This is a genomic window from Gemmatimonadota bacterium (assembly GCA_009838845.1).
Classification (GTDB): Bacteria; Latescibacterota; UBA2968; order UBA2968; family UBA2968; genus VXRD01.
Map to the genome: position 1 here is coordinate 1 of VXRD01000143.1, position 54,398 is coordinate 54,398.

The 54,398-nt window shown below is 51.2% G+C and carries 59 protein-coding genes and 1 pseudogene; 33 read left to right on the plus strand and 27 right to left on the minus strand.

The genetic code is table 11. The annotated features are described in order from the left end of the window. Nucleotides 1-76 precede the first annotated feature (76 nt). The 6 genes from F4Y39_20060 (at nucleotide 77) to F4Y39_20085 (ending at nucleotide 4,219) form a co-directional block, all read left to right on the plus strand. Nucleotides 77-877: a hypothetical protein gene (locus tag F4Y39_20060; GenBank protein ID MYC16026.1), complete on the plus strand. Its 801-nt coding sequence runs from the start codon at nucleotides 77-79 to the stop codon at nucleotides 875-877. Between the two features lie 420 nt (nucleotides 878-1,297). Next, nucleotides 1,298-1,729 (plus strand): 50S ribosomal protein L13, encoded by a 432-nt coding sequence (gene rplM, locus F4Y39_20065; GenBank protein MYC16027.1) that lies wholly within the window; start codon nucleotides 1,298-1,300, stop codon nucleotides 1,727-1,729. Nucleotides 1,730-1,757: 28 nt separating this feature from the next. Then, nucleotides 1,758-2,138 (plus strand): 30S ribosomal protein S9, encoded by a 381-nt coding sequence (rpsI, locus tag F4Y39_20070; GenBank protein MYC16028.1) that lies wholly within the window; start codon nucleotides 1,758-1,760, stop codon nucleotides 2,136-2,138. A 112-nt stretch (nucleotides 2,139-2,250) separates the two neighbouring features. Next, on the plus strand, nucleotides 2,251-3,009 hold the full coding sequence (gene rpsB / locus F4Y39_20075) for a 30S ribosomal protein S2 (GenBank protein ID MYC16029.1): 759 nt from the start codon (nucleotides 2,251-2,253) through the stop codon (nucleotides 3,007-3,009). Between the two features lie 23 nt (nucleotides 3,010-3,032). Then, complete coding sequence (tsf, locus tag F4Y39_20080) at nucleotides 3,033-3,632, plus strand: translation elongation factor Ts (protein ID MYC16030.1); 600 nt, start codon at nucleotides 3,033-3,035, stop codon at nucleotides 3,630-3,632. 29 nt (nucleotides 3,633-3,661) lie between these two features. Then, nucleotides 3,662-4,219: a ribosome recycling factor gene (locus tag F4Y39_20085; protein MYC16031.1), complete on the plus strand. Its 558-nt coding sequence runs from the start codon at nucleotides 3,662-3,664 to the stop codon at nucleotides 4,217-4,219. Between the two features lie 89 nt (nucleotides 4,220-4,308). Here the strand turns inward: F4Y39_20085 and F4Y39_20090 are convergent, their stop codons facing one another. Beyond that, the gene (locus F4Y39_20090; protein MYC16032.1) at nucleotides 4,309-4,836 is read right to left on the minus strand and encodes a hypothetical protein; all 528 of its coding nucleotides are present in this window, start codon (nucleotides 4,834-4,836) and stop codon (nucleotides 4,309-4,311) included. Nucleotides 4,837-4,916: 80 nt separating this feature from the next. Here F4Y39_20090 and F4Y39_20095 point away from each other — a divergent pair, with 80 nt between their 5' ends. The 7 genes from F4Y39_20095 (at nucleotide 4,917) to F4Y39_20125 (ending at nucleotide 11,792) form a co-directional block, all read left to right on the plus strand. After that, the gene (locus F4Y39_20095) at nucleotides 4,917-5,870 is read left to right on the plus strand and encodes a beta-lactamase family protein (GenBank protein MYC16033.1); all 954 of its coding nucleotides are present in this window, start codon (nucleotides 4,917-4,919) and stop codon (nucleotides 5,868-5,870) included. Between the two features lie 93 nt (nucleotides 5,871-5,963). Beyond that, entirely contained in the window at nucleotides 5,964-7,043 is a 1,080-nt protein-coding gene (gene aroC, locus F4Y39_20100) for a chorismate synthase (GenBank protein MYC16034.1), read from the plus strand. Nucleotides 7,044-7,046: 3 nt separating this feature from the next. Next, nucleotides 7,047-8,693 carry an acyl--CoA ligase gene (locus F4Y39_20105; GenBank protein MYC16035.1) on the plus strand — a complete coding sequence of 549 codons (1,647 nt, stop codon included), beginning with the start codon at nucleotides 7,047-7,049 and terminating at the stop codon, nucleotides 8,691-8,693. A gap of 86 nt (nucleotides 8,694-8,779) precedes the next feature. Next, nucleotides 8,780-9,100, plus strand: a complete 321-nt coding sequence (locus F4Y39_20110) for a DUF1232 domain-containing protein (GenBank protein ID MYC16036.1) — start codon at nucleotides 8,780-8,782, stop codon at nucleotides 9,098-9,100. A gap of 3 nt (nucleotides 9,101-9,103) precedes the next feature. Further along, the gene (gene mutY, locus F4Y39_20115) at nucleotides 9,104-10,198 is read left to right on the plus strand and encodes an A/G-specific adenine glycosylase (protein ID MYC16037.1); all 1,095 of its coding nucleotides are present in this window, start codon (nucleotides 9,104-9,106) and stop codon (nucleotides 10,196-10,198) included. 27 nt (nucleotides 10,199-10,225) lie between these two features. Further along, a complete protein-coding gene (locus tag F4Y39_20120; GenBank protein MYC16038.1) occupies nucleotides 10,226-11,044 on the plus strand; it encodes an SDR family oxidoreductase in 819 nt (272 codons plus the stop codon). Between the two features lies 1 nt (nucleotide 11,045). Next, nucleotides 11,046-11,792, plus strand: coding sequence for an SDR family oxidoreductase (locus tag F4Y39_20125; GenBank protein MYC16039.1), 747 nt, complete (start codon nucleotides 11,046-11,048; stop codon nucleotides 11,790-11,792). 198 nt (nucleotides 11,793-11,990) lie between these two features. Here F4Y39_20125 and F4Y39_20130 read toward each other — a convergent pair whose 3' ends face one another. From F4Y39_20130 to F4Y39_20170, 9 genes are all read right to left on the minus strand, one after another. Further along, nucleotides 11,991-12,431, minus strand: coding sequence for a VOC family protein (locus F4Y39_20130; protein MYC16040.1), 441 nt, complete (start codon nucleotides 12,429-12,431; stop codon nucleotides 11,991-11,993). A 185-nt stretch (nucleotides 12,432-12,616) separates the two neighbouring features. After that, entirely contained in the window at nucleotides 12,617-13,222 is a 606-nt protein-coding gene (locus tag F4Y39_20135) for an XTP/dITP diphosphatase (GenBank protein ID MYC16041.1), read from the minus strand. An 11-nt stretch (nucleotides 13,223-13,233) separates the two neighbouring features. Next, the gene (locus F4Y39_20140; GenBank protein ID MYC16042.1) at nucleotides 13,234-13,950 is read right to left on the minus strand and encodes a ribonuclease PH; all 717 of its coding nucleotides are present in this window, start codon (nucleotides 13,948-13,950) and stop codon (nucleotides 13,234-13,236) included. 13 nt (nucleotides 13,951-13,963) lie between these two features. Further along, nucleotides 13,964-14,707, minus strand: coding sequence for an AAA family ATPase (locus F4Y39_20145; GenBank protein ID MYC16043.1), 744 nt, complete (start codon nucleotides 14,705-14,707; stop codon nucleotides 13,964-13,966). Between the two features lie 114 nt (nucleotides 14,708-14,821). Continuing rightward, the gene (smpB, locus tag F4Y39_20150; protein ID MYC16044.1) at nucleotides 14,822-15,292 is read right to left on the minus strand and encodes an SsrA-binding protein SmpB; all 471 of its coding nucleotides are present in this window, start codon (nucleotides 15,290-15,292) and stop codon (nucleotides 14,822-14,824) included. Nucleotides 15,293-15,304: 12 nt separating this feature from the next. Beyond that, nucleotides 15,305-16,135, minus strand: coding sequence for a hypothetical protein (locus F4Y39_20155; protein MYC16045.1), 831 nt, complete (start codon nucleotides 16,133-16,135; stop codon nucleotides 15,305-15,307). Then, nucleotides 16,132-18,009, minus strand: a complete 1,878-nt coding sequence (gene mnmG, locus F4Y39_20160) for a tRNA uridine-5-carboxymethylaminomethyl(34) synthesis enzyme MnmG (GenBank protein ID MYC16046.1) — start codon at nucleotides 18,007-18,009, stop codon at nucleotides 16,132-16,134. Before mnmG ends, F4Y39_20155 begins: the two co-directional genes overlap by 4 nt. Nucleotides 18,010-18,017: 8 nt before the next feature. Continuing rightward, the gene (bioB, locus tag F4Y39_20165; GenBank protein MYC16047.1) at nucleotides 18,018-19,046 is read right to left on the minus strand and encodes a biotin synthase BioB; all 1,029 of its coding nucleotides are present in this window, start codon (nucleotides 19,044-19,046) and stop codon (nucleotides 18,018-18,020) included. 30 nt (nucleotides 19,047-19,076) lie between these two features. Then, on the minus strand, nucleotides 19,077-19,598 hold the full coding sequence (locus tag F4Y39_20170; protein MYC16048.1) for a chromate transporter: 522 nt from the start codon (nucleotides 19,596-19,598) through the stop codon (nucleotides 19,077-19,079). A gap of 308 nt (nucleotides 19,599-19,906) precedes the next feature. Here F4Y39_20170 and F4Y39_20175 point away from each other — a divergent pair, with 308 nt between their 5' ends. The 18 genes and pseudogenes from F4Y39_20175 (at nucleotide 19,907) to F4Y39_20260 (ending at nucleotide 36,855) form a co-directional block, all read left to right on the plus strand. After that, complete coding sequence (locus F4Y39_20175) at nucleotides 19,907-20,692, plus strand: tetratricopeptide repeat protein (GenBank protein MYC16049.1); 786 nt, start codon at nucleotides 19,907-19,909, stop codon at nucleotides 20,690-20,692. After that, a complete protein-coding gene (locus F4Y39_20180; protein MYC16050.1) occupies nucleotides 20,619-21,413 on the plus strand; it encodes a class I SAM-dependent methyltransferase in 795 nt (264 codons plus the stop codon). The genes F4Y39_20175 and F4Y39_20180 overlap by 74 nt, the downstream gene beginning before the upstream one ends. Nucleotides 21,414-21,417: 4 nt before the next feature. Further along, nucleotides 21,418-21,975 (plus strand): elongation factor P, encoded by a 558-nt coding sequence (efp, locus tag F4Y39_20185; GenBank protein ID MYC16051.1) that lies wholly within the window; start codon nucleotides 21,418-21,420, stop codon nucleotides 21,973-21,975. Nucleotides 21,976-22,005: 30 nt separating this feature from the next. Continuing rightward, a complete protein-coding gene (gene accB, locus F4Y39_20190; GenBank protein MYC16052.1) occupies nucleotides 22,006-22,470 on the plus strand; it encodes an acetyl-CoA carboxylase biotin carboxyl carrier protein in 465 nt (154 codons plus the stop codon). 93 nt (nucleotides 22,471-22,563) lie between these two features. After that, on the plus strand, nucleotides 22,564-23,907 hold the full coding sequence (gene accC / locus F4Y39_20195; GenBank protein MYC16053.1) for an acetyl-CoA carboxylase biotin carboxylase subunit: 1,344 nt from the start codon (nucleotides 22,564-22,566) through the stop codon (nucleotides 23,905-23,907). A gap of 43 nt (nucleotides 23,908-23,950) precedes the next feature. Next, nucleotides 23,951-24,334 (plus strand): glycine cleavage system protein GcvH, encoded by a 384-nt coding sequence (gcvH, locus tag F4Y39_20200; protein MYC16054.1) that lies wholly within the window; start codon nucleotides 23,951-23,953, stop codon nucleotides 24,332-24,334. Nucleotides 24,335-24,454: 120 nt separating this feature from the next. Beyond that, nucleotides 24,455-24,970 (plus strand): HNH endonuclease, encoded by a 516-nt coding sequence (locus tag F4Y39_20205; protein ID MYC16055.1) that lies wholly within the window; start codon nucleotides 24,455-24,457, stop codon nucleotides 24,968-24,970. 12 nt (nucleotides 24,971-24,982) lie between these two features. After that, nucleotides 24,983-26,050 (plus strand): tryptophan--tRNA ligase, encoded by a 1,068-nt coding sequence (gene trpS / locus F4Y39_20210; protein MYC16056.1) that lies wholly within the window; start codon nucleotides 24,983-24,985, stop codon nucleotides 26,048-26,050. Further along, nucleotides 26,047-26,841, plus strand: a complete 795-nt coding sequence (locus tag F4Y39_20215) for a segregation/condensation protein A (protein ID MYC16057.1) — start codon at nucleotides 26,047-26,049, stop codon at nucleotides 26,839-26,841. Before trpS ends, F4Y39_20215 begins: the two co-directional genes overlap by 4 nt. Beyond that, nucleotides 26,834-27,574, plus strand: a complete 741-nt coding sequence (gene scpB, locus F4Y39_20220; GenBank protein MYC16058.1) for an SMC-Scp complex subunit ScpB — start codon at nucleotides 26,834-26,836, stop codon at nucleotides 27,572-27,574. Before F4Y39_20215 ends, scpB begins: the two co-directional genes overlap by 8 nt. Then, a complete protein-coding gene (locus tag F4Y39_20225; GenBank protein ID MYC16059.1) occupies nucleotides 27,468-28,226 on the plus strand; it encodes an rRNA pseudouridine synthase in 759 nt (252 codons plus the stop codon). The genes scpB and F4Y39_20225 overlap by 107 nt, the downstream gene beginning before the upstream one ends. Nucleotides 28,227-28,248: 22 nt before the next feature. Beyond that, entirely contained in the window at nucleotides 28,249-28,917 is a 669-nt protein-coding gene (locus F4Y39_20230) for a (d)CMP kinase (protein ID MYC16060.1), read from the plus strand. An 11-nt stretch (nucleotides 28,918-28,928) separates the two neighbouring features. Further along, nucleotides 28,929-29,582 (plus strand): 1-acyl-sn-glycerol-3-phosphate acyltransferase, encoded by a 654-nt coding sequence (locus tag F4Y39_20235; protein MYC16061.1) that lies wholly within the window; start codon nucleotides 28,929-28,931, stop codon nucleotides 29,580-29,582. Nucleotides 29,583-29,674: 92 nt separating this feature from the next. Further along, nucleotides 29,675-31,291, plus strand: a pseudogene (locus F4Y39_20240) (30S ribosomal protein S1). 435 nt (nucleotides 31,292-31,726) lie between these two features. After that, a complete protein-coding gene (mtaB, locus tag F4Y39_20245) occupies nucleotides 31,727-33,082 on the plus strand; it encodes a tRNA (N(6)-L-threonylcarbamoyladenosine(37)-C(2))-methylthiotransferase MtaB (GenBank protein ID MYC16062.1) in 1,356 nt (451 codons plus the stop codon). A gap of 145 nt (nucleotides 33,083-33,227) precedes the next feature. Next, a complete protein-coding gene (locus tag F4Y39_20250) occupies nucleotides 33,228-33,794 on the plus strand; it encodes a hypothetical protein (protein MYC16063.1) in 567 nt (188 codons plus the stop codon). 45 nt (nucleotides 33,795-33,839) lie between these two features. Continuing rightward, entirely contained in the window at nucleotides 33,840-36,440 is a 2,601-nt protein-coding gene (gene mutS, locus F4Y39_20255) for a DNA mismatch repair protein MutS (protein MYC16064.1), read from the plus strand. A gap of 16 nt (nucleotides 36,441-36,456) precedes the next feature. Continuing rightward, nucleotides 36,457-36,855, plus strand: coding sequence for a hypothetical protein (locus F4Y39_20260; protein MYC16065.1), 399 nt, complete (start codon nucleotides 36,457-36,459; stop codon nucleotides 36,853-36,855). A gap of 276 nt (nucleotides 36,856-37,131) precedes the next feature. On the opposite strand, the gene F4Y39_20265 is transcribed toward F4Y39_20260, so the two are convergent. The 4 genes from F4Y39_20265 to F4Y39_20280 form a co-directional block, all read right to left on the minus strand. Further along, a complete protein-coding gene (locus F4Y39_20265) occupies nucleotides 37,132-37,470 on the minus strand; it encodes a hypothetical protein (GenBank protein MYC16066.1) in 339 nt (112 codons plus the stop codon). Further along, entirely contained in the window at nucleotides 37,471-37,740 is a 270-nt protein-coding gene (locus F4Y39_20270) for a DUF433 domain-containing protein (GenBank protein MYC16067.1), read from the minus strand. A gap of 94 nt (nucleotides 37,741-37,834) precedes the next feature. After that, the gene (locus F4Y39_20275; protein MYC16068.1) at nucleotides 37,835-38,680 is read right to left on the minus strand and encodes a hypothetical protein; all 846 of its coding nucleotides are present in this window, start codon (nucleotides 38,678-38,680) and stop codon (nucleotides 37,835-37,837) included. Between the two features lie 41 nt (nucleotides 38,681-38,721). After that, the gene (locus F4Y39_20280; GenBank protein ID MYC16069.1) at nucleotides 38,722-39,183 is read right to left on the minus strand and encodes a GNAT family N-acetyltransferase; all 462 of its coding nucleotides are present in this window, start codon (nucleotides 39,181-39,183) and stop codon (nucleotides 38,722-38,724) included. Nucleotides 39,184-39,501: 318 nt separating this feature from the next. Between F4Y39_20280 and F4Y39_20285 the strand changes: the two genes are divergently transcribed. Then, the gene (locus tag F4Y39_20285; GenBank protein ID MYC16070.1) at nucleotides 39,502-40,263 is read left to right on the plus strand and encodes a sugar phosphate isomerase/epimerase; all 762 of its coding nucleotides are present in this window, start codon (nucleotides 39,502-39,504) and stop codon (nucleotides 40,261-40,263) included. Nucleotides 40,264-40,282: 19 nt separating this feature from the next. Next, the gene (locus tag F4Y39_20290; protein MYC16071.1) at nucleotides 40,283-40,966 is read left to right on the plus strand and encodes a methyltransferase; all 684 of its coding nucleotides are present in this window, start codon (nucleotides 40,283-40,285) and stop codon (nucleotides 40,964-40,966) included. Here the strand turns inward: F4Y39_20290 and F4Y39_20295 are convergent. The 13 genes from F4Y39_20295 to F4Y39_20355 all read right to left on the minus strand — a co-directional run bounded on the left by F4Y39_20295 (nucleotide 40,963) and on the right by F4Y39_20355 (nucleotide 54,050). Then, nucleotides 40,963-41,853, minus strand: a complete 891-nt coding sequence (locus F4Y39_20295) for a hypothetical protein (protein ID MYC16072.1) — start codon at nucleotides 41,851-41,853, stop codon at nucleotides 40,963-40,965. The genes F4Y39_20290 and F4Y39_20295 overlap by 4 nt on opposite strands. Beyond that, nucleotides 41,850-42,857: a hypothetical protein gene (locus tag F4Y39_20300; GenBank protein MYC16073.1), complete on the minus strand. Its 1,008-nt coding sequence runs from the start codon at nucleotides 42,855-42,857 to the stop codon at nucleotides 41,850-41,852. Before F4Y39_20300 ends, F4Y39_20295 begins: the two co-directional genes overlap by 4 nt. Nucleotides 42,858-42,900: 43 nt before the next feature. After that, nucleotides 42,901-43,899, minus strand: a complete 999-nt coding sequence (locus F4Y39_20305) for a homocysteine S-methyltransferase family protein (GenBank protein ID MYC16074.1) — start codon at nucleotides 43,897-43,899, stop codon at nucleotides 42,901-42,903. Further along, complete coding sequence (locus tag F4Y39_20310; protein ID MYC16075.1) at nucleotides 43,896-45,491, minus strand: DUF4445 domain-containing protein; 1,596 nt, start codon at nucleotides 45,489-45,491, stop codon at nucleotides 43,896-43,898. Before F4Y39_20310 ends, F4Y39_20305 begins: the two co-directional genes overlap by 4 nt. Nucleotides 45,492-45,816: 325 nt before the next feature. Beyond that, nucleotides 45,817-46,461, minus strand: a complete 645-nt coding sequence (locus F4Y39_20315; protein ID MYC16076.1) for a cobalamin-binding protein — start codon at nucleotides 46,459-46,461, stop codon at nucleotides 45,817-45,819. A 109-nt stretch (nucleotides 46,462-46,570) separates the two neighbouring features. Next, complete coding sequence (locus tag F4Y39_20320) at nucleotides 46,571-47,599, minus strand: MtaA/CmuA family methyltransferase (GenBank protein MYC16077.1); 1,029 nt, start codon at nucleotides 47,597-47,599, stop codon at nucleotides 46,571-46,573. A 39-nt stretch (nucleotides 47,600-47,638) separates the two neighbouring features. After that, entirely contained in the window at nucleotides 47,639-48,268 is a 630-nt protein-coding gene (locus tag F4Y39_20325; GenBank protein ID MYC16078.1) for a hypothetical protein, read from the minus strand. A gap of 14 nt (nucleotides 48,269-48,282) precedes the next feature. Continuing rightward, nucleotides 48,283-49,230: an HAD family phosphatase gene (locus tag F4Y39_20330; protein ID MYC16079.1), complete on the minus strand. Its 948-nt coding sequence runs from the start codon at nucleotides 49,228-49,230 to the stop codon at nucleotides 48,283-48,285. Continuing rightward, on the minus strand, nucleotides 49,157-50,194 hold the full coding sequence (locus F4Y39_20335) for a Gfo/Idh/MocA family oxidoreductase (protein ID MYC16080.1): 1,038 nt from the start codon (nucleotides 50,192-50,194) through the stop codon (nucleotides 49,157-49,159). The genes F4Y39_20330 and F4Y39_20335 overlap by 74 nt, the downstream gene beginning before the upstream one ends. Before the next feature lie 118 nt (nucleotides 50,195-50,312). Further along, nucleotides 50,313-51,599, minus strand: coding sequence for a PQQ-binding-like beta-propeller repeat protein (locus F4Y39_20340; GenBank protein ID MYC16081.1), 1,287 nt, complete (start codon nucleotides 51,597-51,599; stop codon nucleotides 50,313-50,315). A 26-nt stretch (nucleotides 51,600-51,625) separates the two neighbouring features. Then, nucleotides 51,626-52,978 (minus strand): beta-lactamase family protein, encoded by a 1,353-nt coding sequence (locus F4Y39_20345; protein ID MYC16082.1) that lies wholly within the window; start codon nucleotides 52,976-52,978, stop codon nucleotides 51,626-51,628. 26 nt (nucleotides 52,979-53,004) lie between these two features. Further along, a complete protein-coding gene (locus F4Y39_20350; GenBank protein MYC16083.1) occupies nucleotides 53,005-53,796 on the minus strand; it encodes a serine hydrolase in 792 nt (263 codons plus the stop codon). 23 nt (nucleotides 53,797-53,819) lie between these two features. Continuing rightward, on the minus strand, nucleotides 53,820-54,050 hold the full coding sequence (locus tag F4Y39_20355) for a hypothetical protein (protein MYC16084.1): 231 nt from the start codon (nucleotides 54,048-54,050) through the stop codon (nucleotides 53,820-53,822). Nucleotides 54,051-54,398: the final 348 nt, after the last annotated feature.

Consider the following 54,398-nt stretch of genomic DNA (forward strand, 5'->3'; position numbering starts at 1 on the left):
GTTCATAGGCATATATTGTGATTAAAAATATGTATTTATACATATTACACGTTTGCATTTTTGGATTGGAGCCGCTATGAGAAAAATGTATTGGACAGACCTGAGGACTTCTAAAATTCAGTGTGCAAACGCAGACGGTTCAGATGTCAAAGATCTCGTTACGACTGGATTGCGTATTCCAAATAGCATCGCCCTGGATGGAGACGAGGGTAAGATGTACTGGACGGACGCTGGAACGTCCAAAATTCAGCGTGCAAACCTGGATGGTTCAGATGTCGAAGATCTCGTTGTTACCGATGTATATCTTCCAGGTGGAATGACGGTGCATGGAAAGAGAAGAAAAATATATTGGACAGACGCGGCCTGGGGAGAGACTGTGGAGTGCAAAGTACAACGAGCGGACCTGGATGGCTCTCATGTCGAAACGCTCGTTTTCACCGAAATGAGTATTCCCAACGGTATCGTTCTGGATCTGGACATGGGTAAGATATACTGGACGGACTTAACCAAAATTCAACGAGCGAATCTGGATGGCTCTTATGTTGAAACGCTCGTTTTCACCGAATTACTGCCATTGGGGATTGCCTTAGACGTGGGGGAAGGGAAGATGTACTGGACGAACTATAAGGGTGCTGGCGTGTCTAAAATTCAACGTGCGGACCTGGATGGTTCAGATGTTGAAGATCTCGTTACCGCGGGATTGGATCGCCCGTCGGGAATTGCGCTGGATGTCGTCAAAGGGAAGATGTACTGGGGGGACTATGACAACTATGGCACGGCTAAAATTCAATGTGCGAACCTGGATGGTTCAGATGTTGAAGATCTCGTTACTACGGGATTGGATCGCCCATCGGGGATTGCACTGTGCTGCTTCTAATACCTCCACCTTTTCAAGGGTTGACTTTCGCTTTTGCATGGGCTATATTGGAACCACACAAGAAAGGAGGTGGTCGAATGAGTGAAATGACCAGTGGAGGTGGCTGTCGTTAGGTGCGCCTCTGCCAGGAGCGGGAATAGCATCTCGAATGGTAGCGCACCTGGCAATCCAAGACAGCCATCGAGCGGTTTGTTATCTGCCACATTGGCGATTTTTTGACAATCGCGAGGCAGAAACTTCCGTCAGACGATGCGCCGCACGGAGATGGGTCGGTTTTCCGACACCCGACGTGTGGCGCTTTTTTGTGGGTTTCTAACTTGACAAAATTGGATTATACTGTACCTTCAGAGGCTCAAAGATTCCAAAATTAGGAGAGGAGGTGAGAGAGTTGCGCCGTAACCATGCGGCGCGATTGAGACGATGATGACACCGAGTGCCAAAAAAGGTGATGTTGAACACACCTGGTATGTCGCCGATGCAGAAGGCAAGATACTGGGGCGATTTGCCAGTGGCGTTGCCCGAATTTTGCGCGGCAAACACAAGCCTTTTTATACCCCCCATGTTGATACGGGGGATCACGTAGTTATTATAAATGCCGAAAAAATACAGGTGAAGGGCAATAACAAAGCCCAGCAGAAGGTTTATACGAGCTATAGTGGGTATCCCAGCGGGCTTAAGAAGCAAACGCTGGAAGACGCGCTGGAAAAGCGCCCCACATTTGTACTTGAGCACGCGATTCGGGGTATGTTGCCCCACAACAAATTGGGGCGACAGATGATCAAAAAGGTCCGTATTTACGCCGGGTCAGAGCACCCACACCAGGCTCAGTCTCCTGAGCCTATTGATTTATAGAGGAGGTGATTATTTGGCAGTTGAACCACTGAGTTCTGCTACGGGGCGTCGAAAAACATCAACGGCGCATGTAAAACTTTTCCCTGGAACGGGATTGATCGTTATCAATGGGCTTTCCGCGCTCGATTATCTCAAACGGGAGACATTGGTGATGATTATCGAACAGCCCTTAGATGTGACCGAGACCCGGGGGACTTATGATATTGTTGCCAAAGCAAAGGGGGGCGGTTTGACCGGTCAGGCCGGCGCCGTGCGATTGGGTATTGCACGCAGTTTGCAAGGCGTGAATACGGGCAATCACAAACCCCTGCGCCAGGCGGGCTTGCTCACGCGCGATCCGCGCAAAGTGGAACGAAAAAAACCCGGGCAACCCGGAGCGCGCAAAAAATTCCAATTCTCCAAGCGTTAAACCAGAGTATTTTATCTGGATATCACATGTATCCTGATTGCTTCACGGGTGCCAGATGGCAATGCGGCAATATGAGGGATGCAGAGGACAAACCCAAAGTGCAGGAGGTGACATGGCTGTTGTTTCAATGAGGCAACTGCTCGAATCTGGCGTTCACTTCGGGCATCAAACCCGGCGGTGGAATCCAAAGATGCAGAAATACATTTTTACAGAACGCAATGGTATTTACATTGTCGATTTGCAAAAGACGCAGATGCAAATCGAAACGGCATATCAGGCTGTGCGCAAGGCTGCCGAAACAGGCCAGCCGATTCTTTTTGTCGGTACGAAGAAACAGGCCAAAGACATCATTTCAGATGCCGCTGAACGCTGCGACATGTTTTTTGTCAACAACCGCTGGTTGGGGGGCATGCTGACGAATTTTCAAACTATTCGGCAGAGCATTCGCCGCCTGGACACGCTGGATAAAATGGCCAGCGATGGCACATATCAGCAGTTGACCAAAAAGGAAGTGTTGCGTTTGGAACGCGAGCGCGATAAGTTGCAAAAATCCCTGGGTGGGATCCGCAGCATGGGGCGTTTGCCAGCACTCGTATTTGTAGTGGATACCAAAAAGGAAAAAATCGCAGTCGCCGAAGCGCGCCGCCTGGAAATTCCGCTTGTAGCGATTGTCGATACCAATTGCGATCCGGATGAGGTTGACCATCCCATTCCGGGTAATGATGATGCAATGCGGTCCATTGCGCTGGTTACAAATTTGATGGCCGAGGCTGTAATTGAGGGGACAACTGTTCGACAGGATGAAGAAGAAGATGCCCCTGTGCCTGATGCAGGCCCTGAGATTACAGAAATTGATCCCAGCAATAATTAAATCAAAAGAGGACGGAGATTGAAATGGCTATTTCTGCAAAAATGGTTCAGGAGTTGCGTGCCAGAACCAATGTGGGCATGATGGATTGTAAACGAGCGCTTGAAGAGGCCGATGGCGTCATGGATAAGGCTGTTGAGTTGTTGCGTAAACGGGGCATTGCCAAAGCCGAGAGCAGGGCGGGACGTCAGGCCAAAGAGGGAGCGATTGCGTCTTATATCCATGCGGGAAGCCAATTGGGGGTTTTGCTCGAGATCAATAGCGAGACCGACTTTGTAGCGCGTACCGATGAGTTTCAGACGTTTTCAAAAGACGTGGCTATGCACATCGCCGCTGCCGCACCTCTTGTTGTGAATCGCGAGGACGTAGATGCCGAAATGCTGAAAAGAGAAAAGAATATTTATCGCGACCAGGCACTCAGCGAAGGCAAACCCGAGCACATCGTGGATCGAATTGTGGAAGGCCGCATGGAAAAATACTATCAAGAAGTGGTCTTAATGGAGCAGGCTTTTGTCAAGGATCCGGACAAAACCATTCAGGACCTGCACTCAGACCTGGCGGCCAAGTGCGGCGAAAATATCACCATTCGCCGATTCGCCCGTTTTGTCCTGGGGGAAGAGAGCTAAGCGTTTATAATGCCCAGAGGAGGTACGCCGTGATTGATGAGATTATGGCTGAAGCTCGAACGGCCATGCAAAAGTCTGTGATAGCCCTGCAAAATGAGATGGGTACAGTGCGAACGGGGCGTGCCAATGCGCATTTGCTGGATCAAATTCGGGTCGAGTATTACGGTACACAGATGCCGATTAATCAGGTCGCTACAGTGGGCGTGCCAGAACCGCGTTTGATCGCGCTTCAGCCCTGGGATAAGTCGGCGATTCCACTGATTGAAAAGGCAATTCTGGAATCGAATTTGGGATTGACACCGACCAATGACGGTACGATTATTCGGTTGCCCATTCCGCAGTTGACAGAAGACCGCAGACGAGAACTCGTGCGGGTGGTGAGGCAATATGCCGAAGAAAGCCGCATTTCGGTTCGCAATACCCGTCGCGATGCCAATGAACTCATCCGCGATGCGCAAAAAGAAGGCGAGATTCCCGAAGACGATGCCAGGCGCACAACAGATCGCGTGCAGGATTTGACCGACGAATTTGTCGCGAAAATCGATGAGGTGTTAAAAGAAAAAGAAGAAGAAATTATGGAAGTTTGATGCGGAACGAGATCTGCTGAATTGAAGAGGCCATCTCCATTGCGAGGTGGCCTTTTGGTTTTTAAGTCTGAGGAGTTCCCCGGCTCCCTTTAATATCTGATCGCATAGATCTCGACAAATTCGCCGTAGTGCCAGACGTAATACGCCGTGCGATAGTGCGATTTGGATCTGCCTGTTGTTCGGGTGGCGCGTTCGACGGCTTCGGGAGGGTTGACGATCAGGAGTTTGCTGTCGAGGCGAAAACGAAAGCCCAGATGTGTGACGAAGGGCGCGAAGATTACACTGCCTGTTCGCACGTCGATAACGGCGAATTGCTGGCATTCTTCGCCGCAAAACCACCGCACAATAGTTTGATCGCCCGCAAAATTGGGACCGATTTTGGCACCGTGAATCAAGCGGTCTTTGAATCGAAGCGCGCGCGGATGGCTCACGAGATTGACAGGACGCGGTTTGTCTTTGTAAATTTGGTATTCGGGAATCGCAAACTGTTCAAATTCGGGCATTTCAGTCACGGGGCCAGGCGCTTCGGGTAACTCGAGTTCGGGCATACAGGCGATAAAAAACAAAAACAGGATGAGGGGGATCGTCTGATATTTTTTGTATTTTGCGATTTTCATGATGTCAAATATAAGGCTTTTTCGTCAAGTCGGGCTATCATTTACCCAATTGAAAACAGGTTTAGTTTATGAGGTGATCCATGAAAGACAAATTAAATGCGGTTGTTCAAGCGCACAATTTTTCGGGTGTGGTTCTCGTCGTGCGGTCGAGAGAGCGATTATTGGCACAGGGATATGGGATGGCTGACCTGGAAAACAACGTGCCACATGCCCTGCATACCAAATTTCGCATTGGCTCCATAACCAAGACATTTACCGCAATGGCGGTGATGATATTGGCGGAGCAGGGCAAACTCCAAATAGACAATTTGCTCTCTGAGTATTTACCGGACATTCCCGATCACTGGACCGGGATCACATTACACCATCTGCTGAGCAATACGGCGGGGATCAGGCATGTGTGGGAACTGCCTGGTTTTTCCGATACCATGTCGCTGAAAGCAACCTCTGCCGAGACAATTCAAAAAGTTGTGGATCGGCCTCTCGTGGCGCCGCCGGGTACAAAATACCACTATAGCGGAACGGGATTTTTTGTCTTGTCGCGCGTGATCGAAAAAGTGTCGGGTCAATCATATCAGACTTTTTTGAAAGCGCACATATTTGACCCTATAGAGATGACCGATACGGGATGCGATCATCCCGATCCAATTTTGCCACATCGCGCACGCGGATATGCTCCTGCGGGGAATGGCGTGATCAATTCGCCGATGATCTATATGCCGATTCTGACCGGTGGGGGAAATTTGTATTCCACAGCAGAAGATCTGGCGAAGTGGGATGCCGCGCTCGGCGATGGCAAACTGATTTCACAGGCATCTTATGAGCAGATGTTTACGCCGGTGTTGAACAATTACGCCTGCGGCTGGCGCGTGGTGGACAATGGATCTGTTATGCACGGCGGTAGCGTATCGGGATTCAACACGGTTTTGTTGCGGTTTTTAGATGACGAGGTCTGTGTTATTGTATTGAGCAACGTGAATCCCGCCCCTGTAAAATCCATTGCGCAACAACTCGCGGCGGTTGTGTTTGCCTGAGCAACACTGCTGAGTATTGCGCGTTGCTTGACTCCCCACTATCCATTGGGTACATTTGCATACCATTCACGTCATGATATAGAGGAGCTTGTTATGAGCAGCACATTTGGTCGCGCATTTCGCATCACCACATGGGGGGAGTCACACGGTGGTGGCGTTGGTGTTGTTCTGGATGGATGCCCGCCCGGCCTGGAGATCAGCGAAGAAGATATACAGATTGAACTCGACCGTCGCAAACCTGGCCAGAGCAAAATTACCACACAGCGCAAAGAAGAAGACCAGATAGAAATCCACTCGGGTCTTTTTGAGGGCAAAACCCTTGGCACGCCGATATCGATGATGGTGTGGAATCAGGATGCGCGTTCCAAAGATTACGAAGAAATACGCACCAAATACCGACCTTCGCACGCCGATTACACATATCAGCAAAAATACGGCATTCGCAACTGGAAGGGGGGGGGCAGAGCCAGTGCGCGCGAGACAATCGGCCGCGTTGCCGCAGGTGCGATTGCGCGCAAATTGCTCAAACGCGATTGCAATATCGACATTATCGCTTATGTGCGTCAGGTTCACACCCTTGTTGCCAATGTCGATCCCATCGCGGTTACCCGCGAGCAGGTCGAGTCGAATATCGCCCGCGTGCCCGATTCTGAGATTGCCGAGCAAATCATTCAGCGCATTGATGCCGCCCGCAAAGATGGCGACTCTCTCGGTGGCGTGGTCGAGGCCGTTGCCCATCGCGTTCCTCCCGGCTGGGGGGAACCCGTCTTTGACAAACTCGAAGCAGACTTCGCCAAGTCTATGCTTTCATTGCCCGCCTGCAAGGGTTTCGAATCCGGCTCTGGTTTTGGCGGTATTGCGATGACTGGTTCTGCACACAACGATCCCTTTTACAACGATGGCAGCGGCATTCACACGCGCACAAATCATTCCGGCGGTATTCAGGGCGGTATCTCCAACGGCGAACCCATCGTCATTCGCTCAGCTTTCAAGCCCACTGCCACAATTTTGGCCGAGCAAGAAACCGTCGATATCCACGGCAACGCCACCACTCTCAAAGGGCGCGGTAGGCACGACCCCTGCGTCTTACCCCGCGCAGTTCCCATTGTCGAAGCGATGATGGCACTCGTACTGGCGGACCACTATTTGCGCCAGCGCGGACAAAGAGGGTGAATAATGATCGATTCTCAAATTTTCACCTGTATTAAAAATGCCAACTCCCATATCTATCGCTTTCCGTGGCGGAACTTTACGCATCTCTTAAAAGATCGCGCAGAACATCAGCCAGATAAACCCGCGTTGATCTTTTGCGATTGCGATACGGATGCTCGCACGGTTATTACCTATTCTGAATTTGAACGCCTCACCGCTGCTCTTGCAGGTCTGATGCATCGCGAATACGGTATAAGATGTGGCGATTGCGTCAGTCTTGCCTTGCCCAATTGTGCAGAAATCCCCCTGCTCACCCTTGCCCTTTTTCGCCTCGGCGCAACTTCTGTTCCTCTCGATATTGCCAAAGATGTTCCCGAGCGCAAGCGCTACAAACTGCAGAATGCCGGAGCCAGGTTGCTCGTTGTTTTGCCCGAACATGCAGAAATTCAACGCCGCGCATTACCCGATATCCAGATTGCGACAACAGAGCAGTTGTTCACCGCCGATGGATATGACGCAGTGGATATCGAGCCTGAGTGGTCTGGGGATTCAGAAGGCGAACAACACACCAGTATTGTGCTGTACACTTCGGGTACAACAGGCCATCCCAAAGGTGCGCGTATTACCCGACAAAGCCTCACATCCAATGCCGAGGGCATCATTCGCTGGCTCGGATTTGATGCACGCGAACGCCTCAACCTCGTTTTACCACTTCATCATATCAATTCCACCACGTTCTCAATCACCAGCCTCATGGTGGGGGGGAGCCTTGTGCTCAATTCGCGCTACAGCGTTTCGGCGTTCTGGCGTATCATATCGCGGGAGCGGGCGACATCTGCGAGTATTGTACCGACGATTATGGCCGACCTGCTCGCCCGCGCCGATGACTTTGAGCGCGAGGGCTATGACATATCTTCACTAAAAAAAATTATGATCGGTTCGGCACCTGTTCAACCCAATATTGCCTGCCAATTTGTCGATCGCTTTGGCGTCCGTCTCGTTCAGGGGTATGGCTCAACCGAAGTCAGTTTGCGCGTTACTGGCGTACCACCCGATTTACCCGATGACCAGTACCGCGATGTGCTGGAACAAAATGCCATTGGTGTTGAGCTTGCCAATAATAACATAAGAATTGATGGTGGGCGAAACGAAGGCGATGTCGGTGAAATCCTCGTGCGCGGTCCCGTGGTTGCCAATGGCTATCTCAACCAGCCCAAAGATACTGCCGAGGTTTTTTGCAATGGCTGGTTCCGCAGTGGCGACATGGGATATTTCCGCGACCTGTATAACCACCGTTTCTATTTTATGCACGGTCGAAAAAAAGAAATCATCATCAAAGGCGGTGTCAATATATCACCCATCGCCGTTGAAAATGCCTTGCTCGACGCATGTCCAGAACTCGACGCTGTTTATGTGATTGGTCTTCGTCATGACCGATGGGGGGAAGACGTTTGTGTAGCCGCTATTTTTAGATCTGGGATTGATCAGTCTGAAGCAGCCCAGGATATTCTCAGACGCGGACAAAGCGGCCAAATCCCGGGTCTGAGTACCTATGAAGCTCCTTCGCGCATTATCCCAATCACACCCGAAGACCGCCCGTTGACCTCTACGGGTAAAGTGCAGCGCAGTGCCCTGCAAGAGATTATCCAAAACCAGATTGACAACATCTGAACTATCTGCTGCGATTGACACAATTTATCTGGTGTATTATATAGGGGTGGTGGGGACTGGCTACTGACCACTTTCTGGTGATTGCCATGATGCGTATTTTTCTCCTTCTATTTCGTCTCTTGCGCGTACGCGGTGTCTTGTCAATCATCTCTCGACTCCCAAAATACCTGCGCCTTACCTGGCGACTTTTATGGGATTCCCGCATACCTTTATTGCCCAAAGTGTTTGTCGTTTTAACCATTTTATACGGGCTTTCTCCTTTTGATATTATCCCAGAGGCAATTCTTCCCCATATCGGATTGGGAGATGACATTGTGTTTGTTATCCTGTCTATTCGCAATTTGATCGCGGCCAGTCCTCAGAATATCGTCCAGGAACACGCCCGCAAGATTGCAGAGAAATCGTGATTTATGTCCCGAATGGATTTCAAAACTCAGATCGCTGCCGATCTTCTGACCTGGTATCGCGAGCACAAACGCGATTTGCCATGGCGGCAGACAGACGATCCCTATCGCATCTTGCTGTCTGAGTTTATGCTCCAGCAAACGCAGGTCGATACTGTTATTCCCTATTACCATCGCTTTCTCGACCGATTTCCCACGGTTTTCGACCTCGCCAATGCCTCACAGGATGATGTCCTCAAAGCCTGGGAGGGGTTGGGCTATTACGCTCGTGCCCGCAATTTGCACAAAGCCGCGCATTCTATTGCTATGGACTTTGGTGGCACCGTACCCAATACTTACGATGAACTCAAATCCCTGCCAGGATTTGGGCCTTATACCACAGCCGCAGTTTTGAGCATTGCTTATGATCGCGACCATGCCGTGCTCGATGGCAATGTTATTCGCGTTGTCACGCGCCTCTTTGATATCGGCGACGATGTCACGCAAACCCGCGTCAAAAATCAGCTGTGGGATCTCGCCCAGGCTCTGTTGCCAAAAGGTGAAGCTGGCACCTACAATCAGGCGATTATGGAACTCGGCGCAATGGTCTGCACCGCCAAAAATCCGGCGTGCGATCAGTGTCCTGTGCAAAAATACTGTGCAGCGTACAGAGTGGGCAATCCGCAGCGTCTGCCCGTCAAAGGAAAAAGGAAGCCGCGTCCTCATCACACGCTGTGCGCGGGCATTGTGTGGCACAATGACAAAGTGCTCATTACCCAACGCCCGCAAAATGGCTTGCTCGGCGGGCTTTGGGAATTTCCCGCAGGAACGCAACGGGAAGGGGAATCTCTGCAAGATACCTGTATGCGAGGGATAAGAGAAACCGCGGGTATTGATGTCGAAATCAACGATCGGTACCGCACGGTCAAACACGCTTTTACACACTTCAGTATGACCCTGCACACTTTCCAGTGTCATTATGTCAAAGGGAGAGCGCGTCCAATCGGTTGCGACAATCTCGCATGGGTTGTACGTGCCGATTTTAATGCTTATGCTTTTTCCCGCACCAGTCGCAAACTCATCGAATATCTACAACAAGATGTCCAAACCGGTCTTTTTTGATTTGAACATAATTTCAGGGAGGGGTTCATGAAACTCGAAAACAAAATTGCGCTCATCACGGGCGCGGGATCGGGCATTGGCAAAGCCATTGCGCTCGAAATGGGTAGTGCAGGCGCGCATATTGCCGTTAACGATCTCACTGCCGAAACAGCCGAGACCACCGCACACCAGATCGAAGATCTCGGGCGCGAGGCCCTCGTCATTCCCGCTGATGTGGCTGACTCGGGTCAGGTCGAGGATATGGTTCAACAGACGCTTAATCGCTTTGGACGCATCGATATTCTGGTCAATAATGCCGGTGTGTATATTCCTCAAGATGGTGGCGTCACAGCCATTACAGATGAGGCGTGGCAGCGCATTCTCGATGTGAATCTCAATGGGCCTTTTTATTGCAGTCGCGCGGTTGTCAAAGACATGATAGCGCGCAAGCAAGGTGGCAAAATTATTAATATCTCGTCTGTACAGGCCGAAGTTGCGCATTTCGACGCTTCTGCCTATCAGCCTTCTAAAGCCGCAGTGGTTATGCTCACGCGAACCCTTGCGGTGGAACTCGCTCCTTACAAAATTAATGTCAATGCCATTGGTCCGGGTGCTATTGCATCCGAAGGTATGGGCGCATCACTTGGTCCTGAAGTTATCGATGCCTACCGCAAACGCATCCCCTGGGGTGCTCGCGGATACACCCGAGATATTGGAACTGTCGCCGCCTTTCTGGCTTCGGAAGATGCACGCTATATCACGGGCCAAAACATCTATGTCGATGGCGGTTATTTGTCTGATAGCACGCCGACGGAGCTAAAATCGCAAGATCATCCCGTTCCACCAGATGACCCGGATCCAAAATAATATGATTCCCAAAAATCTCACCAATAGAACGGCCATTATCTCCGGTGCCGCGCAGGGTATTGGAAAAGCGATTGCCATACGCCTTGCTGAGGCCGGTGCAAGTGTGGCGATTGCCGATCTCAATCTGGAGAAAGCACGCGAAGCGGCTCGAGAAATCGGGGCAGATGCATTGGCTCTGTCGCTCGATGTTGCAAATGCCGAGCGTGTGCAGAATACCGTTGATGAATGTCTCAATACCTGGGGGCGTATTGATATTCTCGTCAACAACGCGGGCATTGTGGGGCGCGATGTGCCCGTCAAAGATCTCACGGAAGGGGATTGGGACCAGGTTCTCGATATCAATCTCAAGGGGACTTTTCTGTGTTCGCGCGCTGTAATCGCGCCTATGCTCAATCAAAAAAAAGGTGCTATAGTCTCGGTCGCCTCCATAGCAGGCAAAGAAGGCAATCCCAGCATGGCACCCTATTCGGTCTCTAAAGCGGGTATTATATGTTTTACCAAGGTCCTGGCAAAAGAGCATCTCGAGGACAATATTCGCGTCAACTGCATCTCGCCAGCTCTGATCGAAACCCCACTGTTGGCAGATGTGGAGCCAGAGCAACTGGATTACATGACGTCCAAAATTCCCCTCGGTCGCCTCGGTCAACCGGAAGAAGTCGCCGCTGTTGTCCACTTTCTCGCATCCGACGATGCCTCTTTTGTGACCGGGCAGTGTTATGATGTCAGCGGTGGTAGGGCGACGTATTGATAGGATTCACCCGAGTGGTCGCGCACTGAATACTTCTCTCAAATAGAGAACGACCCACCCGAGAGCCGTCACTGCTATTGCTACGGCCACAGCGATCAGACACAGCAGCCATCCCGGAGTTCGGGTATCTGGATCGTGATAGGGATTTCGTCGGGGATCGTCCCAGCGCATGGTGGTGTCCTGAGTTGTATCAGCAATTTATCGATTTAGATCCTCTGAAAATTCAGTGCCTTCTGGCACATCTGTATCGCTCTCAAAGCAGATACTAAATCCATCCGGGTCGTTCAATGAAACAACCCACATTCCGTTTCCGACAAAGGGATTCGATACCTCGATACCGCGATTCTTGATTCTGCGATAGACCGTCAGGGCATCTTCGCACATGAATACAATTGAGACGCCTTCGCCCATTTTACCTTCGGGCACCCACGAATTGCGTCCCTCCTTTCGGAATTCCTGCAACATCAGCGCAGCGTTCCCGCATTGGAGCCAGCACCAGCGAAGCCTTCCATCTGGTTCCCATTTATGGATCATTTCAAATCCGAGACCCTCGACATAGAAGCGAACAGATGCTTTGATGTTTGATACCGAAAAAAACGGGACTGCCTGTTTGACATTTGGTTTTGCCTCAGCGGTCATTATTTGCTCCTTATGTTTTCCAGAGTGTAGTTATTGGAAGATATAAAATTCTGCAATGACGGGATCAATGCCGCGCACATAGAGCAACGAGATTATTGCGAGAATAATGAAGATAGCGACACAGAGGAGAACAAATCCATGTTTCTGATACCACCATTTGGGGCGGCGAGGGATGTTGGGATCGTTCATGGTATGGACGCGCTGAAAAGGTCGAGAATGCAGGACAAGATGGCACGCAGAGCCTGGCCCCGGTGGCTGATGCGATTTTTTTTGCCAGAAGATAGCTCGGCGGAAGTGCAATTGTGGGTGGGAATGAAAAAGAGCGGATCGTACCCAAAGCCATTCTCGCCCCGGGGTGTTGTGAGGATGCGGCCCTTCCATGTAGCTTCGGTGGTCTGCACCCGGCCATCGGGTGTGGCAAGAGCCATCGCGCAGCAAAAGTGCGCGGTGCGCTGTTTCGCGGGAATGCCGCGCAGGTTTTCGACGAGTTTGGCATTATTCGTCTCATCTGTGGCATCCTCCCCGGCGTAGCGCGCGGAATACACGCCGGGTGCGCCATTTAAGGCATCAACCACAAGGCCAGAGTCATCGGCCAAAGCAGGCAAGCCCGTGTATTTTGCAATTTCACGGGCTTTTTTTATGGCATTGGCTTCAAAGGTTTCGCCGTCTTCGATTACTTCGGGCGCGTTGGGAAACGCATCGAGCGATACGACCTGAATCTCAGAGCCGAGCATGTCCTGGATTTCCCTGCGCTTGCCCTGATTGCGGGTGGCGAGTATGAGGATAGGCATGGGTGTGGCTACTATTGCGCTAAAACATCACGCTGGAGTTGCGTGATTTCGGAGATGCCCTTTTGGCCCAGGGCGATGAGGTGTTGCATCTGGTCGAATGTGAAGGGATTTCCTTCGGCTGTGCCCTGTACTTCGACAAAGTTGCCCTGACCGGTCAGGACGATATTCATATCCACTTCGGCTGTTGCATCTTCGGCATAACACAAATCGAGCATGGGCGTGTTGCCAATGATGCCCACGCTGACGGCTGCGACGGAATCGCCAAGAGGGTTTTTTGTAATACTGGCCTCATTTTTGAGCTTGTCAATCGCATCGACGACTGCAACATAAGCTCCCGAAATTGAGGCTGTGCGGGTGCCGCCATCGGCTTGTAACACATCGCAGTCGATCCAGAGGGTGCGCGAACCGAGTTTTTTGAGATCGATCACGGCGCGCAGTGCGCGTCCAATTAAGCGTTGAATTTCCTGGGTTCGGCCCTTAGTACCGCGCGTTTCGCGCTCGCTGCGCGTATGGGTTGAACGGGGCAACATGGCGTATTCCGCCGTGATCCAGCCCGTGTTTTTACCCACGAGAAAATGGGGTACGCGGTTCTCAACACTGGCTGTGCATATAACGTGTGTGTCACCCATTTTGATCAGTGCCGATCCCTCGGCGTGTTTCATAAATCCGCGCTCAATACTCACGGGACGCAATTGGTCTGGGCGGCGTCCATCTATGCGCTGGCTCATAAATGCTCCTTTGTTACTGCGAACCGATCCATCTTTCTTCGGGATTGCCCAATTCTCGGAAGTCGTATCCGTCAACGTGAATGATATGACACATTTCGAGAAAGCGAGAATAGATGCGCCCCTGAGCGAGTTCTTTTAATTCATCGGCTTTCTGATTTGTGGTCACAAATGTCAGGCGTCGATTGGCATAGCGGGCGTCAATGAGGTTGTAGAGGATTTCCATTTCCCATTCGGTATTGCGCTGCACGCCAAAGTCGTCAATGACGAGATAGGGCACATTGCTCAATACTTCAATCATGGGCATGGCCTGCCCATGCGTGTCACTGCTTTCGTCAAATGTATGTCTGAGTTCTTGAAAGCTCTTTGATAGTGAGATGAATTTGCCGGGTTTTACAAATCGAAAAATGAGTTCGTTGAGCAAGATATATGCAAAGTAAGTTTTTCCACGGCCTGGCTCGCCCCACAAATAGAAGCCTTTGATCGATTCTTTGTTGCCGTAAAGATTATCGACCAGGGTGCTGAAATAGGACTTGAGGAGTATGGCTTCTCGGTTGGGCTGACCATTGTCGTACTGCTCTTTAAAATCCTGTAAGAACTTAAAGCGAAAGGGCGCGGGAATGCCCGATTTCCGGATGTATCTGTCAACATGGAGTCTCTCCATCCGAAAGGAATAACACGGGCACCAGGTGGGCTCGCCGCTCTTTGCATCAAGGACCATAAAAGGCGACTTGCCGCCGCATTGACAGTGTTCGAGCACTTTTTGAGAAAGTTTGATTTCGCCGTGAAGCCCCGCTTTGACATGTGGGTCGTAGTAGTAACCCAGGTCATCGGGGGGGAGGTCAATGCCTGTTGTTTGTGGAGATGTGATGATTTACCTCCCGTTGCGAATGCGTGTCTTCAACGCCTGTTCGACTTCGCGCTGGGCATCTCGGCGAGCAATATCGCGCCTCTTGTCAAATTGTTTTTTGCCGCGTGCCACGCCGAGCTCAACTTTGGCTTTGCCGCGTTTGAAATAGAGTTTGAGGGGAATTAATGTATGGCCTCTTTCGTTGATATATCCTCTCAGGCGATTGATTTCATGGCGGTGGAGCAGCAATTTGCGTTTGCGCTCGGTGTCGTGGTTAAACTGGTTGCCCTGTGCATATTCGCTGATATGCGTGTTGTGCAAATAAGCTTCCCCGTCCTCAATACGCGCGTAGCCATCTTTCAAATTGGCTCGTCCTTCGCGCAGGGCTTTGACTTCTGTGCCCCGCAATTGCAGGCCAGCTTCATAAGTGCTGAGGATGTGGTAGTCGCGCCGTGCTTTTCGGTTTTGCGCGATAATTTTGATACTTTCTGACATTGGCACCTCCGCTCATATATCGGGTTGCAGGATGTGCATGAGATGTTCGAGTTTTTCTGCGCGGTTTGGGTCGTCCAGATTTAGATATGTATATCTGAGGTTGTTCATCATGCGAAAGAGTGTGAAGCAGTTGCTGGCTTTAGAAAAGAGATCGTCCGAGATTTTTTCACCAATGAGATCGGCACATTCATTTGCCGTGAGAATCTGACCGCGGTTGTGTGGGTCAATATAAATATGTTGATCTTTGTGGATGTATTTGACGATGTAATGCTTGGGTAAAGCGACGCCTGAGATAGGTAATTCAAGGCGTTGTGCAAGAATGAGATAGATGGCTGAGAGAGTGATAGGCCAGCCGCGCTTGCGATCGATTACGCGATTGAAATACGTGTCGTCGGGATCATAGTGTGTAGATGCGTGAAACCCTTGCTCGTCAAAGAGATAATGATTGAGCGTGCGAATGATGCGAATGGGATGATCGTCGGGGGCAATCCTGGGCGCGAGTTCAAAGGCCATGTATCCCAGCCGCGTTTTGTAAGCACTTTCATCGAGGTCGGGATATCCAAATCGCGCCAGCGCAAAGACGCCTTCTTCAAGGGTAATATCGCCGTGTTGGTCGCGTGTGAGATTGCGAAACCGCATGTCCAGAGACGGTTCTCTAAATTGCCTGAGTACGCGGCTGACTTCTCTGTGCGCGCGTGAGTCTTCGGCGCAGGCACTGTGGATTTCACGTGTGGCTTTTTCACCCAGATCATACAGTTTTTGGCGCAGGCGATCCGCAATGTCGGGGGAGCAGTCCGATAGAAGCGATACAATGGCGCGGATTTGTTCGGAGTGGAGTTTCATACGGGAATACCGCGTTTTTTCAACATGATCATAAGTAGAGAAATGTCAGCAGGCGAAATGCCGGGAATACGAGAGGCCTGTCCCAGTGATCGGGGTCTGATGCGGGTGAATTTTTCAATAGCTTCATTTCGCAAAGCCGCAATGTCGGCATAATCAAAGTTTTCGGGGATATATTTTTTTTCCAAATTGTAAAAGCGCTGCACCTGCTCTTCTTGTCGGTCGAGATATCCTTCGTATTTGAGTTCAATTTCGACCGATTCGCATACATCCTCAGGCAGGTTTTTAGCAGCAGATGACAATTGTGTGACTATGTCGTAAGACAATTCTGGTCGTCGCAAAAGTTCGGCGAGCGTCACCGCGCGTTTCAACGGAGAAGAATGCGACGCTTTGAGCGCTGTTTGAACATCGTCGGTTGGGGTGAGGCGCGTTGATCGCAGCCGTTCGACTTCTTCGTCGATTTGTCGTTTGCGCTTGCAAAAGCGGTTGTACGCCTCGTCGGAAAGCAGTCCAATTTTGCGTCCGAGTTCACACAGGCGCAAATCCGCGTTGTCCTGTCGCAAGAGCAGGCGATATTCGGCCAGCGAGGTAAACATGCGATAGGGTTCTTCAGTGCCTTTGGTAACGAGGTCGTCAATTAGTACGCCGATATAAGCCTGCGAGCGATCCAGGATTATGGGATCGTCGCCCCGGGCTGTTAAGGCGGCGTTGATGCCCGCCATAATTCCCTGACCAGCGGCTTCTTCGTATCCGGTGGTGCCGTTGATTTGTCCCGCAAAAAACAAACCGGCGATGGGTTTGGTTTCCAGGGTAGGATGGATTTGCGTCGGGGGGACATAGTCGTATTCGACAGCATAGGCCGGGCGCATGATCTCGGCTCCTTCGAGACCGGGAATACTGCGTACAACCTCGACCTGCACATCTTCGGGCAGGCTCATCGACAGCCCATTGAGATAGATTTCGAGGGTGTGATACCCTTCGGGCTCGAGAAAAATTTGATGCCCTTCTTTGTCGGGAAAGCGCACAATTTTGTCCTCTACCGAGGGGCAGTACCGCGGCCCCACACCCTGGATGCGTCCGCTGTACATGGCCGAACGATCCAGATTGCTGCGAATAATATCGTGCGTTTTTGGCACGGTCATTGTGAGATGACAACAGAGTTGCTCTTGCTCGATGGCGTCGGTATGGTAGGAAAAGGGCCGGGGGTCTGCATCGCCGGGTTGCTCTTCGCACGCGCCAAAGTCGATGCTGCGCGCATTGACGCGCGGTGGGGTGCCGGTTTTGAGCCGCCCGAGTTCAAAACCGAGTTGCGAGAGGCCATCGGATGCTTTGTCGGCGGCTTGCTCACCTGCGCGCCCCGCGCTGTAGGAGAAATCACCCACATGAATGAGGCCCTTGAGGAAGGTGCCCGTGGTCAGGATCACAGTTTTAGCGACAAAAACCATTTTGGCTTTGGTGACCACGCCTTCAATGCGTCTGTTTTTGACCACGAGGTCTTCGAGCAAGCCCTGTTTGACATCGAGGTGTGGCTGGTTTTCGACTACTTCTTTTACGCGAAACTGGTATGCTTTTTTGTCCGCCTGCGCCCGGGGGGCCTGTACAGCGGGTCCTCTGCGCCGATTGAGCAAGCGAAATTGCAGACCCGTGGCGTCAATATTGCGCGCCATTTCACCGCCCAGAGCGTCAATTTCGCGCACCATGTGGCCTTTTGCTATGCCGCCAATGGCCGGGTTGCAAGACATCTGCGCGATGGTGTCGAGGTTCATGGTCAGCAGCAGTGTTTCACATCCCATGCGCGCAGAGGCCAGTGCAGCTTCTGCACCTGCATGCCCACCGCCAACAACAACGACATCGTATTTTTTTTCGTAGACCGACATATTCGTTTTTACTGTTGAGCGTGTACTGGTGTGCCTATCGCCAGAAGCTGATCGCTTTTCGATTCGCTTTGAATCGTTTCAACTTCAAATCCCAGATCGGCAATCATCTGGTGCGTATTTTCCACATCCAGACCACCGGTGGTCAAATATCCTTCCATAAAGAGCGAATTGGCGGGATAAAGTGCCAGGGGCTGGAGGGACCGAAGATTTTTTTCTCGACCACCCGCCACGCGAATTTCGGTTGAGGGGTTGACAAATCGGAACAGACACAATGCGCGCAGACAATCTTGTGGGGTCAAGGAATTTTGATTTGACAGGGGTGTGCCCGCGATGGGGTGCAGGAAATTGACGGGGATGGAGTTGACGCTGAGGTCGCGCAAAGACACGGCCATATCAATTATATCATCGTGGGTTTCTCCCATGCCGATAATGCCGCCGCTGCATGTATCCAGGCCCGCTTTTTGGATGTTGTACAGGGTTTTCAGGCGGTCTTCGTAGGTATGTGTAGATACAATATGCGGCGTGTGCGCTTTGCTGGTGTTGAGGTTGTGGTTTACGCGATCGACGCCAGCGTTTTTTAAGCGCTGTGCTTTTTCGCCGGTTAGCAAGCCCAAACAACAACAAATGTCGATATCTACTTCCCGTTTGATCTGGCGCACGACATCTGTGATGGCATCAACTTCATTGTCGGTGGGTGCGCGTCCGCTCGTGACAATGCAGTATCGATACGCACCGTTTTCTTTGGCTTCGCGGGCTGCATCTATCATTTCGCGAGCTGGTCGCAGGGGATATTTATCAATCGGTGCGTTTGAGACCGCCGATTGCGAGCAATAGGCACAATCTTCGGGACACAAGCCACTTTTGGCATTCATCAGCACATGGATGTGTACTTTGCGCCCAAAATAATGATGGCGCACCTGGTATGCTGCGTGTAAAAGCGGTAGAATATCGCGGTTGGGCGTTTGAAGAACAGCGTGCATTTCAGCAGTTGACAAGCCGGTACCGAAGAGGGCCTTTTGGGCATAAAAGGTGTACATAGTATGTCCTGAGTGTCTATACTTTCTGGGTTATCGATAAAATGCCAGGCCGAGGGCTGCGGTTACAACAATGGCCAGAGCGGGATGCAGGTTGAGAAAATTTATGGCAACAAAAGCAGCGACCGCAATCAGGGCAGTGTGCCAGGAGGTAACGGATTTGGGACACATTTCCCAGACCACGACGATTAAAAGCCCGACTACTGCCGGGCGCACGGCTTTGAGCATGGCCTGTACGAGCGGCGTATCCTTGTAGTTCATGAAAAACAGACCGAGGACCATCATCATGAGCAATGAGGGGAATACCGTGCCAAAGAGCGCGACCAAAAGGCCAGGTGTGTCGGCGACCTGGTATCCTATATATGCAGCCATTTTGGTGGCAATGGGACCGGGAAGTGCATAGCCCATCGCAAGGGCGTCTGTAAATTCTTCTATGGTCATCCAGGCATTGCGATCGACGACTTCTTCTTGAATGAGTGGAATCATCGAAGGGCCGCCGCCATAAGCAAAGATGCCGACTTTGGTGAATGAAACAAACAGGCGCAATAGCTCCATCAAGACGCTCCTTGTAAGCATAACAGATTGTTAAACAGCGATGTTATGAATAAATTTGCTTCTTTTGGCGAATTGGAAATATATCCATTTCACGCTTATGAGACAAGGTAAATCACATCGGGAATCGTCGAAATTATTGGCTGATTTTGCAGTGGATTTTTTGGTCAGATTTTTTACATTTGAGAACGATTTTGTCGCGCGTTAATCTATATCTGGTGTAATTGCGCGGGCAGACGGTGTGATAGAAATGGGATAATATCTGGTTTAATCTCTGTTTATCGTTGACAATTTCGGACCTTTTTTCTATTATGCCCGCTCTTTTTCAAGGGCAAATTACTTCCATGTTGGCAATAAAAAAACTTCAAAAAATCTGTGATCAAAATCCGACATCCATTTTATTTGCACGTCTGGCAGATGGGTTGTTGCAGCGTGGAGAAGTCGCACGCGCAATTGAGGTGTGTCGCCGCGGATTGCGCTATCGCCCGTCTTATACGGCGGGCCATGTGGTGATGGGCAAGTGCTATCAGGCTGCCGGGCATTATGAAGAAGCGCGTCTGGCGTTTCAAAAAGTATTGCAATTAGATGCCGGTCATCTTGCCGCACATTGGTATATGGGCAAAATCGCTTTGCAATTGGGCCGTGGTGACCTCGCGCTCAAATATTTTGAACAGGCTCATGCACGCGATCCATTTAGTCCCGAACTTATAGAGCAGATTCGCAAACTCAAGGGCGAGGAGCTTGAAGAGGAGCAAGACAACGGTCCTGAGCATGCAGACGAGAATACCGATTCTGGAGATCAGGAAGTCGTATCTGAGAACGAAGTATTTGCTCAGGCCCTCTTAGAGGAAGATATTGAGGATGATTTAGATACGCTGGTTACGTCGCTTAAACGCGAGCCAAAATCCGGGGGGGAGGCCCCTGTTATTGCAACGAAAACGCTGGCTGAGCTGTACGCGAGCCAGGGCCTTATTCGGGAGGCCATCGCGGTTTTGGAACGGGTGATTGCACGCGAACCCGATAATGAGCATATTATTGCCCGCCTGGATGAGTTGCGGAATTTATCAGAGGAATCGGAGCATGAATCAGGAGTATGATGGAATTGCGGAAGCCTATAGGGATTCCAAGCAACTTTCATTTCGAAAATATATTGAAGAATATACTTTTTTTGAGATATTGGGAGATATCCGAGGAGCAACGGTCTTAGACCTGGCTTGCGGTGAGGGGTTTTACACACGCAAGATTGTGCAAGCCGGAGCGGCAGAAGTCACAGGCGTCGATCTTTCCGCAGAAATGATCAACCTGGCAGAAGAAGAAGAACGCATCCGTCCTTTGGGATGCAAGTACCTGAATCGAGATGTGGCACGGCTCGATATGGCTGAATCTGTCGATGTCGTGGTGGCGATGTATCTTTTAAATTATGCCAGGACAAAAGAGGAACTTCTCAATTTTGTCCAAGTGGCGTATAATAGACTGCGACTGGGGGGGCGGTTTGTCGGATTTAATGACAATGTCCAGCATGTTCCCAGAGGAACTATTTCCTTCGCCCAATACGGATTTGACAAAGTGTGTACCCCTGCTCCTGAAGAGGGCGATGTCATTTTGTATCAAATGATCAATGAAGATGGCACGCAGTTTGAGTTTAAGAATTATTTTCTCAAACCAGAAACGTATCAATGGGCTTTTCAGAAAGCTGGTTTTTCCGATTTTCAATGGGTCGGTCCCTTTATACACCCGTCTCAGCAGCACAATCCATTTTGGGATGCTTTTATGTCGCGTCCCCCACTTATTGGCTTTAGCGCGTCAAAGCAAGGATAATTTTATGGTTTCTACTTCTGACTTTCGCAATGGTATGGTTATTCGCCTGGATGGACAGCTTTTTTTTATGACTGAGTTTGAGCATTTTAAACCCGGCAAAGGTGCTGCGGTCGTGCGCACCAAGCTCAAGAGTGTGAAGTCGGGCGCTGTGATTGACCGCACATTCCGGTCGGGCGACAAAGTAGATGATGTTCGTCTGGAAAAACGCAAGAGCCAATACTTATATAAACAAGACACATTTTACATTTTTATGGATACCCGCACCTACGACCAATACGAAGTGCCTACGGAGATTGTGGGCGATGCACAAAAGCTGTTGCAGGAAAATGAGATTGTCGATGTACTGATTGCCGAGGGAAATGCCATGGGTGTGGAACTGCCCATTTTTGTAGAATTAAAAGTCGATCAAACCGATCCCGGTTTGCGCGGCGATACAGCCACTGGCGGGACAAAGCCCGCGCGTGTGGTAACCGGGGCAACAGTACAGGTTCCGCTATTTGTCGAGATTGGCGATGTGTTGAAGATTGATACGCGCACCCAATCTTATGTCGAACGGGTTTAGGAGATCATTGTGAAAATTTCCAAGCAGGTAATAGCGAGTGCAAAAGAACTCATCGATCTGATTGGCGCCGATGATGTGCAGGAAGTTGAGGTTGAACGCAAGCTCTTTGGACGCGGGCGCATTCGCATTGTGCGCGCCAGCCAGCAAGCCCCTATTGTGCAAACACTATCTGCGCCACCGGCGTCAGCATCTGCACCTGTCGATGCACCTGAGACCCAGGTTGAAGATGCTGTAAGTGAAGACGATGGCCGCTATCACACTTTGCGCTCGCCTATGGTGGGTATGTTTTACCAATCGCCAAACCCCGAAGCACCGCCTTATGCAACAGAAGGCGATGAGGTGGCGAGAGGGCAGACCCTGTGTATTATTGAAGCCATGAAAATTATGAATGAAATCGAGTGTGATGTGAATGGTCGGGTGGTGCGCGTACTGGTTGAAAATGCCGCGCCCGTCGAATACAATACCCCCTTGTTTTTAATTGATCCACAAAAGTAGCCCCTCGGGGATGCCCATTCGCTTGTTGTCGTTTGCCCTCCCCCTTGCGAATGAGCAGGCCCTATTGACCTTTCCTTTTTTGAGATCATACCCTTGTTTGAGAAAGTTCTCATTGCCGACCGCGGCGAGATTGCGCTGCGTATTATCCGAGCCTGTAAAGAGTTGGGGCTGCAAACTGTAGCCGTTTACTCTGAAGCGGACAGCAATTCACTGCACGTTGGTATGGCCGACGAAGATGTTTGTATTGGCCCACCCTCTGGCGAGCAAAGTTATCGAAATATTCCGCGCATTTTAAGTGCTGCCGAAGTGACCAATGCCGATGCGATTCATCCGGGATATGGTCCGCTGGCCGAGAATGCCGAGTTTGCCGAAATTTGCGGCACTTGCGGCATTGTTTTTATTGGTCCATCTGCCGAAGCGATACGCAAAATGGGCGATAAGGCCATCGCACGAGAGACCATGCAAGGGGCCGGTGTGCCCGTTGCGCCGGGTACGGGGGTTTTGGAGAGCCATGAGGCGGCCCAACAAGCTGCGCGTAGCATTGGATACCCCGTGCGCCTCAAGGCGGTAGCAGGCGGAGGTGGACGGGGAATGCGCACTGTTTTTTCAGAGCGCGAATTGGAACGCGCGTGGCAAATGGCACAGGCCGAGGCACAGGCGGCGTTTACATCTGGTGCGCTTTATTTAGAAAAAGAGATTGTGCAGCCCCGGCATGTGGAGATTCAAGTGTTGGGAGATTTGACAGGGCGTATTGTGCATTTGGGGGAACGGGAGTGTTCGGTCCAGCGTCGGCATCAAAAGCTCATTGAAGAGTCGCCTTCACCCGTAGTTGATGACGCCATGCGCCAGCGCATGGGAGAGGCTGCTATTAAAGGTGCGCTCGCTGTTGGATATGCCAGTGCTGGTACAGTTGAATTTTTGCTCGACGCTTCCGGTGACTTTTATTTTTTAGAAATGAACACGCGCATTCAGGTCGAGCACCCGGTTACAGAGATGGTGGCAAGACTCGATCTGGTCAAATGGCAGATTCTCATCGCAGCCGGTACATCCCTTCCACAATCTCAAGACCTATTTGATTTCAAAGGGCATGCTATTGAGTGTCGGATCAATGCCGAAGATCCCGAGCACAATTTCAGGCCCTCGCCCGGCACAATTACGTCCCTTCACATGCCGGGTGGTCCGGGCATTCGCATTGATTCACACATATATACGGGATATACGGTTCCCACGCAGTACGATTCCCTTTTGGCCAAGCTCATCGGATATGGCGACACGCGCGACGAGGCAATTGCACGGGCAGTGCGCGCGCTTGAAGAGTTTGTGATCGAAGGTGTGCCAACGACCATTCCCTTTCACCTCCATGCCCTGCAACACGAGGATTTTAGAACGGGACGAGCAACAACAGAATTTGTGAACAAGTTGGGCTATGGCGGGTGAAGTTCATTTCTCACCCATAGGTAAAGGTACAAAGGAGCAGAAAATGTCGGATATTCCAGAGGATTTACTTTTTAATAGCGATCACGACTGGGTTCGGATTGAGGGTGATACCGGTACATGCGGGATTACGGATTACGCACAGGGAGAACTGGGCGATATTGTGTTTTTAGAATTGCCAGAGATTGGCGATTTTGTCGCTCAGGGGGAATCCTATGGCATAATTGAGGCGGTCAAGACGGTGTCCGATCTCATTGCACCGGTTTCGGGTGAGGTGGTTGATGTCAATATCCAGTTGACAGATGATGCTGCTCTGGTCAACGACGAGCCTTACGGAGAGGGATGGATGATTCAAGTGCGCCTTTCAGATCCTTCAGAGACAGAGTTTTTAATGGACGCACATGCCTATGCGGGTCTGGTTGATGAATAGATAGAGTGAATAAGGCTTGACACCTTGTAGTCAATGCGATATATCATGAGGATTTATATTAGAGAGTAGATGGGTGGAGGCTAATCGCTATTTTTGAGGTGCTTTATCATGCCCGTGACAATGCCCACGGTACTCAATCAGTCTGTGCTGGTGCTCAATCAGAGTTACGAACCTCTGCACGTGTGTTCTGTGCGCAGGGCTATTGTACTGGTTTTTCGAGGTCGCGCCGAAGTTGTCGAAGCGTGCGATTCTCGTATTCATACGGTGAGCGATTCATTCCCCGTGCCGAGTGTGGTGCGCCTGGCCGTATATGTGCGCGTGCCTCCCAAACCGCTCGCCTTGACCAAGCGCAATATCTTAAAACGCGATGGGTTCCAGTGTCAGTATTGTGGCATTCGCCGCGGTCCATTTACCATTGATCACGTGGTGCCGCGGTCTCACAATGGGCGCAATTCATGGGATAATCTGGTGTGCGCCTGCCATCGATGCAACAACCGCAAGGGCGACAATACGCCTGCGGAAGTCGGTTTATCATTATTGCGCAAGCCTCAGTCTCCCAATCGGGTGACCTTTATTCGACATCATATTGGGGTGCCAGACCGTCGCTGGCGTCCCTATCTTTTTATGGATGATTAAAAGCGGGGACTGATGGAAAAAAAGCGAATTTTGACAGGTGATCGGCCCACGGGGCGTTTGCATCTCGGGCACTATGTTGGGTCTTTGAAAAATCGCGTGGCCTTGCAAGATGATTACGAGAGCTATTTTTTAGTGGCCGACCTGCACATGTTGACCACGCAGCCCCAAAAAGAATACATCGATGCACTGCGTGAAAATATCTATGAGATGGTATTGGATTATTTGGCTGTGGGTATAGATCCCCAAAAATCGACCATTTATTTGCAATCGGCCATTCACGCTGTGTACGAGATGAATCTATTTTTTGAGATGCTCGTGACATTGCCTCGCGTGGCGCGGTTGCCCAGTGTGAAAGATATGGCACGTGCGGCGAATATGACCGATGAAGCTATTCCATTTGGTCTGATTGGGTATCCAGTACTTCAAAGTGCCGATATTTTGATGCCGCGCGCACATGTTGTGCCAGTGGGGAAAGACAATGAGGCGCACGTTGAAGTGACGCGGGAAATTGCGCGTCGGTTCAACGCGTATTACGGCGATGTATTTCCCATTCCCGAACTTCTCATGGGCGATGTGCCTACCCTGGTGGGTACCGATGGACAGGCAAAGATGAGCAAAAGTCTCGACAATGCGATTTTTTTATCTGATGATGAAAAGACAGTAGAAAAAAAAGTGCGCGGTATGTACACAGACCCCAGGCGCGTTCGCGCGGATATTCCGGGAACTGTCGAAGGCAATCCCGTATTTATGTATCACGATGCATTTAATCCCAATGTCGCTGAAGTCAATGATCTCAAAACCCGCTATCGCCAGGGTCGCGTGGGCGATGTCGAAGTGAAAGATAAATTGGCACGTGCGCTCAATGTGTTTCTCGCACCTATCCGCCAGCGCCGAGCACATTTTGCGGCGCAGTCGGGTTATGTCGAGCAAGTGATTTACGAAGGCACGCTCAAAACCCAAGCACTTGCAAACGAAACGCTTTTGGCTATGAAAAAGGCGATGGGTTTTGCCGGCGTATGGAATCGAATTTCTCGCAAAGCGCGAGATAGAATGAAAAAACAAGAGAAGGAGGCGCGATGATTGCATCCAATTTGACAGCTCAGTTCGATCCGGATGCCGCGCCTTATGGCGTGAAGCTCGATTTGTTTGAAGGCCCGCTGGATCTGTTGCTCTTTCTCATCCAAAAAAACGAGATCGATATCTACGATATTCCCATCGCTGATATTACGCGGCAATTTTTAGAATATGTCGAGATCATCCAGCGATTAAACTTAGAGGTCGCTGGCGATTTTGTCGTGATGGCCGCCACATTGATGCGCATCAAATCGCGCATGTTATTGCCCTCTGATCCAGAAGCCGAGGAGGAAGAAGGAGATCCTCGCGAAGAATTGGTGCGCCGCTTGTTGGAATACCAGCAGTTCAGAGAAGTCGCCGCGTGGATGGACGATCAGCAAACGGAATACCGCGATGTTTTCTATCGGGGTGCTTCGATGGATCTGGAAGATATTCGGAAGCAAGAAGTCGGGGAATTTCGTCCCGTGAGCCTGTTCGAATTGCTTCGCGCCTTTAAGCAAGCGATGGATGCGGCGCCAAAAGCCGATTTTCACGAGGTGACACGGGTTGATGTGACCACAGAGGAGCGCGCCGAATACGTGCTTGATGTACTCGAGCGACGGCATCAGGTTCCATTTAGCGATCTGATTGCCAGTACATATCGCACTGTTGTTGTTGTGACATTTATCGCGTTACTGGAATTGATGAAAGAAGGGAAAGTCCGCGTTCAACAGGCCGATATCGATGGAGAACTCTGGGTTTATCGCCGCGATGCTTTAGACACGGCGTCTTTCGAGGAGGACATAAACGATGTCTGAGAGAGATGACGCACGCGTCGCCAATCTGGCTACCGATGAAGATGCACGCAACAAAGGCGTTGTTGAAGCGTTGTTGATTGCAGCCGATGATCCTCTGGGAGCATCGCATCTGTCATCGGTTTTGGGACAGCATACTGGCGCAAAAGAAATTCGCGCTTATGTCAATGATCTCAATGAAGAATACGCACAGACGGGTCGCAGTTTCAGGGTTGTCGAAGTCGCGGGGGGCTTTCAGTTGGCTGTACACAGCGAATTTGCGCCATGGATTCGGCAACTGATGCGCGAGAGAGTCGCGCCCCGGCTTTCTCAAGCTTCCCTGGAAACGCTCGCTATTCTGGCTTTTAAACAGCCGGTTACCAAAGCCGAAGTCGAGCATATTCGCGGTGTGTCTGTCGATGGCGTTTTGCGGCAATTGATGGAAAAGGGCCTGATCCGCATTTCCGGGCGGTCAGACGCGCCCGGGCGGCCTCTGTTATACGGAACGACACGCGATTTTTTGAAGCATTTTGGCCTTAAGACCCTGTCTGATCTGCCCCGGATTCGCGAGTTGGAAGAGTTGCTTCGAGAAGAAGAACAACGGGTGGCCGAAGGCAAAGACAGCCCGTTATCGGGCGTGATCAATACCGATGGGGAAAGCGAACAGGATACCCATGACAGAGCGCCTGAACCGGTTTCTGGCCCGCGCGGGGGTAGCTTCGCGGCGGGCGAGCGATCGGTTGATCCAAACGGGTAGCGTTAAAATAAATGGCGCTGTTGTGACACATCCGGGCACGCGATTAAACCCGCATAGCGATCGCGTATGTGTCAATGGGCGGGCGATCCAATCGGTTGATCGACAAACTTATATTTTATTTCACAAACCCCCGGGATATCTGGTATCGGCGCGCGATCCGCATCATGCCCAAACAATTTACAAATTGTTGCGCGGCATTGATGCTCGGGTTTTTCCCGCCGGACGGCTCGATCTGGATACGCGAGGGGTTTTGTTGTTGATGGATGACGGCGATCTGGCATTTCGATTGACCCATCCGCGATATGGCGTAAAAAAAGTCTATCGCGCATGGGTGCGCGGGCATCCCAGCGAGGCGGTATTGACAGCATTGAGAGAGGGAATAAAGCTCAATGATGGGATTTCGGCTCCCGCACATATTCGCGTGATGCGCGCAAGAGGTGGGGATACAGAATTAGAATTGGTGCTTCAAGAGGGACGAAAAAGACAGGTGAAGCGGATGTGCGAGGCGGCAGGACATCGGGTGCAGTCTTTGACACGCACGCATTTTGCCGGACTCACAACGCGACATCTCGATCCAGGCCAATGGCGGCATCTGACACAAGCGGAAGTAAAAAGGCTTCGGGAAATGGTCGGGCTGTACCATGAACAATGAGTAATGTATGCGCGAAAATGGCATTGTTATTGCGATTGATGGCCCGGCAGGTGCTGGCAAGAGTACAACTGCACGGCTCGTTGCAGATCAAATGGAGTACCTGTATCTGGATACCGGGGCGATGTATCGCGCCGTGGGGCTGGCGGTCCTGCAACAGGGTGTTGATCCCGATGATGCCGATGGCGTAACCGCGGTGTGTCGTGCGCTCGATCTCGCATTTGAGATGCGAGATGGGCAGTTGCAAACCCTGCTCAATGGGAAAAATATATCCGATGCAATTCGCTCATCTGAAATTTCGCAGGCTGCGTCTCGCGTAGCTGTCCATTCAGGGGTGCGCGATGTGCTCGTTGCATTACAGCGGGCCATGGGACGGAATGGGGGTATTGTTTTAGAAGGTCGTGACACTGGTACCGCTATTTTTCCAGATGCGGAATTGAAAATTTTTCTTGTTGCCGATCCCGCCGAACGCGCGCGGCGACGACTCAGAGACTTGCAAAAAAGGGGCGAATCTGCTGTGTTTGAGTCGTTGTTGGACGAGATTCGCATTCGGGATATCCGCGACCGGCAAACGCAGTTGCAACGCGGCGCATGGCCCGCGCCCGATGCCGTGTGTATAGATACCACAGAATTGTCAATCTCAGAACAAGTGGATCGGATTGTTGCTCTTGCCCACAGGCAAAATAGGGCGTGAATGATAAATGGATGATATCGATGACTTTTTATCGCTTTTGCTGGTGGCTGGCCTACGGGCTGGCCGTTGTTCTCTTTCGGTTACGGGTCGAAGGGCGGCGTCACATACCCCAGTCGGGTGCGTTAATTTTGGCTTCTAACCATTGTTCTAACGTCGATCCCGTTATTATTGGAGTTGCGGCAGGCCGCGAACTTTGGTATCTTGCTAAGGCTGAACTCTTTCCTATTCCGTTGCTGGGAAAGTTGATTCACAAGTTACACGCGATGCCCGTTGACAGAAGTCGTGGAGACCGCAGCGCATTTTTGGCCTGGACAAAAATTTTGCAGGACGGTAATCCCGTGCTCATTTTTCCAGAAGGCACGCGCAATAAGCGTCCCGAATTTCTGCGCCCTCGACCAGGGGTTGGCATGCTGGTTTATCGCACTCAGGCACCTGTGATACCCGTATATATTTCGGGCACAGTCAATATCTGGAAAACGATGGTTGGGCTGGATCGGTTGCAGGTGCGATTTGGCAAGCCCATTTTGGGTTGTCCAGAACAATTGCCCGACAGGCGTCGCGACGCCTATAATTTTGTCACTCAGGACGTGATGCGTCATCTCGCTGTTCTGAAGCGGATGCGGCGGAAAGCCGGCACGGTCGCACCCGCTTCCCACAATGGTTAACCATAAGGTGTCGGCACGGTTTGATCGACGTTGTTCGTCGTTCTTTTTTTATTATTTTGCGCGATTTTTTAGCGCGAAAGGAAATATTTGGTATGGCCGTTAATACCCTTAAACCCACCCCTGAAGAAGCCCTGGCCGCGCTGGATGAAAGCGAATATAGCGAGGCAGAATTTAATGAAATGATGGAACTCTACGAAGAGACGTTAGAGACCATTAAGCAGGGCGAGATTGTTGTGGGTACTGTAAGGTCCATCCACGATGGAATCGTGGTGGTAGATATCGGTTTCAAGTCTGAAGGCGCGATTCCCCTCTCTGAGTTTGGCGACCCGCCAGCTATAGAGGAAGGCGATGAAATCGAGGTTTTTTTGGAGAGCATTGAAGATCAAGAAGGCCAGGTGGTACTGTCCAAGACCAAAGCTGACTTTATGCGGGTGTGGGATCGCATTAAGGACGCATATGATAGCGATCAGATTGTAGAGGGTCGTTTGATGCGGCGAATCAAGGGGGGCATTGTGGTGGATCTTTTCGGCGTCGATGCTTTCTTGCCCGGCTCCCAAATTGACATCAAACAGGTCAAAAATTTTGATCAATTTCTCGGCAATGTGTACCCGTTCCGGATTATAAAACTCAACAAAAACCGCCGAAATATTGTCATTTCTCGTCGCGTTGTTCTCGAAGAAGAACGTTCCAGGCTACGCAAACAGATTCTCGCCACATTGGAAGTGGGACAAGTGCGTCAGGGATCGGTCAAAAATATCACCGACTTTGGTGCGTTTATCGATCTGGGAGGTTTAGACGGGTTGTTGCACATTACGGATATTGCCTGGGGCAGGGTTGGGCATCCATCAGAAGTCTTGTCCATTGGCGAAGAAGTAGAAGTCAAGGTGCTCAATTACGATGAGAAGCGCGAGCGCATTTCTCTGGGTATGAAGCAATTACAAGACCATCCCTGGAAAGATGTCGAGGAAAAATATCCGGTTGATAACAAGGTGATAGGCAAGGTTGTCAGCATTACGGATTACGGAGCTTTTGTCGAGTTGGAACAGGGTGTCGAAGGGTTGGTACACATTTCTGAAATGTCGTGGACACAGCATATTCGCCATCCTTCCAAGCTGGTCTCCATCGGCGATGAAGTTGAGGTTATGGTCCTGCGCGTTGACCAGGAAGGGCAAAAAATTTCTCTGGGCCTCAAGCAAGTGCAGCCCGATCCCTGGGAAGATCTCGACCAAAAATATCCCTCAGGTACACCTCTTCGAGGCATTGTACGCAATTTGACTAATTTTGGAGCTTTTGTCGAAATCGAAGAGGGGATCGACGGGTTGGTGCATATTTCCGATATGTCCTGGACCAAGCGCATTCGCCATCCGAGCGAGGTGATCAAAAAAGGCCAGGAACTGGATGTTATTGTGCTCAATATCGACAAAGAGCGCCGGCGCATTTCGCTGGGGCACAAACAGACTATTGAAAATCCCTGGGCGAAATTGGCTGTTACCTATGCGGTGGGCAATGCCGTAGAGGGTAATATTTCTCGCATTCTCGAACGCGGGGTGGTCGTTGACCTCGAAGGCCATGTCGAGGGATTTGTGCCGATCTCCCAACTGGGTATTGACGACCTTCAACGTCCCGATGAATATTTCGAGGAAGGCGATGAGATGCCGCTGAAAGTCGTGGAGTTTGACGAAGACCAAAAGAAAATTGTGTTGAGCGTGCGAGAGCGTTTGCGCGATGCCGACCAAGATGAAATCGACACTTTTCTGGCGGCACATCCTCGACGTGAAGGCGCTGAAGTAGCAGTGGAAGATGAAGTAGCCGAAGAAGAAGTCGAGGTAGAAGCTGAGGCTGAAGCAGAAGTTGAAGATAATGTGGAAGCTGAAGCTGAAGTAGCAGTGGAAGATGAGACAGAGGATGAAGAGGAAGAGGCCGTGGAAGCCGAAGTAGAGGTGGAAGTGGAAGATGTAGTGGAAGTTGAAACCGAAGCAGAAACCGAAACAGCCGAGGCAGAAGTAGAAGCAGAAGCAGAAACGGAAGCGAAGGATGAGTCACAGAGTAGCAAAGAGGAATAAGATTGCTCAGATCTTTCTGGCGGTTGCAAAGCGTTGGGGCATATCGCCTCAACGCTTTGTTTTTGCAAATGGCTGATTTTTATGCGAGATCAAAAGACAGTTGCGTTTTATACGCTGGGTTGTAAGCTCAATACCTATGACACGCAGTGGTATGCCGAGCAGTTTGTGGCGCGGGGTTATCGCGAGGTGCCATTTGGCGAGTTGGCTGATGTTACTGTGGTCAATACATGCACTGTGACCGGACAGGGGGACGCGCAGTCGCGCAAGGCATTGCGCAGAGCACATCGGATTTCGCCCACAGGTACCGTGGTTGCGGTGGGGTGTTATGCACAAACCGATCCAGATGCCCTATCTGCAATGCCCGAAGTCGATCTGGTGGTAGGAACAGCAGAGCGGACGCAACTTCTGGATCTGGTAAATAATACCTGCTCTTTGGGGCGCACGTTTGTGACGCGCAGTCGCGCGGCTGATTTCCAGGATATGGATATTTACAATTTTGGCGGGCGCGCTCGGGCTTTTGTCAAAATTCAGGAAGGATGCAATGAATTTTGCTCATTTTGCATTATTCCGTTTGCGCGAGGGCGCAGTCGCAGTCGCACGCTTGAGAGTACCGTATTGCAGGTCGAGAAATTGGTATCAGCGGGCTATCGAGAGGTGGTGCTGACGGGGGTGCATATTGGCGATTACGGCGTGGATTTAGAGGCGCGCGATTTGTTGCAGGTGTTGGAGGCTATTGAGGGGATCAAAGGATTGGAGCGCTTTCGCGTGAGTTCTATTGAAGCCACTTTTGTGACCGATGCCATGATTGACTTCTTTGCGTCGAGCCAGAAATTTTGCAGACATTTGCACATTCCATTGCAAAGCGGTGATAATGGTGTGTTGAAGGCAATGCGCCGCCCCTATACGCGGGAGCAGTATATCGCGCTGATTGAAAAACTCGCGGATCGGATTCCCGATGTGGGCATTGGCGGCGATGTGATGGTGGGTTTTCCCGGTGAGTCAGATGAGGCATTTCAAAATACGCGCGATTTGATTGCCAATCATCCCATGACGTATTTGCATGTATTTCCGTATTCGCCGCGCGGCAAAACGCCTGCAGCGCGCATGACAAATCAGGTTGATCCTCAGGTGAAAAAGCAACGCGGCGCAATACTTCGCGAATTGGGGCAGCAAAAGGTGGCGGCATTTCAAGCGCGGTTTATTGGGCGCACATTGCCCGTGCTTTTTGAAAACCGCCGCAATGGACAGTTTTTACAGGGGTTGACCGATAATTATATCCGGGTGGTTGCGCCCGCTCCAGATGCCGCGTGTGAAGAGATTGTAGATGTGCGCTTGCAGCGGGTTGAAGACGATGTGGTCGTCGGAGAATTGGCGGGTTTCGAGCGCGAAATATTACAGCATCACGCGCGGGAATTATTACAGGTGCAAAGTGCATAAACAGCGAGATCTGGACAGAAAAGGCCGATTCCGAAAGGAATTGGTCTTTTTTTTTCCGAAATTCTGAGTATATTCCCGAAGAGAAAGAATTTTTGCGTTTTTTACAGGCGATTATCGCGCTGTATTAGAAAATAAAGGAGTGAGTATGTCTTTTGACACAGGTGATTATGGCGGTGTTTTTTCGGAATTGATTTCCGAAAAGCGATTGAACCCACTGGATGGCGGCGAAGAGAATACCGCAGCGAAAAGCGCGCTCGACGCGCTGGCTGTGCAGTCTGCATTTGCTGGCAAAACAGTGGTGGATGAAGATATGGCACAGGCCTGTATTTCTGGTATGTGGCTGTATCACAACTTTTTAGATGCGTCTCACACCATCAGCCAGAGCATTCATACGGCGACAGGAAGTTATTGGCACGGTATCATGCATCGCCGCGAACCCGATTTTTCCAATTCAAAATACTGGTTTGGGAAAGTGGGCAACCACCCCATTTTTGACGATTTGTGCAAGGCTGCGGCTCGCATTTCTGGTGGTGTTTCCGGTGCGCCAGAATTTTTGACGACGCAAGCACATTGGGATGCGTTTGCCTATGTTGATCTGTGTGCAGATGCTCTGGAGGGACGTTCTGCACACGACGTGCTTTGCCGCGAGATCCAATTGTGCGAGTGGGAATTGTTATTTGATTATTCGTATCGAAAAGCGGTTGGGGAATGAGAAGCTTTTAGAGGATTTGGGATGGCGACGCAATTGACACCGGCAATGGAACAGTACGCGCATTTTAAGGAGCAACATCCGGATGCGATTTTGCTGTTTCGGATGGGCGATTTTTACGAGACATTTTACGACGATGCCGTTGTTGCATCTCAGCTTTTGGGATTGACATTGACATCGCGCAACAATGGGCGTGCAGACCGCATTCCGCTGGCAGGTGTACCTCATCACGCGCTGGATACCTATCTCGCAAGGCTCATCAGAGCAGGAAAAAAGGTGGCGATTTGCGAGCAGATGGAGCCGCCACAAAAAGGCAAGAAAGTGGTGCGCCGCGAGGTGGTGCAGGTCGTGTCGCCGGGAACGGTAATGTCCGATGATTTGCTCGATCAAAAGCGCAATAATTATCTCGTGGGCATTTTTGTTTCCGGCGATCAATTGGGCATGGCAACAGCGGATTTGTCAACGGGCATGTTCAAGGCATCGGAACGCGCGGCAGATGATTTGTGGGAGATATTGGAGCGCGTGGCTCCCGCAGAGGTGCTGGCGCCCGAAGCGTGGGTCAATGACAATGAGGCCGAGTTTGCAGCGCGGATGCCGGGTGCATTGCTCACGCATATAGAAGATTGGCATTTTGGACAGCATTATGCGTACGATGCACTGAGGGAGCATTTCAAAGTGGCATCTCTCAAGGGCTTTGGATGCGATGATCTCACCGTTGGGATATGCGCCGCGGGCGGGGTGCTGTGTTATTTGCGCGAAAATCAAAAGGGAGCCGTATCCCATATTACGCGACTGGCGCGCGAACACACCGAGTCGGTGATGGAATTGGATCTGGTGACACAGCGCAATCTGGAACTGGTTACAACCATTCAAGAGGGGCGGCGCGAGGGTACGTTGTTTGGGGTTTTAGATCAGACGTGTACGCCGCAGGGCGCGCGGACACTGCGCACATGGCTATCACAACCGCTTGTGGATGTTGGTCGCATTGATGCGCGCTTAGATGCAGTACAAGAATTTGTCGAATCTGCGGCACATCGGGACGAAGCGCGAGAGGCGTTGCGCCACATTGGAGACATGGAGCGGTTGATGTCCCGAATTTGTTGCAATCGGGCCAATCCACGTGAGCTTGTGGCTCTCCAGCGGTCTCTGGAAGCAGTTGTTCCACTGCGAGAAACCCTGTGTGAGTTTCGTGCGGATTTGCTGGTGCGGGCGCGGGATCAGGGCATGCCGGATCTGACGGAGTTGATTGATTTGATTGCCCACACGCTTGAAGACGATCCACCTGCACAGATCAGCGATGGCGGATATATTAGAACCGGCTATCACAAGGAACTGGACGAGTTACGGGAAATCGCATCGGGCGGGCGCGATTGGGTTGCCAACTTGCAGGCAGAGGAACGCGAGAAAACGGGTATTGCGTCGTTGAAGGTGGGGTATAACAAGGCATTTGGATATTATATTGAGGTCACCAAGGCCAATCAGGATAAGGTGCCCGCGTATTTTGTGCGCAAGCAAACGCTGGTCAATGCCGAGCGGTATATCACGCCGGAGTTGAAGGATTGGGAGGCGAAAATTTTGGGCGCAGATGAGCGGGCCAGGGATCTCGAGCGCGATTTGTTTGCCGCGTTGCGAGAAGAGGTAGCCGGTTGGGTGGAGCCCGTGCAGCGCACGGCGCTATCCGTGGCCACCGTAGATGTGTTGAGCACGCTGGCCGAGGTGGCGTTCTCCAATGATTATGTGCGTCCCCAGGTGGATAATAGCGTGCGTATTGATGTGAAGGATGGGCGACATCCCGCGGTTGAGCAGTTGCTTCCGGGCGGGCAGTTTGTGCCCAATGATCTGACGATTGACGGCGAGAAAGATCAAATTTTGCTGATTACTGGCCCAAATATGTCGGGGAAATCGACGATTTTGCGCCAGACCGGGTTGATTGCGCTTTTGGCGCAGGTCGGCAGTTTTGTGCCAGCGCGCGAGGCGCGTATTGGGGTGGTGGATCGCATTTTTACACGGGTGGGCGCATCCGATAATCTGGCGCGGGGCGAGAGTACGTTTTTGGTGGAGATGAATGAGGCGGCGAATATTTTGAATAATGCGACGCCGAAGAGTCTGGTGCTTTTGGACGAGATTGGACGTGGGACGAGTACGTTTGATGGGTTGAGCATTGCCTGGGCTATGACGGAGTATTTGCACAATGCCGAACAGATTCAGCCGCGGACGTTGTTTGCGACGCATTATCACGAGTTGACAGAGTTGGAGGATTTGCTGCCGCGGGTGGTGAATTACAGCGTTGCTGTGCGCGAGGCGGGCGATACCATCGCGTTTTTACACAAGTTGGTGCCGGGCGGGTGCGACCACAGCTACGGCATTGAGGTGGCGCGTCTGGCCGGGATGCCGGCAGAGATGATTGCGCGGGCAAAGGAGATTTTGAACCGCCTGGAGCAAAACGATCTGTCGGTGGGGTCAAAGCCCCAACCTGATCGCGTGAAGGAGAATGGGCAGATGCCGCTGTTTGCGCCAGCAGCAGAAGTGAGGGTTGAGCGGGAAGATCACCCGCTGCTTTCTGAGTTGCGCGATTTAGACATCGCCCATCTCACGCCGGTTGAGGCACTGGTGAAATTGGATGCGTGGAAGCGTGCGTTGGAAGAATGAGTTGGAGATAAATAAAATGGCAACTGTTGATTTGAGGACGGAGGCAAAACAGATTCTCGATAAGCTCTCCGATGAGAGTTTGGAGGTGGTAATCAGTTTGCTGAGTTCTCTCAAAAATCGAGAGTGTCCCAAACGGACTGACCTGTTGTCGATCTATCCGTGGGTTCAGTATCTGTCCGATGTGGAATGCGACGAATTTTTCGAGGATCTCTCCGATGCCGCAAAGGACAATGGTACAGGTGTTGATGAAGTGGTCAACGCCTGGCGAGAGACCGCAGAAATCCTATCTGACCGCGAAACGATGACCGACATTGCCGAATCGGAAAAACAACTCGCAAATAGTGAGGGGATATCTTGGGGCAGGGTGAAGGAACGTCTCAATATCAGATCATTTGAAAGGTCGGCTCAAGGATAAGCGCTGCGTGTTGGTGATTTCCGAGTGATCTATCGCCTCGATACAGCAGGACATCAAGTCGTTGTTGAGAATGTCGGGCATCGTCGAGAAATTTATTAAAAAACCGTAATACAAAAAAAGCCGATTAATATCGGTTTTTTTGTGGCTCGACTATTCACTACTGATCCCGTGTTCTTCGAGCCAGATTTTGATTGGTGGGCGACTGGTCAGCTTTGGCGGAACACGGAGGGTGCGATTCGCGGGGCCGCCAGAAGGGTTGGCATGAGTGGCACTGCTTCACTGATGCCGTATCTGAATTGTCCAAATTCCGGACGGCAAACTATCCCAAGCCATAACGCTACTGGCGACAAATTCGGCTTTCACTGAATCTGGCACATCGCTGTGAATACGAAACAAGATGACGCCGTGAGGGGCGGACATACCGTCACGATGCACAAGGTCTCCAAAGTCCTTATCATACGTTATCAGCGTACGTCTTTCCCGCGTTGCCAATTCCAGCAGGTTAGGATCTGCTTCGCCCCGGTCCGTTTCCTTCGTCCATCGCACATCTTGGCCTGCAGCACGTAGCCGGACAACGACCTGCTCCGATATATTTTCGTCGGCAAGTATTCTCATCTACCGTTTGCCATCCATAATCGCATCAATATCCTCCCAGGTCACATTGGACAGCTTTGCACCAGTGGCTGCGTACTTCCGACAGGCTCGGATATCCTCCGGGGTGATGTGCGAGTACATACGAATGATATCGGCTTCGCTGCGCCCCCCGTCCAGCAATTCCATGATCAGTTCCACCGAAATCCGAGTGCCTTTTATTGTTGGTTTCCCGGCCAGTATCAACGGATCAGTGACAATGCGATCCTGCCAGATTGGATTCTTATTTATCATAGCGTGCCTCCTCGTGACAAAGACAGTATATTCAGTTCTGCATGTTTTGTCAACGCGCTGTCTTCATTCTCCTGCTCACCACCTGTGCCGTTGACTATTCACTACTGATCCCGTGTTCGTCGAGCCAGGTTTTGAGGGGCGCATCTTCGAGGGTGGGGGAGGTGTAGCCGCGACCGCCGGAGTAGCTGACGCCGAGGAGTTGTTTTTGGATGGGTGTGCAGCGATCGAGGTAGTGTTCTACCTGCATGTCGTCGCGGGGGCGAAGCCAGCGATAAGAGTAGCCGTAGAAGAGTACGCGTCGGGGTTCTTTCCAGTAGTTGGTACTGGCTGAGTGCCATAAGCGACGGTCAAAAAATACGGCTGATCCGGGGGGCACGAGCACCGGGATAGCGTCTTTGTGCGGTGCCTGGCGATCATCTCCGGGAAATGTATTTTGCGTTTGGCTTTTGGGAAGGACGTAGAAATTGCCGCGGCCAGGTTCAGTCGTGTCGGTGAGAAAAAAACCGATTTTGAGAGAGATCATGGGACGCGGGTTCATGTCAAAATCCTGATTGATGCGACCACTATCCTGATGGAAGCCGAGACCGGGTCCGTCTTTTTCGAGTGTTTTGTGCGGTTCTGTAGGGGGGGTCACGGTCATGTGGGTGTGGTAGAGCTGGATGTGCCAGCCCAGGATGCCCCACACTTTGGGAAATGTTTTGTACCAGTCGAGCAAGGGCAAAAAGCGGTCGTCCTTGCCTATGAAGTCGTAGTGGTTGATGCGCGCTGTGGTACTTTTGCCCATCCGAGCGCGTTCTTCTTTATCTACGCGATCTACTGCGACGACGAGATCGCTGACCATGTCGGGTGGCAGGGCAGCTGGAACAATGAAATAGCCATCTCGTTTGAATTTGCGCGCCTCTTCTTCTGTCAGACAATAATCGAGACATTTGGGGTGCATTGTATATGGCTCCTTTTGAGATTGAGGCGAAAGACGTAATCTCACGTCTTTGTTTTACAGCGTCGCGTCAGTACATACCGGTCTTCTGCGGCGCGATAATAACCTTTCACAAAGTTTTTCTCGCTAAATCCCCATTTTTCGTACAGGGAAATAGCACTTTCATTTTCGGGATCTACTGTTAAAAAACAATCCACACCGATTTGATCGCAGGCGGCTAAAATCGCGTCGAACAAAGCGGAACCAATGCCTTTGCCGCGAAAGGGATGATCCACAAATACTTTGTGCAAACAATACAGTCTGTCCGTTCTCGTGGGAAATGCCAGCACAGCACCGATCAGTTTTTCGCGCTCCCAGGCACAAAATACCAGTGCGTGCTCCGTCCACAATCGCCAGACGTGTTCGCCATCGGGAATATACTCAGAATTCCGGTTTTGTGCCCATGCTTCGCGATCCAATTTTGCGATTTCCAGAAAATCTCGCCTCTCGGCAGGCTGAATATGCATCTCGAATATCCCTGTGATAGAGGATTGTACCTGTGTAGATATGGCGAAATGTTTGATGTGCGTCAAGTTATTTTGTATGTCTTATGAGAGATACTTCAAAGGCATTGACATTCTCAGTGCAAGTCCTATCTTCAGATGCGGTCGGCGACTACAAGTTCATCCACTTTCAGCTTTTGGCCCTTTGTTTTGCCGACCGATAGCGGCTGAGAGCTAAGAAGCTGTTTTAAAAATCCCGGTGTGTTCTCAGGCCGACGCTTTTGCAGCCGTGCTGAGGCTGCTGGGGGTTTTAAGACAACTTCTAAGAATTGGGAGATAAAAATGAAGTTGGGTATTGTCACGTATCAAATCGCCGCGGACTGGGATGTTGCCACTATTATTGAAACCTGTGCAAAACTCGGTTATGGCGGTGCCGAACTGCGTACCACGCATGCTCACGGCGTTGAATCAGATCTTTCGGCGGGGCAACGGCAGGATATCCGCAAACAATTTGAAGATGGCGGTGTCGAAATCGCGGGTTTGGGTTCGGCATTTGAATATCATTCGGATGATCCCGGTGTTGTGCGCGAAAATATTGATGGCACGATTGAGTACGCCAGACTCGCCGCCGACCTGGGTTGCCCGGGCGTTAAGGTGCGGCCCAATGGCCTGCAAACCGACAAAGGTATTTCGGTGGATCAAACACTCGAACAAATTGGCAAATCTGTGCGTGAATGCGCGATTGCTGCTGCTGATCTGGGGGTGCAAATCCGGGTGGAAGTACACGGGCGAGAAACGCAAAAACCCGCGTATATGCGCACGATTATGGATTGGGCAGATCACGACAATGCAAAGATATGCTGGAACTCGAATTTGGGCGAAGTTGAAGACGGCTCTATCAAAGCCAATTTTGACCTGCTCAAACACAAGATCGGTCTGGTACACATCACCGAATTGTGCAATCCGGACTATCCCTGGCGCGAACTCTTTTCTCTCCTAAATGCCGAAGGCTATGCGGGATATACGCTGGCCGAAATCCCCGGCAGTACAGATGCCGAGCGTCTGCTGCGATATTACAAGGCGTTGTGGGAAGCGTATCAGTAGATAGGCTCCGTCCCTTCTGATGAGCGTACAAAAAGAAATTTACGCCCTCAAACGCGAACTCGCCGGGCGCTATCAACTCGGCGAAGAACACCACAATATTTGTGGGCGTAAAATAGGTGTGACGTGTGTTGAAGATGCCGAAGCACTCTTTGACAAACTGGGAATGGCTGATCCCGATAGCTTTGAGGTGCGGGACGAACGCCTGCCTTATTGGGCAACGCTTTGGGATTCTGCGCTTGTTTTATCCGATGTTCTGCTCGCGGATAATCTGATCGCGCCGGGCGAATCCGTGCTTGAACTCGGCTGTGGATTGGGCCTTGTCTCATCTATTGCCTGTCTCAAACGCGCGCGTGTCACGGCCACGGATTACCAGCCCGATGCACTCAAGTTTGCGCAACTCAACGGGTTGCAAATTGCGGGCATTGTTCCCAGGACAATGCTCATCGACTGGCGTTCTCCACCGCAAGATCAACACTATGCCACCTTGTTGGGTGCAGATCTCGTGTACGAACCGCGTTTTTTCGATCCTCTTATCGCCACATTCGACGCCCTTCTCGCACCGGGAGGGCGCGTTTTATTTTCTGAACCCAATCGCATCTTAGGCAGACCTTTTTTTGATCGTTTATGCAATGCGGGCTGGGCGTTTTCCACTATAACCGAGCGGGAAGGGGCGACAGTGTATGAGATTGTGAGAGGTGATTAGAACACATCCAATGCCGCTGCTTCGATCTCTTTTCGCAATGCTTTCTCTTCTTCTTTGTCGAGCGGACGTGTAGGCTTGACGGGATCGCCGCACTCGATTCCCTGCCAGCGCAATACGGCGCGTACGCTGCCGTGTCCACTGTATTTTTGACAAATCCGAATTAGTTCATTCACGTCTGACTGCAATGTGCGTGCCGTGTCCAAATCGCGTTTGTTCACCGCTTCGTAAATGCCCACAAAATGCGCGGGCATCACATTGTAAAACGTGCCAATACCTCCCTGAGCACCTACCGCAATGCCCGATAGGGCCACTTCGTCATGTCCGTTAAAAATATGCGGTTTATGCGGTCCGTTGAGTATGCGTTCCATTAAGAACAGGTTGAAATTTGTGAACTTAATGCCCACTACGCCTTCGAGTGCGAGCATCTGGTTGATTTGTTCAAACGAATACTCCTGATGCGTGACCACGGGGATGTAATACACAAAGACCGGCAAGTTTGCCGCTGAACTCAGCGCGCTGTAATACGCCAGTATGTCGTCAAAACGATATCCCTGGACATAAGGCGGCAAACTCGAAATGCCATCGGCTCCTGCATTTGCTGCGTGTTTGGCGAGTTCAACGGCATCGCGTTCGGAGGGGGTGCCAACGTGTACTACGACTCGTCCATGTCCTTTTGATGCTTTGACGGCAATTTCTGTGGCCAACTTGCGCTCGGCCATTGTCATCAAATAGCCTTCGCCCGTATTGCCCGCCACATACACGCCGTGTGATCCCTGTTCGTAAATCCGCGCCATGAGTTTTTCATAGGCCGAGGTGCTGAATGCACCTTTCCCATCCCTGGGGCTGACCAGTGCGGGATACATGCCCTTAAAACCGTCGATTATCACAGGGCACCTCCGGTCTTTTCGTAAAGTTCGCGGGATAGCGATTCGATTTCTGTGCGTTCAACCAGTGTCTCTAAGAGATGTTGCGGCAAACCCGCTGTGCCGTGATACAAACCGCTCAGGGTACCGGCAATGGCAGCAAATGTATCGACATCTCCACCCGTGAGTAGCGCGCGCTCAACTGTGGGGATAAATTCTCCTTCTGAGCGCAAGAATGCCTCTAAAGCCACGACAATTGTGGCCTGGGCTTCGCTTGGAATGGCCTTTTCTCGCGCAGCTTCGGGCATCTTTACCATGGCTGCCCACGCATCTTCCTCGTTCATTGTCAGCAATGTCCCCACCTGTGCGATCAACTCGCCTGTGGATTCGCAAATCGGTCTGGCCGACCACTCGGCTACGTCCAGCACCTCACTTCCGTCCAGCGGGCGATGTGTTACGAGATGCCCCACCACATGGGCCATTGCGACTGCAGGTGCAACCGCGCGTGGGTCCTGGTGCGTCACATGGCTCGCTGCAATTGCATCGTCCAGGATATTTTCACCGGTTGCCCAGTGCCACAAGCCCACTGGCGCGATTTTCATGACCGCCCCGTTGGAGGGGTGGTTTTTCGATGCGGCTTCGGACCACGCCAGGCCCTGATCGAGACGTTCCAGGGTCTCCTTAAAAGCCCTGCCATACATTTGCAGGAGTCCCTCGCGCCACATCGCCAAAAATCGATTGCTCAGGTCTTCGGGATCGACCTTTTCACACGCTATAATTGACTCAACGAGGACGAGGGTCTGCTGGGTATCGTCTGTATATTCTCCAGCCGGTCGGGTCAGCACGCCTTCCCGATTGATTCGCCCTCGATAGTGGTCTGTCAATCCCTCTACTGCTTTGATCCGATCCCGGTCCCATCCCTCACAAAAACAGCCCAGAGAATCGCCTATTGCGCCGCCCAGTAGAGCACCTACAAACATATCTTCGACCTCGATGTCCTCTATTTCGTCGTCCCAATAATCAGCCATAATTCAAACCTCAAGTTTAATCGGTGAAAAAATACAAGAGCCTCTATTGTGCATCTACGATATTGCGAAATGCTCGAATGTGATCGGGCGTTGTGCCGCAACATCCGCCTATCAAGAATCCACCGGCGTCCAACAAGTCTTCGACGTGTTGCGCCATGTCTTCTGGTCCTTGCGAATACGATGCCTGTTTGGTGACTTTGTCCAGGGAGGGTAAGCCCGCATTGGGATAGGCCATCAAGCGCTTGTTTTCAATGCCGCGATCCCCAAGTGCTTTTTGCATCTGCACTGTGCCCTCAATTGCATAGGGCATGCCCGTGTGGTCTGTATTGCGCGTTTCTGCGCCACAGTTCAAGCCCAGGAGTTGCACATCGCCGAGTAGATTATCGCCGTCTGAAAATTCGCCACTTGCCAAAATGTCCAGTAGGTCGCTGGGTGAAACCCCCCAGTCCGTGCGATAGATCAATTCGCCCGTTTTGCGATCCTTTGTGAATTTATACGTCATATTCACGGCGATGGGCAAGCCCGTTTGTCGCGCAATGTCAACGGCGATTGCCGCTTCTTTGGCGGAAAACTGCGTTTCTATGACAAAAAAATCGACGCCGCCTTTGACCATGGCAGAGATCACGCGCTCGTGGGCCGATCGCACATCTACATTGGGGATGCCAAAAACCGTATCGCCGGCATCGGCTTCGATAGCACCGGGGGAGGGACCGATGGAGCCACCCACATAAACATCCTTCCCGCTTTCTTCAACGGCTTGCCGGGCGTGTTGGACAGCTAATTCTGTCAGGTGCTCGGCATCATCCTCATCGGCGTCGGCCATCTCGAGATGCAGGGGGGATACCACAAATGTGTTTGTGCCAATGGCATTTGCACCCGCATCGATATACGCGCGATGCACTGCTACAACCTCTTTGGGATGCGATAGACTGGCGATGGAACTGTTTGCCAGATTTACCCCGTGTGCAAATAATTGAGACCCAAATCCGCCGTCATACACCATTGGCTGGTCATCTGCGAGGCGTTCTGCAAAAGACTTCATACTGTCATCCTCTTAAATTGACACCCTTCGACAAATACATCAAAAAAATCTGGCTTTGTCTCCAGTTCCACATGCTCAATCCGCTTCACAAGGCGTTCTAAGCTATCGCGTCGTTTCCGCGAGAGCAATACTTCTCTCGCGCCCAATATCGCGGCATTTCCCACCTTTTCGATGCGTTCTTGTGGCACGGGTGCGAGAAAACCGATGTCAATCGCATTTTGCACATTGACGTAATTGGCAAATCCGCCAGATAGATAAAGTCGATGGATCTGGTCGGGTGTGATGCCAAATTCGCGCATGACAAGTAACTGCCCACAGTAATTTGCGGCCTTGGCCTGAGCCAGATTGCTCGCATCTTCGCGCGATAGCGCAATGCCGTGTTCGGGCACTACAATCATTTCATATTGCTTGCGGTCGGCAAATACGCCCTTTTCTGTCATCAAATCATGCCGCCGAAGTTCGGCCAACAAATCGATCAGTCCAGAGCCGCACAACCCCTGGGGGGCGCCGTTGCCGATTACGCGGTAATTGAACTGGCCATTTTCCCACGCCATGGATTCGATCGCCCCATCTTGTCCGGGCATGCCACAGGCGATACCGCCGCCTTCAAATGCGGGTCCCGCCGGACAAGAAGCTGCCACCAACCTGTCTCGGTTGCCCACTACGACTTCGGTATTGGTGCCCACATCGACGAGCATGAATATCTCGTCTTGAGCGCCCATTTCTACGGCCAGCATATCCGCTGCGACATCGCCGCCCACATGGCTTGCAATAAGGGGCATGCCATATACCCGCGCTTTGGGATTTGCCCGAATGCCCAACCGCCTGCTGCTTTCATAAAGGGCGGTTGTTTTTCGCTCTCCGGCCAGATATTCGTGTTCTATTTGAGATTTATAGGGCTTTTGTCCAATACTCTGCACATCGAGCCTGAAAAACATATCTCTCATGGTGGCATTGCCAGCGACGACAATTTCGTAAATTTCTTGTCGCTCAAAATCCAATTTTTCACATAGTACGAGAATTTCGTGGTTGATCGCATTTACCAGTGCCTTCCACAGCTCATTTGGATATTCGCCATCATAGGAAATGCGATACATGATATCGCTGCCGCCAAAACGCTGGGGATTTTCATAAGATGCAATCGCAATACTCTCACCAGATTCCAGATCTACGAGATCCATCACAATTGTCGTGGTGCCCACATCAATTGCCAGCCCATAGATGTGTCCCCGAAAGCGATCGATGTCTTCTCCGTCGTAGAATACCCGATCGCCACGGCGTGTTACCACGGGATCACGATCAATTTCCTTTTCCTGGCTCAAGGTCAAAATTTGAGGTTCGCGGCGCAGGGGCACAAATTCAACTTCTGCATCTAAATCTACGACTTCGGCCTGACAGGCCAGTCGGTAATTATCTTTTAAGAAGGCTTCAGCTTCGGTTTTGGGGCACAGGCTCTCTTCACCTTTTGCAATTTCTACCACGCATTCATGGCATATCCCCGATCGAAAACACGACGTTGGAACCTGAACGGCCAGATCGTCGGCATAATCAAATATCGTCTTTCGCGCTTCGAGTTGTTGCACCTTGCCCATGTGTGTAATTGTGCCCGTTCCCTTTTTTCGGCGACGACTTTTTTGGGCTTTGAGCGCGGTCTTCATCTCACGATAGGCATCTGGCTCTGTTTCCCAGGCCGTGCGATAGTCGAGGTTATCGTTGCTGGCACATTGAAAAAGCGCCCGGTTGGGCGCTGGTTTTCGCTGGAATTTACAGCCAAATTTGGCGGTGCACTCGTTGTCCTTGTTTTTGTAGGGACAGCGCATTTGCGCCTGTTCGTCGGCATGCTGGACAATATCTGAAAAAATTTCAGACATGCGGTCCAGCCGCTTTTGATAGGCTTCTCGATCTATTTTTTCACGCTCACTCATTCTCCTCCTCCCACTCCTTCAACAATTGTACAGCCAGTTCCACGCAGTCCAGGGCGTTTTCACCATATCCATCCGCCCCCATGTCGTCGGCAAATTCCTGTGTCACAGGGGCACCGCCCACCATGATTTTCACATCGTCTCGCAAGTCTTCGTCGATAAATGCTTCAATTGTCTTGCCCATATTCGGCATTGTCGTGGTCAACAGTGCGGACATGCCGAGCAATTTGGCTTCGTGTTCTTCCACGGCATCCATAAATTCGTCTTCGGATGTATCCACGCCGAGGTCGTGTACGACAAACCCGGCACCGCGCAACATCATGATACACAAATTTTTGCCAATATCGTGCAAATCGCCTTTTACCGTGCCCATAATGACCGTGCCTACCGGCTCGACGCCCGAGGCTGACAAGATGGGTTCAATATGCGCCATTCCAGCTTTCATTGCCCGGGCGCACGCGAGGACTTCGGGTACAAAAATAAAATTTTCTCGAAATTTAATTCCCACAATGCCCATGCCGGCGATCAACCCATCGTCCATAATTTCCAGCGCACCTACGCCTGCATTTAGGGCTTCGCGCGTCAATTGATCGACATCGTGGTGCGCGCCATCGATCAATGAAGCGGCAATCGCCTGCATCTCGGGACTCGCGTTTGCGAACAGATCGATATTGCGTTGTATCTCATCGGGGCGTTCTAAAAATTCTTCTATTTCCTCTTTGATAAACTCATTTTGAACATCGGATAATTCAGCCATTAACGCTCTCTGCCTCCGCATGCCAATCCACGACTGCTTTTGGGATTTCTTTCAGATTTTCGATTGATGTTTGCAAGGGAATCGCACATTCAGGCCCCACCAGATGTACTCCTGCACTCAGGTTTTTATACACTTCTTCTTTTACTGTTTCCGGCTCTTTTGAAAATAGCGTTTCCGGATTGTTGATATTGCCGACCAGCGCGATTCGTTCTTTTACAATATCGATTGACTCATCTGGATCGTTTTTGGAGTCGTAGTGAAATGCCGCCATGCCCGTTTGCGCGATGTATTCCATCCGATCAACGGTGCGTCCGCATATATGCAAAATTAGCGGAATGGGTATGCGATCGGCAAATTCGATGTGCAATTCGCGCAAATACCGGTCGTAATAATCGCCGCTGACCAGATCCCCCGTTGCGTGATCGGGCAGGGTCAAGGCATCAGCTCCCGCTTCGATTTGCGCTACGCCAAATGCGACGGTTACTTCTTTTAATTTGTCCAGAATTTGCCGCGTGTGATCCGGGTCGTCCAATGATAGGAGCAAAAAATCCTCTACGCCAAAGCAGTGATACGCCAGAGACCAGGGTCCCATTGTCTTACCGATAATCGCCACTTCATCGCCGTATTCTTTTCGCAATATGCCAATCGCGTCCAGCACGCATTTTGTATCGGGATGGGTCAATAAGTTCGATGGGATTTCAATATCATCTACCTTGTGCCAGATCGGTTCTCTCATTTGCACTGTGGGCCAGTTGTCTTTTTGTTCCCACTGGATTTTGCACCCGAGTGCGGATGATTCCTGGATGATTGTAAATACGGGCATGATCGTGTCAAAACCCAGTTCGGTATAGCTCGTTGCCGCCAGCCGTGCCATGAGTTCTGGTTCGCGATTTGCCTGCGGAAATGGCGCATCGACGAGATCCATCAATTCTACGGTTGCAACCGAAGTCGGGTTACAGGTCGGTGTGCGATCCACAGGCGCCCGATTGAGTGCGGCCAATACGCGGTCGCGCGGTTTCATTGGTTTTGTTGTCTGGTCGTTCATATGTGACTCCCGTTCCTAATTTTGCGCGCTCGGGGCTGCGAGCACGCCCCGGCTGGCAGCCTGTTCCAATTCTCGCATGACGGATCGCACATTGGGGGCGCGTACGAGTAGGACACCTATGAGGGGGTCGTGTGTCATGCCGCAATCAAAGCGCACCTGGTCTTCTTCCACTTGTTCCAATTCGCCCAGTTTTGCAAGCCCTCCGGCCACCAATCGAATGCGCCGGTCTGCGCCTTTTTCATCGCTATCAGCCGTGATTTTGTATGCGCCATTAGATTGGGGCGTTGCGGAAATGTGCAATCCCGATTTTTTGTCCAGGATGGTCAACGGACGCATAGATACGTCGTCATCCATGCCGAGTTTGCACGCTTCTAGGAATAGTCGCTTCACAGAGAGCAGATGTGTGGCGCCACACGGAAAGCGCAATAATCCCTCGCCTGCGTCTTCCATGCCTCCCAGGACGCGCATTGCATGGTTCACGGAGTCAATACGCGCTTGTGCCCCGTCTATCTGGCTGTATGTGTGAACGCGAAAAGTCGTGCCCTGTGCGTTTTCTTGACGGTATAGCCCAATTGTGATGTCGTGAAAATGGACATCCATTGGCACCAATTCTATTCGCCGACCTATGTCTAATGTCTGTCCCATGAGAATCCTTCCTCTTACCTATCAAGCACATATCGACGCACGGCTTTGGCAAATCCATCGTTTTCAATGTGGTCGGTTTGTAGAATATTTTCCCCGGCCACTGCGCGATGGGTTGCTGCATCTGCGTTGTGCATCAATACACCGGTTCCGGCTGCGCGCAACATGGGCAGATCATTATTGCCATCGCCCACAGCCATCACCTCATCGAGGCTGCCGCCAATGTGGTTGGCTATCGCTGTGAGTGCCGCGCCTTTGTTCACATCCGGGTGCATGATTTCGATGCGACCCGCCACGGCCCAGGCCATGTAAATTTGATCGCCGAATATATTTTTTAATTCATCAACTGTTTCATCGGCATGTCCGGGTTCGGGCAAGAGCATTATTTTGGGGGGCGAGGCCAATTCTTTTGTGCGTACTCGCTGCGCGAGGTCGGCATCGACTTCATAGACCATATTGGTCATTGTGGCTACCGCGCGGCTCATTTTTGTCATGCGGTCGGTGATATAAACTTCGCAGGGCCCCTCATTATTCATGTCGCAACGACAATATACAAAATTCATGAGCCGGTCATCGGCATATTGGACCAGCGATGAGAATATGTCATCGGGCAAACACTGTTCGTGCATGAGTTGGCGTGTGCCATTTATTTTGGGAGCAAAAACCATTGCGCCATTATAACATCCGGCATAGAGGGCGTCGGCCACGCTGGGGTTGCTTACAAACGGAATTTGGTTGCGTTCGAAATTGCGCCCACTCATAGACGCTACAGCTACGCCGCGATCCAATAAATCGCAAATCGCCGCCATCGAAGCATCCGATGGGGTGTTGTTGTGATTTAAGATCGTTCCATCCAGATCAAATGCCACAAGTCTGATCACTGCATCTCCTCTAATCAACCAGGGGCAATCGAACGGTTCCGCCGCGCTCTGCCGAGCGATGAACCGCTTCGGTAAATTCCATATATCTCATGCCTTCGTAAAAGCTGGTATCGCCCTGAGGCCCACCCTTGATGGCATTGATAAAATCTGCTTCGACAGTCCATTCTGCGGCTTCATCTTCGGGGATGGGAATTTGTTGCGGTCGTCGATCACCCGTTTTTGCACCGCGGATTTGCGTTCCCATGTCGTAAGTCAATGTGCCTTCGCTGCCATAAGCTTCAACGACGGAGCTTCCGCCAAATTGCGCGACGCCCGAAAACAGAAATGCCGCACGCGCACCATTTTCCATTTTGCCTATGACATGCGCCATATCAGGTGTTTCAACCGGTCCAGTACCAGACCCATCGGGTAGAGGTCGCTCTCTGGTAAAAATTTCGGTTTCTGCCGTTATGGTTGACATATAGCCAAATACGCGTGCGACGCGCTCGACGGTAATGCCCATTCCCAGGATATTCAGACCGGAATACCGGCGCATTTGTCGCCAGTGCAATGGCTCTTCGATATCCCAATAACGCCCGCCCAGATCGCGGACATATACGTGGAAGATATCGCCCAAATACCCTTCATCTATGAGCCGCCTCAAGAAACGCCCGCCTTTCCAGGGCGGTGCTGGACAAATTTGGGTTACGAGATTTGTTTCCCGACTTCTGGCATACATCAATCGGGCTTCGCGCAAGTTCATTGCCATGCGCGCCTGTACAAAGGTGTGTTTGCCCGCGTCTAAGGACGCGAGGACGAATTCACAGTGTTTGTACGGCCAGGTGCCGATCATTATGGCATCGATATCGTCCCGGTGTAACAGGGTCTGTGGGTCTGTCATGGCCTCGGCTGATAAGCCCTGTTCGGCTATGACCTTTTCACCGCTTTCTATGCTGCGGTTGCATATTGCCACGACTTCGGCGTCGTCAATTTTTGCCAGTCCCGGAAAATGTCGGCTCCGAAAAATACCACCCGCACCAATGATGCCAATGCGAATTTTATCTGCCATTTTTTACCTCGCTGTGTTGTCGTTGTTTTCCCCAATGTTCAGGGGTATAGAAACTGTAGTGCGAATGTATCACAGTTTTTGTCAATTAGCAAACAAATCGGTCACGGCAACGCTGCCATTAATCATTCCTGTTTTCGCTTTTCGCCAAACTGGCACAGACCAGTTCTTTGTCATTTCGGGCGAACACATGTTTATAGGCAAACGCAGGATGTGACCACGTGACACCACCTCTGCGGTTCAACTGGTCGCGCGTCGGTTCGATCAGTTTCGCGCGGCTGATGATATTCAGCCCGTCCGGCGAAAGCGTTGTAATCAGGAGTTCGCCGCGCTCATTAAACATCCAGACCTTATCGCCATTTTGGATAAAATGGATGTTGCTCCAGCGCGCTTTCGGAACCGCGGTGAGGTCTTCCCAAATCCGGTCGCCGTTGCGGGCATCGAGACAGCGGAGTTCCCCATAGCTATCCACACCGTAAATGTAATCGCCGAGTCGGATCGGGGTTGACATCGTGGAATGGAGCGCGTCTGTGTTCCGTTCATTTCTACCCTTACGGTGCCAGCCGAATTGCATTATCGGCTTATCTGGATTCAGTTTCAGCAGCAATGAGCCTTCAAAGAAATCAGTGATAAACAATTCATTTTGGTAAAAAACGGGACTTGCGATCCCGATCTCCATGCGAGTCGGGGGAAACGGATGGCGCCAATGCGTGCTGCCTGTCTGCGGGTTGAGCCCAGCGATATTTCTACCTGTCCAACAGACGAGCACCCGCTCGCCCCCCTGTGTAATCACAATTGGAGCTGAATAAGATGCGTTGTCTTCAAGGGCTTTCCATTTTTCGGCTCCGGTTTTGTGATCGAAAGCGACGATGCACGCTCCGGGCGTGCCGCCGATTTGGACGATGAGGTGTGAACCCTCGACAATCGGCGCGCTCGCAATCCCCCAGGTTGGCATCTCAATATTGTATTCGGCGTTGAGGTCTTTTTTCCACTTCAACGTGCCGGTTGCAGCATCAAAGCAGTGGAGATGCCCCATCGCCCCTAAGGCGTAAGCGAGTCCGTCATGAATGATAACATTGGCTCGAGGCCCGGCGGTATAGTCAATTCGGTATTCACAATCGTAGGTGAAGGACCAGATCAATTCACCTGTTTCCCAGTCGAAACAGTGAACACGTTCGACCTGTTTCGGTTTCGCGAGACGGTCAGTAACGTAAACGCGCCCGTCAGCGACGCTCGGGCCGCTATAGCCGCTGCCGATTGGTACTCGCCAACGAATCGGGATCTCCGGTCCGTCAAATGCCTCCAATATCCCGGTTTCGCTCCAAACACCGTCCCGGTGCGGTCCCCGCCACTGCGGCCATTCATCGGCTAAAATCGAAGAGAGGGGGACAAGCACAGCGAGCAGCATTAGTTTCAATAGGATTCGGTTCATGGTTAATCTTGTCCTTTTTTAAAACGCAAATTTTTGACCCGGTTTCCCGTTAGCCTGAACCCTGTAACCCGTCCCGCATCGTTTCGCGTAAAATAAACTTCTGGAAAAAACCACGCATCCCCGACGAAATGATCGTCGTTACAGGTTAGCGATATGTCGTCATGCCGTCTGTGTTGCGCCACGAGCCGGTCTCCTCGCACACCAATGGTATAGGTGGTATCGAGTTCTTCAGTGTAATAATCGCCTTCGAATTTTGACAACTGTTCTGGTGATAGGGGTTCGGTCTCGTTGCTTTCAGAGGGTTGCTTATCCGGCTCGAGTGCCTCGGGCGCAAGGGCATCAGCGAGATAGATATCAGCGATCTTTTTCGCCAAATTAAGCGGATTAAAGGTCTCCAGATTGCACAGTATGACAATGCCAAATTTCTGATCCGGAAAGCGTATGAGATGGCTGCGAAATCCCCGCCATGATCCGCCGTGTCCGGCCGTTTTCAGTGCTCTGTACTCGCCGATGTCCAATCCGAAGGCGTAACTGATCTGTTTCCCATTATTGAGAACCCCTCGCTGATGCATCTGCTCAACCACTGCCTGTCCGCCTATCTGTGCATCGTCAAAGTTCAGAATCCACTTTGATAGATCTTCTACTGTTGAATAGAGCGAACTCGAACCGAGAGCGGTTAAATTGTTCACGGCATTCTTGAATTCACCGTCTTTCACGGACAAATAGGAATACGCCCGGTTCTTTACAATCATCTCGTGGTCATCGTGAAAGTGGGTGCTGGTCATGGCGAGGGGCTTAAAGATGTTGGCGTCTGTCCATTCGCGAAATGAATCTCCCGTTATTTTTTCGACGATTTCTGCCAGCAGATTATACCCCGTATTTGAGTATAAAAACGTTGCTCCAGGCTCGAAATTGAGTTCTTTCTGGCGTCTTACCATTTTCAAAATATGTTTAAACGAAATTACGTCATCCATCTCTCCGCCCGCGATGACAAGTGCCTGTACCCAATCCCGCAGTCCACTCGTGTGATGCACCAGATGTCGAATCGTTATTTTTGTTCCAAAATCCGGGACATCGGGCAAGTGCATCCGAATGTCGTCATCCAGCGAGAGTTTCCCTTCGTGTAACAACGTGGCGATGGCAAAGCCCGCAAATTGCTTGGAGACCGAAGCAATGTCGAAGATGGTTGTCGGCGAAATGGGGATGTCGTATTCCAGATTCGCCATCCCGTATCCGCGCTTGTAGATAATTTCGCTGTCTTTGATAACCGATAGGGCGGCACCAGGGGAATCTGGCTTGTCCCATTCCGCGAATACTTGATCGACTTTTGCCTCAAGTGACTCGTGATTTGTCATTGGTTACCTTCTCTCGGCGCTCTTACCTATATCATACCCGTCACTTGCATCGCGGTCCTGGCAATCTCGGAGAGCGCGCATTCGCCGGTGACGCGGTCGCCGAGTTCCCGGCTGTAGAGGGCAATCACCATCGTCCCTGCTGGAGATTCGACGAAGCCGACGTCATTGATTACCCCCCGATTCGAGCCGGTTTTGGAACCCCAGCGATAGGTTTTGGAGGTCGGCACATATCGGCCGATGCGGCGACCATTCTGTTGCTGGGTCAAGGTGGTGAGCATGGCCTGACAGGATGCGGGGGATGCAGCCTGGTCGTCAAGGATTGTCTTGACGACGGTAGTGTAGTCGTTGGGTGTAGCCCAATTTTCCTGTTCCCCTTCAATTGCGAGACGTCCGCGCATGGGACGTCCGAGGCAGGAGGCAGTCATACCGAGGTCTCGCATTGTCGCGTTGATGCGATCCATTCCGACCACTTCAATCAATATGTTGGTGGCGGTGTTGTCGCTGATGGACATCATCAAGTAGAGGAGATCTCCAAACGACAGTTGCAGTCCGGTATGCATGTGTCGCAGCACACCACTGCCGGGAGATTTATCCTTAGAGCGGACGATGTATGTGTCGTCGAGCGCGAGTGTGCCGCGATCAATGGCTCTGTAGATCTCGATCATGATCGGGATTTTAACTGTGCTGGCCGCCGGAAACTGATGATCACCTCGTGAGGCCCAACGCTCTCCCTGAGGCGAAATCACACTGACGCCGATCGTGCCGGGCGATTCGTAATCTTTAACCGTTTGTTCCAGCTTGCTCCAGTCTGTGGTCATGGTGACGCTCCTGAAACTCCGTCTCAGTTTGTCACTACCAGTGCGTCTTTGGCTTTGCGAGGCAGTTTGACGAGGATGAAATAAGATTCGGGATACAAGTAGTCTTCTCTTGATTCATCAATGACTCTCAAATACCCCTCTTGCGCCGCTTCTTCGTCAGGCAGAATCTGGTAGATCTTCCGCTTCTCCAGATCGTCGCAGTCTCTGTTCTCAATACACAGCGCGAATTGAGATTCTGATAGGTTCTTTTTCATTTTGGAAATCCATTCCTTGAAATTCTTTGTGAGTCCGGAAGTAAGTTTCTGCTATCTCATAAATCCTTTCATCTGAAAGTTCATGCGCCCAAGCTGCATATTCGAGCAGTTGCGCTACCGCTTCTCTTGGAGCTTTACCCTTTTTCAGTTCGACAATAATAAGATTTCCAGCCGAATTGACCCCAAGAAGGTCAGGAAAGATGGTCCCTTCTTCAACTATGGCAGATGTTTATCTGCCAATCCAGAGAATAGGCTCTTGAGCAAATGCCCAAGGACTACGCTCAAGCCAACTCTCCAGATGGTTTTCAAGTTCGAGATTTGTTTTTTGCGCGATAACGAGTTCAGCAT

Excerpts from the sequence above, each read along its gene's own strand:
- F4Y39_20135 (MYC16041.1), bottom strand. The coding sequence starts at position 13,222 with ATGCCTATCCTCATACTCGCCACCCGCAATCAGGGCAAGCGCAGGGAA.
- F4Y39_20260 (MYC16065.1), top strand. The coding sequence starts at position 36,457 with ATGGCAACTGTTGATTTGAGGACGGAGGCAAAACAGATTCTCGATAAG.
- F4Y39_20175 (MYC16049.1), top strand. The coding sequence starts at position 19,907 with ATGCCCGCTCTTTTTCAAGGGCAAATTACTTCCATGTTGGCAATAAAA.
- rplM (MYC16027.1), top strand. The coding sequence starts at position 1,298 with ATGATGACACCGAGTGCCAAAAAAGGTGATGTTGAACACACCTGGTAT.
- F4Y39_20325 (MYC16078.1), bottom strand. The coding sequence starts at position 48,268 with ATGGGACAGACATTAGACATAGGTCGGCGAATAGAATTGGTGCCAATG.
- F4Y39_20250 (MYC16063.1), top strand. The coding sequence starts at position 33,228 with ATGTCTTTTGACACAGGTGATTATGGCGGTGTTTTTTCGGAATTGATT.
- F4Y39_20140 (MYC16042.1), bottom strand. The coding sequence starts at position 13,950 with ATGAGCCAGCGCATAGATGGACGCCGCCCAGACCAATTGCGTCCCGTG.
- F4Y39_20170 (MYC16048.1), bottom strand. The coding sequence starts at position 19,598 with ATGGAGCTATTGCGCCTGTTTGTTTCATTCACCAAAGTCGGCATCTTT.
- tsf (MYC16030.1), top strand. The coding sequence starts at position 3,033 with ATGGCTATTTCTGCAAAAATGGTTCAGGAGTTGCGTGCCAGAACCAAT.
- F4Y39_20350 (MYC16083.1), bottom strand. The coding sequence starts at position 53,796 with ATGACCACAGACTGGAGCAAGCTGGAACAAACGGTTAAAGATTACGAA.
- F4Y39_20300 (MYC16073.1), bottom strand. The coding sequence starts at position 42,857 with ATGGCTGATTATTGGGACGACGAAATAGAGGACATCGAGGTCGAAGAT.
- F4Y39_20285 (MYC16070.1), top strand. The coding sequence starts at position 39,502 with ATGAAGTTGGGTATTGTCACGTATCAAATCGCCGCGGACTGGGATGTT.
- F4Y39_20225 (MYC16059.1), top strand. The coding sequence starts at position 27,468 with ATGGGGAAAGCGAACAGGATACCCATGACAGAGCGCCTGAACCGGTTT.
- F4Y39_20275 (MYC16068.1), bottom strand. The coding sequence starts at position 38,680 with ATGCACCCCAAATGTCTCGATTATTGTCTGACAGAAGAAGAGGCGCGC.
- scpB (MYC16058.1), top strand. The coding sequence starts at position 26,834 with ATGTCTGAGAGAGATGACGCACGCGTCGCCAATCTGGCTACCGATGAA.
- gcvH (MYC16054.1), top strand. The coding sequence starts at position 23,951 with ATGTCGGATATTCCAGAGGATTTACTTTTTAATAGCGATCACGACTGG.
- F4Y39_20355 (MYC16084.1), bottom strand. The coding sequence starts at position 54,050 with ATGAAAAAGAACCTATCAGAATCTCAATTCGCGCTGTGTATTGAGAAC.
- F4Y39_20090 (MYC16032.1), bottom strand. The coding sequence starts at position 4,836 with ATGAAAATCGCAAAATACAAAAAATATCAGACGATCCCCCTCATCCTG.
- rpsB (MYC16029.1), top strand. The coding sequence starts at position 2,251 with ATGGCTGTTGTTTCAATGAGGCAACTGCTCGAATCTGGCGTTCACTTC.
- F4Y39_20290 (MYC16071.1), top strand. The coding sequence starts at position 40,283 with ATGAGCGTACAAAAAGAAATTTACGCCCTCAAACGCGAACTCGCCGGG.
- F4Y39_20120 (MYC16038.1), top strand. The coding sequence starts at position 10,226 with ATGAAACTCGAAAACAAAATTGCGCTCATCACGGGCGCGGGATCGGGC.
- F4Y39_20315 (MYC16076.1), bottom strand. The coding sequence starts at position 46,461 with ATGCAGGCGATTGCCGCTTCATTGATCGATGGCGCGCACCACGATGTC.
- F4Y39_20335 (MYC16080.1), bottom strand. The coding sequence starts at position 50,194 with ATGGCAGATAAAATTCGCATTGGCATCATTGGTGCGGGTGGTATTTTT.
- F4Y39_20235 (MYC16061.1), top strand. The coding sequence starts at position 28,929 with ATGATATCGATGACTTTTTATCGCTTTTGCTGGTGGCTGGCCTACGGG.
- F4Y39_20265 (MYC16066.1), bottom strand. The coding sequence starts at position 37,470 with ATGAGAATACTTGCCGACGAAAATATATCGGAGCAGGTCGTTGTCCGG.
- F4Y39_20340 (MYC16081.1), bottom strand. The coding sequence starts at position 51,599 with ATGCTGCTCGCTGTGCTTGTCCCCCTCTCTTCGATTTTAGCCGATGAA.
- F4Y39_20105 (MYC16035.1), top strand. The coding sequence starts at position 7,047 with ATGATCGATTCTCAAATTTTCACCTGTATTAAAAATGCCAACTCCCAT.
- F4Y39_20130 (MYC16040.1), bottom strand. The coding sequence starts at position 12,431 with ATGACCGCTGAGGCAAAACCAAATGTCAAACAGGCAGTCCCGTTTTTT.
- F4Y39_20095 (MYC16033.1), top strand. The coding sequence starts at position 4,917 with ATGAAAGACAAATTAAATGCGGTTGTTCAAGCGCACAATTTTTCGGGT.
- mtaB (MYC16062.1), top strand. The coding sequence starts at position 31,727 with ATGCGAGATCAAAAGACAGTTGCGTTTTATACGCTGGGTTGTAAGCTC.
- mnmG (MYC16046.1), bottom strand. The coding sequence starts at position 18,009 with ATGTCGGTCTACGAAAAAAAATACGATGTCGTTGTTGTTGGCGGTGGG.
- smpB (MYC16044.1), bottom strand. The coding sequence starts at position 15,292 with ATGTCAGAAAGTATCAAAATTATCGCGCAAAACCGAAAAGCACGGCGC.
- aroC (MYC16034.1), top strand. The coding sequence starts at position 5,964 with ATGAGCAGCACATTTGGTCGCGCATTTCGCATCACCACATGGGGGGAG.
- F4Y39_20125 (MYC16039.1), top strand. The coding sequence starts at position 11,046 with ATGATTCCCAAAAATCTCACCAATAGAACGGCCATTATCTCCGGTGCC.
- F4Y39_20345 (MYC16082.1), bottom strand. The coding sequence starts at position 52,978 with ATGACAAATCACGAGTCACTTGAGGCAAAAGTCGATCAAGTATTCGCG.
- F4Y39_20320 (MYC16077.1), bottom strand. The coding sequence starts at position 47,599 with ATGAAACCGCGCGACCGCGTATTGGCCGCACTCAATCGGGCGCCTGTG.
- F4Y39_20110 (MYC16036.1), top strand. The coding sequence starts at position 8,780 with ATGATGCGTATTTTTCTCCTTCTATTTCGTCTCTTGCGCGTACGCGGT.
- F4Y39_20205 (MYC16055.1), top strand. The coding sequence starts at position 24,455 with ATGCCCACGGTACTCAATCAGTCTGTGCTGGTGCTCAATCAGAGTTAC.
- F4Y39_20155 (MYC16045.1), bottom strand. The coding sequence starts at position 16,135 with ATGAAACTCCACTCCGAACAAATCCGCGCCATTGTATCGCTTCTATCG.
- bioB (MYC16047.1), bottom strand. The coding sequence starts at position 19,046 with ATGTACACCTTTTATGCCCAAAAGGCCCTCTTCGGTACCGGCTTGTCA.
- F4Y39_20180 (MYC16050.1), top strand. The coding sequence starts at position 20,619 with ATGAGCATATTATTGCCCGCCTGGATGAGTTGCGGAATTTATCAGAGG.
- F4Y39_20280 (MYC16069.1), bottom strand. The coding sequence starts at position 39,183 with ATGCATATTCAGCCTGCCGAGAGGCGAGATTTTCTGGAAATCGCAAAA.
- F4Y39_20310 (MYC16075.1), bottom strand. The coding sequence starts at position 45,491 with ATGGGCAAGGTGCAACAACTCGAAGCGCGAAAGACGATATTTGATTAT.
- F4Y39_20270 (MYC16067.1), bottom strand. The coding sequence starts at position 37,740 with ATGATAAATAAGAATCCAATCTGGCAGGATCGCATTGTCACTGATCCG.
- mutY (MYC16037.1), top strand. The coding sequence starts at position 9,104 with ATGTCCCGAATGGATTTCAAAACTCAGATCGCTGCCGATCTTCTGACC.
- mutS (MYC16064.1), top strand. The coding sequence starts at position 33,840 with ATGGAACAGTACGCGCATTTTAAGGAGCAACATCCGGATGCGATTTTG.
- F4Y39_20215 (MYC16057.1), top strand. The coding sequence starts at position 26,047 with ATGATTGCATCCAATTTGACAGCTCAGTTCGATCCGGATGCCGCGCCT.
- trpS (MYC16056.1), top strand. The coding sequence starts at position 24,983 with ATGGAAAAAAAGCGAATTTTGACAGGTGATCGGCCCACGGGGCGTTTG.
- F4Y39_20305 (MYC16074.1), bottom strand. The coding sequence starts at position 43,899 with ATGAAGTCTTTTGCAGAACGCCTCGCAGATGACCAGCCAATGGTGTAT.
- efp (MYC16051.1), top strand. The coding sequence starts at position 21,418 with ATGGTTTCTACTTCTGACTTTCGCAATGGTATGGTTATTCGCCTGGAT.
- F4Y39_20060 (MYC16026.1), top strand. The coding sequence starts at position 77 with ATGAGAAAAATGTATTGGACAGACCTGAGGACTTCTAAAATTCAGTGT.